Here is a 57671-nt window from a genome sequence, read left to right on the forward strand (position 1 = left end):
TCGCTCGAATACCCGCCCGCAACAGGTGACGTACGACCGCCATTCGCTCCGCATCACGCGCATCGGGTTGCTCATCCGGATCTTGAATAGCTTCGGTTTGGGCGCGTACGTGATAGAGCACGCGCGGAATATGCCGGATCCTGTCGCGACTGGTATGCGTGAGACAGCGAAGCGTCATGTCGTAGCGTGACGCAGCCCCATGGCGATGGTCTCGCCCACCGGATAATGCGAAAACTTCCGACCGATAAGCACCGAGACCAGTAAACAGATCCGACGAGAGCATCAGATCCTCGCTCCAATCGCTCTTGAAGCGCGGGCTGTGGCGAACGCCATCGATGTCGATACTGTCTTCATCCGCGTAAATCAGGTCGACATCGGGGTGCCGGGTGATCGCGTCGGCCACGACGTAGAGGCCATGTCGAGGAAGCACATCATGCTGTCCGATGAACATGACCCAGCGACCACTTTCGGCAAGCGCTTGATCAAGCGCTGAATGCGCTTCGGCTGGAGAGCGGTCCAAAATGACGCGGATACGCGTATCGGCGCTCAGGTCCCGGGGAATCAGTGCCGTGCGATCGGAGTCGGAACGCCGATCGGCGATCAGAAGTTGCCAGTGCGGGTAAATCTGCGCGGCGATCGAGCGGATTGCCTTTTCCCAGTAAGGCGACGCTGCACCCGACACTTCCATGCCGATCGCGAACAACGGGCCGCCAGCGAAGTAGCGCAAGTTGTCCAACATCGCGCGGTATGTATCAGGGCTCGGCGTATCGAAGCGACGAACCCAGTCCGGGTATCCGACCAAGGGTTCCGACTCGTCGAACAGACAGCAGTAATCGCGCCATGCTTGCGCCATGTCGATGCGACTGTGGCCGACCTCAGCCACGTCGCAATTGTCGCCGCATGGTTTGTACCTGGGGTGCAGCGCACCGAGCTTGGCCATGATGCGCGAGTGCGCAAATCGCGTCGTAACTCTGACAAGGCGGAATGCTTCGATTCGATCAACCGACTGATCGTCGCAATCAATCTCGATTTCGATCTTGCCGCGCGCCGGGAAATGGATAATCCGTTTGCTCACTTGCCGTGCACTGAGGCCCATTGCGAGTGTTGCATGTGATGCATCGCCTCGCAGCCGCAACCGAGCTCGCATGTGCGCCGCGTGACCGCTCACGCGAAGCTCGATCATGTACCAACCCGGTAGCAACTGGACGTCGACCAAATACACCCGTGATCCCGGTCGATCTGACGACAGGTGCGAGGCATTGGGCAAATTGACCAGGAAGGGCATCCCCCACGTCAGGCGCAGGGCGTTGAAGTCAAACATGGACTTGCGGGAAGCAGCTCAAAAGTACACGGCGTCCTTGAAGGCGGGCGCCGCTCCATCTTTGCCGGACACCAACGCTTCACCAGAAATGGGCCACTCGATTGCGAGCGTCGGATCGTCCCAACGGATCGCTCGTTCAGCGTCCGGATACCAATAATCGGTAGTCTTGTACAAAAACTCCGCCGCGTCGGACATGACAACAAAGCCATGCGCAAAACCTTCCGGAATCCACAGCTGGCGCTTGTTCTCCGCAGACAGCACAACACCGACCCACTGTCCGAACGTCGGCGACGCGCGACGAATGTCGACCGCGACGTCAAACACTTCGCCGGCGACTACGCGAACCAGTTTTCCCTGTGCGTGATCTATTTGGTAGTGCAGGCCACGAACAACATTCTTCGCGGATTTCGAGTGATTGTCCTGCACGAACTCGACAGAATGCCCGACCGCCTCTTCGAACACTCGATAGTTGAAGCTTTCGAAGAAGAACCCACGCGTATCGCCGAATACTTTCGGTTCGAAAATCTTTACGTCGGAAATGGTAGTCTCTATTACGTTCACCGAGCTTTTCCTTCTTTGAGAATGTTCTGCAGGTACCGACCGTAGCCATTTTTGCTGAGCGGTTGCGCGAGACGTTCGAGTTGTTCGTCGTCGATATAACCGAAGCGATATGCAATCTCTTCAACGCAAGCGATCTTCAACCCTTGCCGGTGCTCCATCGTGGCGATGAAGTGCGAGGCCTCGAGCATCGAATCGTGCGTGCCGGTATCCAGCCACGCAAAACCGCGCCCCATAGTCTGCACGTTGAGCAAGCCATCATTTAGATACAACGCGTTGAGATCGGTGATCTCCAACTCTCCGCGCAACGACGGTTTCAGCGATTTCGCAAAATCCACTACCTTCTCATCGTAGAAATAAAGCCCGGTCACTGCGTAATGCGATTTCGGAACCTTGGGCTTCTCTTCAATACTGATCGCCTTACCGGTCGAGTCGAATTCGACAACGCCATATCGCTCCGGATCCTGGACGTGATAAGCGAAAACCTGTGCACCCGACGCACTGTCAGCCGCCCCCTTCAACAGACCGCCAAGATCATGGCCATAGAAGATGTTATCGCCAAGAATGAGTGCTGAAGGGTCGCCATCGATGAACGACTCACCCAGTAGGAACGCCTGTGCAAGCCCGTCCGGGCTGGGCTGCACCTTGTACTGGAGATTGATCCCCCACTGCGACCCGTCGCCCAGCAACTGCTCGAAGCGTGGCGTGTCGTGAGGCGTCGAAATGATCAGAATGTCCTGAATTCCCGCCAGCATCAGCGTACTCAACGGGTAGTAGATCATCGGTTTGTCGTAAATAGGCAGCAGTTGCTTGCTAACTACCCGCGTCGCCGGATAGAGACGGGTACCCGACCCTCCCGCGAGAATAATGCCTTTGCGCTTCATGCTTGTTCTTCTTCCGTATCAGTCATGCAGTTGATCGAAGACGCAATCAACACCGTTTCGCCAATCGGGGAGCGTTATTCCGAACGTCGACATCAATTTCCTGCAATCGAGACGAGAATTCATGGGGCGCTTTGCCGGAAGCGGGTACTCATGCGTCTTGATAGGCACGATATCGGCCGGGCGCAACTTGAGGTCAATGCCTCGCACCTCCGCAAGCGCAACGACGTAACGCGCATACTCGCACCAGTTCGTTTCCCCGGATGCTGCGAGGTGGTATGTGCCGAACGCAAAGTGTTCGCGATCGGCAAAATACCGTGCCACGAGATGTGCTGTTACATCCGCGATCAAAGCGGCCGACGTGGGCGCGCCCGTCTGATCGGCCACGATGCGAAGCTGATCCCGTTCCCGGGCGAGGCGCAGGATCGTCTTGAGAAAATTGCCGCCATGCGCGCCCACAACCCAGCTCGTTCGAAGAATCAGGTGCTTCGCGAAGGCCTGCCGAACCGCCTTTTCGCCATCACACTTGGTCGCCCCGTAAACCGATTGCGGATTAACCGGCGAGTCTTCGTGATACGGCGTCTCACCAGTACCTTCGAATACGTAATCGGTCGAGTAGTGGACGAGCGGCACATTGCATACCGCGCCCCATTTGGCCATCACGCCAGGCGCTGTTGCATTGACAGCCCGGACCAATTCCGGCTCGCTTTCGGCTTTGTCCACTGCTGTGTAAGCAGCAGGATTAACGATCAGGTCCGGTTGATGACGATCCAGTACCGCAATAATGTTCGCAGGATCACCCAAATCCATATCGTGTCTGGTCAACGCGATTACCTCTCCCAGCGGCGCAAGCGCGCGTCGCAACTCGAAGCCAACCTGTCCGTTCGAACCCGTAATCAAGATGCGCGGCATCATCACTCTCCGTAGTGGCGTTCAATCCACGTACGGTACTGGCCGCTCGTGACGTTCTTCACCCAGGCTTGATTCGTCAGATACCACTCGACTGTCTTGCGGATACCGGAATCAAAGGTTTCAGCGGGCTTCCAGCCGAGTTCGCGTTCAAGCTTGCGAGCATCGATCGCGTAACGGCGGTCATGGCCCGGCCGATCCTGAACGAAACTGATCTGCTCCACATACGACATGCCGTCGCCACGTGGCTGCAGTTCATCGAGAATCGCACAAATCGTATGCACTACTTCAATGTTCAGTTTTTCGTTCCAGCCACCAACGTTATAGGTCTCGCCAAGCGCGCCATTTGCCAGGACCGTCCGGATCGCAGAGCAGTGATCCTTGACATAGAGCCAATCACGAATTTGTCGACCGTCGCCATAAATCGGCAATGGTTTGCCTGCCAGAGCGTTCAGGATGATCAGTGGGATCAGTTTCTCGGGAAAATGATACGGACCATAATTATTCGAGCAATTGGTGGTCACCACCGGCAACCCATACGTATGATGCCAGGCACGTACGAGATGATCCGACGCAGCCTTGCTCGCCGAATACGGGCTGTTCGGCTCGTATGCGTTGGTTTCGGCGAACGGTGGATCGTTCACGTCAAGTGAGCCGAACACTTCATCGGTGGAGACATGCAAGAAGCGGAATGAGCACCGCTCTTCTTCCGCGAGATCGGACCAGTAGGCGCGGACCGATTCGAGAAGATTGAACGTACCGACGACGTTCGTCTGAATGAACTCACCAGGACCGTGAATTGATCGGTCGACGTGCGACTCTGCTGCGAAATTGATCACCGCACGCGGCTTGTATTCCGAGAGCAACTTCGAAACAATCTCGCGATCACCGATGTCGCCGCGCACAAAATGGTGTCGCGAATTGCCGTCCAGCGACTTCAGCGTGTCCAAGTTCCCCGCATACGTCAGTTTGTCGAGGTTGACGACAGGTTCATCGGAGCCGGCAAGCCAGTCGAGAACAAAGTTTCCACCGATGAAGCCAGCTCCACCTGTAATAAGCAACATTTGCAACTACCTTTATAAGGTTAAGGCTATCTGCAGCCCGAACTAAGCACGCGCAGGACCTTGCACAAGTAAATCAGGGGAATACATCGCACGAAGCCATCGGCCCACGTCGTTGGCTGCGCGCCCCACCCTCGACAGTACAGGGCATACTGCAGCGCAACCTCCCGGGAAACTGCGCCTTGTGTCAAGGTGATCGTAAATTGCGCGAACGACACGATTCCAAGCACCAGACCGCTTCTTGGCGGACATCTCGACTGGTTCAGTCATCGATCGACGAATCGTTATTCCGGAGCAACACTGCTTGTGGCCCAGACTAAACCGGACGGACCAACCGACACTTCGAACTGACTGTGCCGACGATCGGTCCCGATCGAATATTGAACGCGATTAGATAACAAATCGATGACGAGCATAATCATCCCCATAAAACTCGGAAACGCGATGCTCGTGATCGAGTGCTTGCGGCAACTTGCCATCCCGCCGTAATTCGCGAAAACGCGCTGCCGCCTTTGAAAATACATCATCAGACGAAAGGTGGTCGCACATCTGGAGAATTTCCTCCACTCGTTGCGGACGAGAATATTTGTGCGCCATTAGCAAAGCCGCTTCGATCGAATAATAGCGCTCGGCATTCGACGGATTCCAGGATCCGTCTTTCTTGAGACGCTTGTCGTGGAAAACAACCGCAGCTGGCTGAAAGACTACCTTGCGATCCGCCAGACGAACACGCCACGAAAAATCGACATCGTCGCAATACAGGAAAAACACCTTCGAGTCGAACCCTGAAATCCTGACAAAAAGGTCCACCGGAATCAGCGCACAAGCCGTGGTTGCCCACGACGTGCTCCCTGTCTTCGAGTCGTAGTCCTTCGGATGCTCGATCGGCAACTGGCGAGCTTCGGACATTCCGCAGTCGGGATCGTCGAAAGCCTCGAGCAAATGGATCAGATAGCTAGGCTCGCCGATCACATCGGGGTTCTGGATAAGCAGGTATCCATCCTTGACGCCCGCCGCCAGTCTGTTATGCCCTTCCGCCGACCCGAGATTAGCGTTGAAATACGTGTAGTGAAAGACGCCACACGTAAGCATGGCCCCCATCTGCCGAACATCTTCCGGGGACAGACAAGCCTGCCCCGGAGAACAGTCACCATACGCGACGTCAACTACTACATCACGCTTGCCGCGGAGAATGTGCGCTGCCCTATTGATCGCCTCAAGAGCGCGCTTGATATCCGCAGGTTCGTTATTGAAAAGAATGCTTTGGACTTGAATTTTGATCGGGATCATCGGATTACCTGACGTTTGTGCTGTCAACGATTGATAGCGTTAAGCTTGCGTTCCGTCGAAAAGCCACTCGCCGACACGCGAAGCCCCCTCCTCGAACGAGACCTTCGGCACCACACCAAGATTTGCCTTGAGTGCACTGACGTCGGCAACAGCCCAACGAACATCCCCTTCGCGGAACTGACCCGTGACACGCGGGCTCGGAGCACCGTGAAGCGCCGCAACAACGGCCGCGGCCTGCGCTACGGTCGTTGCCTCGCCACTCCCCACGTCGTAAGTTCCGCAGTCTGCGCTCTGGTCAAGCAGCGCGGCAACGCAAGCATCGACGACATCACTGATCCACACAAAATCGCGGCCAATTTCGCCGTCCTCGTAAACAGGAATAACTTCTTTGCGTCGAGCGATTCGGTGAAAAATATTGATGATGCCCGTATATGGATTTGACGGCGACTGACCGATGCCATAGACATTCTGAAAGCGCAGAATATGATACGGAATCTCATTCGCCGCACACCACGCCTTGAGCAGATGCTCCTGGACCAGCTTCGTCGCACCGTAAATGCTAGTGGGATTAGGCAGCACAGTGGCAGCATTGTGCAGCATCGCAACTGCCGGCTTGCCGTCCGCCCCGCAGAAATCCCAGTTGCCCGACGAAAGCTGGCCACGGCTGCGGATACCCGGATAGAAAAGATTGCCATCTTCCGCCTGCCATGCCCCTTCGCCATAGATGGCTCGGCTAGATGACAGCAAAATGCGCCGCGGGCGGCACTGCACGCGGCGGAGCGAATCCAGCAATTCAGTCGTGCCGACACCGTTGACACTCGCGTGGCGGCTGGAGTGCGTCATCGACTGCGCCGTCCCTGTCTCCGCAGCAAAGTGAACAACATAATCCGGCTGCAAACCATCCAGCACGCAATCAAGAAGTTCCCCGTTGCGCACATCACCGCGCACAAGCTTTGCCGTCGCCGGATAGCGCTTCAGGAGCACGCCGTCTTCGTGTACCTGGGGAAGCAGGTTATCCACTGAGACAACCTGCGCATTGTGTCGCTCCACCAATTCCTGTGCGAGCGCCGCGCCGATAAACCCAGCGCCACCCGTAATCAATACTTTCATGTACTCCTGCTCCTTCAATGACACGCGGGCACGGATGTCGCGCCGCCCATGCATTCAATTGGGCCGATTAGTGTTTTTGCTTGAGTTCTTCTTGCGCAACTCGAGCATAATTGTTCAAAAAGATCCGAGTCAGCTGCGCAAGATCCGGATCCCAAACAGCCCCCTCAGCTTCCGTTACGAGAGGATATCGAGGCGCGCATTTCCGTGCGTCAAAGAAAATTAGATCGCGCTCACGCGTTTCTCGCGTAAAGTCCACCACTTCCCGCGCAGCAGTTGCGATTTCCACACAATGACGATCACAGATAAGAGCCGTAGCAAGCGGATTTTCACACATAAATCCATCGAGCCCCTAGATAACCGGTTGATGGTATATCGCAACAAAAAAACAAGCGCGAACACCCTACTTCAAACGTGCTCCTGATAACGCCGCCCTTCTCGCTTACCGAACAGCAGGAAGTGAAAAACCGGCTCGATCTTCTGATCGCGCACGTCTGCATTTTCTACATAATAACTACGCGCATTGAATCGCGCCGATGGACTACGCAATTCCCTACTACCGAACTGAATAAAATGCACGAGCGGATCCACCTTTTGCTCGGCAACATCAAGATAGGTCGAGAGATACCAGTTTGCGTCGAAAATACCGGATGTCTCGATGATCTTACGACGCTGACTGGCACGCATCTGCGCCATCGCACGGGAGCCCGAGATAATCTTTTTCCAGAACGGCACCCGCGGTGGCGGCAAAAGATCTTGCTGCGGTGGCGAATACAGCACCTCGGGTGAACTATCCCCCGACATGACTACAATCTCATGCTGGACGTCGTCGGAGATGGCCGCGATCTTCTGCTTGATCTCTTCGACATCGTTCGAATTCGTAGCCAACTGAAGATCGATCAAATCGTGATGCATCTTGTTCGCCCAGCGTAGATACTCGTCCATCTTTTCCGAGATCTCGCGGAATTTGCGCATGCTACCGGCTTCCATAAGATTGATCTCAGCGTCAATCTTGTCCTGGATACGGGTATGGTTATCAACCCATTCCGACTTGGAATGCAATGTTCTGGAACTCTCCGCTTCGCTCCACCACCGATATATACAGGTGATCTCCTCGGAACTACCCACGCCGACTCGCGAAGCGCAACGCATGATGAAGTCCCAGTCCTCAGTCGTCGTGAGCGTTTCGTCGAAGCGCAAGCCGTAGTTTGCAAACACGTTGCGCGGGAAGGCAATTGAAACCGGAGGCGTCTGGCTCACCTCCAGATGTTCAAAATAATCAAACTGCGATGCATAATCCCGGTGCATTGCACTGATCGCCCGGGCTGCACGCTTGCCTTCAACATAAGCCCAAGTGAACTCTTGCCGCACGGCAGTCGCCCTCAGCAGCGCACCCGGCATTTCACGCGCGATCGCTCGGAACGTTTCCAACCAGTTCGCGAACACGATGTCATCGTCGTCCAAAATGATGACATATTTGCCTCGCGCCATCCCGAACCCTGCATTAAGCGGCGTAGTCCGGGTACCGCCGATCACTTCTTCGAATCGGATACGTTCGCGCATCGATGCTGACTGGCTATCAATCAATTCACGAATCTCGCTGACTGCCTCAGGTGTCGCGTTGTGCGCGACGACGAGATGCTCGAAATCGTCGACAGTCTGTGCGGAAAGACACAGGAACACTTCGCCCAAGGTCTCCATGCGCGAACCTTGGGTGCGCGTTAGGACTGTGAACAATGGTTCGCGCGGCGTGCTGCGGCCGATACCCGACGCGCAAGCGCCCAACGTCAGAACAGCAACCCGTCCCTCGTCGCCAGGCGAGAGACTTTCAAGAACCTTACCGAGCGATGTTGCAGGACGCAACCTCTTCAGCACGACCGCGCCGAGTTCTGCTCCGTCACACTGCGAGGCGATACGGACTTCACCGGAGAAGCCAAACGCCTGCGTTCGGATGGCGCATTCGGCGACAAACTGCGAAAGGCTAGCCTGTGACATCGCATCCTGTCCTGCCGGCACCAGAACAACGACGCTACCGCTTTCGCCGGCGCCGATCCGCTGCATCAAGGCCCGCAGTTCCCCCCAAGCCTCAAAATCGGCACCGACAACCGCCACCAGATTAGACGAAATGCGCCGATCAGGTTCGGAACTCCCGTCGAGCGCCAGATCCTGTATTTTCTGAAACGAGCGCCCTTGTCCATTTCGCAAAAATGCCGTGAAACCATGCGCCTGTTGCTGCGCTTCCCCCATCAAAGCGTGCGAAACCAGAATCGTACCGACTTCTTGGCGAAGCACGTCAGCTTTCTCTATGATGAAATCACAAAGCGTGTTCATTATTTTTCACAGTAGTTAAGTTTACTAAACGCCCATCCACCGTCTTATTTATAATATTTATTGGGCCTCGGAAATTAAAGGCAGGCATTTCATTTACAGATCAAAGGGATTCGTAAATTCGAATCGCATCTTCAACCGTATCGCAAACAGTGAGCACGCCCCCCTCCAGGACTGCGGCATGGCTGCAGTGATTACGAATCAGTTCCGTTTGATGCGCAACAATGATCATGGCGCGGTCCCCCCTCTTCTCGAACAACTCGACATTGCATTTCTGATAAAAACGATGATCACCAACAGCCATCCCTTCGTCGATCAAAAAGCAATCAAATTCGATCGACATAGAGATGGCGAATGCCAGGCGCGATGTCATACCAGACGAATATGATTTGACTGGTTCATTGAGATAGGGCCCAAGTTCCGCAAAATCTTCGACGAGCCTGAGAGCCTTGCGATAGTCGATGTTGTATACGCGAGAAACGAGACGCACGTTGTCTTTGCCGGTCAGACTGCCCTGAAAGGTACCGCCAAATGCCAACGGCCACGACACCGACATGGTCTTGATGACCTCGCCGGAATGTGGACGGTCCGCGCCACTGATAATGCGAATCAGTGTCGATTTCCCCGCACCATTGCGTCCGAGGATACCCCATCGCTCCCCCGACCGAACGCGCAGGTTGATACCCTTGAGTATCTCCCGGTGCGATCGACCGTGATGAATCGGATAGCGTTTGCATACATTCCGCAGCTCAATCACGTTCGACCTCAGTTGAGTTGCACTCGCCGAATGGCGTAATGTACAAGTGAAAGTGCAAACAAAGTGAAAAATGACAACGCAAATATCGTGTAATCAATGTAGTAGAGCGTGGGCATACGGTCTCCGTAATATCCATGATGGAAATACTCGACCGCATCGATCAGCGGGAAATACGTCATCATCTCAGCCAATCGCGGAGGCAAAACGTACGTAGGTATAAAAACCCCCGACACAGGCATCATCAGATAGAGAATCACGTGCGAAACCCGCTCAATCGATTCACTCAACTCAGACAACGCAGCCATAATCAAAACGAAATCAAACGAAAACCACAATACCAGGAAGTATCCCAATATCATCGTAAGCGGATCAGCTGGAATCTGGCAGATACCAATTACGATCAATACGACAAATAAAACAAGAAACGAAGCCGTAGCACCAGCGAACTCAAGAATGATTCGCGAGTACAGTATATCCATTGGAAGGATCGGCTTATAGTGCAACAAAGCACGATTGAAGTCGATCGCCTTAATCACACGATTCGTCGCATTGCGCCAAAACAATAGAGTCGGATAACTGACCGCTAGGTATTCCGCAACCGGATACCTGGCCGTCGTTTCCGTATTACTGAAGATGACTATCACTCCGACCACAAACATCGCCGGCTCAGCCATTATCCACAGTACACCAAGCCCCTCTCGACCAAAACGGGTGATCATCTCGCGCATGATGAGCGCCCAGACGACTCTGACCTGGATGCCCAGTTGCTCCCGGAACGTCGGAGGACGGTAATCAGCGGTCATAGTGCTCTTTCACCCCACCGATAACGATGGTCAATACGCCCCACAAAATCAAACCAAGCAGGAACGTTGCGAGGATGGCTCGCCCACGGCGAGGGCTCATCGCATAGTCAGGCAGACTCGGTTCGGAAATGCGCTCAAGATAGAGTTGCTTACGCTCAGCCTCGACGCGTGCCTGATCCAACAACGTTATGGCGCCCGCAAGAATCTTGTCAGCAACGTCCTTCTCCAACGTCAGGCGCTGAAACTCTGCGGCCTTGCTGGCCAACGAACCGCCCGGAGAACCGGCAACGTGCTGACTCAATTGATCGATCGCTTGTTGGAGCAACTTAGCGCGATCGCGCAGAGTCGGCAGCCCCGGGTTGGCCGGCGACAACCTTTCCATTTGGGCAATCTGCACACGGGTGGCAATTAGATCGTCCTGAAGCTTTCCAACCTGCTGCAATGGAATGTTGGACTGGCGTTCAGGGTCGATAACACCCGCGTTATTCCGATAGCGCGCCAATGCCAATGTAGCGATGCGATCGTTTTCTTTTGCAACATCAACATCATGCTGAGCAGTATTAATCAGATCCGCTCTGGCCCGTTCGTTCATTTGATTGACGATACGCTCACCCAACTCCAGCAGACGTTTATTCATACTCCAGGCAAGATGCGCATCATACGCATTGGTATTCAGCGTCACAATCGGGGAATCGGTATCGACTTTTGCCTCAACTATTTTTTTACCATAGTAAAGGTAGAACTCTTCAAGACTATCATTCAAACCAAACACAGAAAATCTATTAATCAAATCGATCGAGCTACTCTGAAATTTTGATTTGATTTTCTGCTCCCGATCCAGCACCATCATTGCATCACGCGAGAGAATGTACTTCTGAACCGTATACGCACTCCCTTCCGGCTGCGAAAACCCACCGACGCCCTTCAACAAACCACCTAATCCGGAAGTATTAGTCTGCTGCGGACTGCGAATCAAGAAGCTACTGACAGAGGTATACTCGTCGCTAGCAACAATTCCGAAATAGATAATCGCAATGCTGGTAGGTATAACAACCGTTATCAAAAACAACCGGTTAATGCGCTTCAGGAATTTCATAATTATTTGAACGTCTGTACACCAGACACAATCGGGTAGGCTACGGAGAACACCAGGTTCAGCACTTTTTGCAGTTCTGCCACCGGCGCATTAGAGACGTAGAGGACGTCCTTGTTGTCCATCATGAAACTCTGCGCCACGAAGAACGAGTCCGGGTCTTTCAAATTGATGTGATAGATAACCGGGACTTTACCGTTTGCCGTCGTTCGCACCGGTTGGTTGGGCCACTTGAGCGCCTGCTGATCTTCCAGCCGGAAAATAAATACGCCCTGTGCGTCTGAGCGCGAGTCTTGCAGACCACCCGCCCGCGCCAACGCCTGCGCCAGCGTAATGCCCTGCGCCTCGAAATTGATTTCCTCGTTCTTGCCCGTCGCACCAAACGCGGTAAAGCTGTAGGGCTGGAACAATGCGGTGACAACGTCACCTGCCTTCAACGGTACATTCTGGCGCGGGTCGCGGATCACCGTTTCGAGCGGCTCCAACGCGACGGTTTCGCCACGCGTCACCTGAATCATTGTCTTGTTGATCGGCTGCTTCGTGCCGCCGGCCGCAGCGAGCGCGTCGAGCACACGTTCGCCACGCGCACTCAGTTGCATGCGCGTGCTGCTCGATACGTCTCCCACCACGGTGACGTATGAGGTTTCGTTCCGCGCTAGTTGCACCAGAACCTGCGGGTCATGCGCAATATTCTTGAGACGCGCTGCGATATAGGCTTGCAACTGGCTTGGCGAACGGCCCGTTGCCTTGATGGCGCCAACGAACGGCACATGAATGTTGCCGTTGCCGTCGATCACTTGCGTCGGCAACTTGGTCAGCCTCGCGCCAGTCGGTACACCACTGGGCGTCGGTGAGTCACTCGTGCCACCGCCAAACAGAGTGGCAGGCGGCGCTTCCCAGATCGACACCTCGACCACGTCACCTACACCTAACTGTTGCTGAAACGCCGAATTGTCGCCTAGTGCTGCAGCAAAATCCGTACTTTTGCGGCCGGCATAGAGTTGCCGCGCCACCTGATCAGTCACATCGACGACCTGGATTCCTTGCGAACTGACTTGATTTGTGCCGGCACCACTGGCATTAATCTCAGAGCGACTCGGCCCGGACGTGGGAATGGCTCCACACGCAGCCAACCCAATGGTGCCACCGATGGCAGCAGCCACCCAAACACTGCGATTTAAATTCTGCATTTAACAATCCAGTCATTCAAAGGCCGCCGGATTTTACCGCACAATGTAAGATGTACCGGAGAATTCACCGGCATGGCGCATCCGAATGCCGATAGACGCCCTTGGAGCTCCCTCGGTTTTTCGCCGTCCATCTGCCCTGGCTTATGCTCAGCCGAATCCTTAGCCCGCTAAGGAGCGAGCCGGTCTGGCACAAACAGGGGCGGTCTCAAAAGTCCATTGCTGCCGCGCGCGGGGGCGCGAACGAATCGGTAAATCTGACTTCAAGCTTCAATTGTTTGGCATGCCCCGCATTCGTGCAGACGACAGACGCGCACGCGCGAATTGTCCCGCCATGCGAGATGCCATAGAATTACCCGGCGGAATTGTTGCATGAGCCATCACGCTTCGGCAAACAGAAACATCTTTCATTTCCGTGCGCACAACCACATTGCACCTGCGTGACAAAAATACTTCTGGACGTCACTCGTCTTGCCACCCGCTTTTATGATGGCCTGATCCCCACCGGGGTAGACAGAGTTGGACTGGCTTACATCCGCCGATACGGCGACCGTGCGCGCGCAGTCCTGAGTGAACGCGGTTTTTCCATCGTTTTAACGGAAAAAGACTCGCAAAAAATATTTGCGTTGCTGCTGTCGTCCAGTCGCGATCGATGGGCGCTGCGCAAGATTATCGCTTCTGCGTTGCTGAACCAGCTTTATCCACCGCGATTCGATCGTGCAATTTTGTTGCATACCAGTCACAACGGGATGGAGTTCCCCCGGTACTATCGGGCGATGGCGCAACGTAACGCGCGCTCGGTCTTCATGGTCCATGACCTCATTCCGTTGACGCACCCGGAGTACTGCCGCCCGGGCGTGGACGCATCGCATCGCGCCCGCATCCATACCGCGCTACGGCACGCGAGCGGCTTGATCAGCAACTCGCAGGCGACCTACGACGAGCTGGCGAACGAGGCGCGCCAAGCGTCGCTGCCGCTGCCGCCGGTCGTCGTCGCGCCCCTCGCACCCGCGGTGGAGCCTCATCCGCCGAGCCCGCCACCGATCGCAGCACCCTATTTCGTGATGCTCAGCACGATCGAGCCGCGCAAGAACCACTGGTTCATCCTGCACGTATGGCGGCATCTGGTCGAACAGATGGGCGACGCCGCTCCCAAGCTCGTCGTCATCGGCCGGCGCGGCTGGGAATGCGAGAACGTCATCGACATGCTGGAGCGGTGCGCGACGATTCGCAGTGCGGTCATCGAGGAATCGGATTGCAGCGACGATCGGCTGCACGCCTGGCTGCAGCATGCGCGTGCGCTCGTGTTCCCGTCGTTCGCCGAAGGCTACGGCATGCCGCTCGTCGAAGCGTTGATGCTGGGCGTGCCGGTACTCGCCAGCGACCTGCCGGTCTTTCACGAGATCGCGTCGGACATTCCCGACTATCTCGACCCGCTCGACGGGCCAGGATGGCTCGCTCGGATTCGCGCGTATGCGCTGCCGGACAGCACCGAACGAGCGAACCAGATCGCGCGGATCGAACGCTTTCGAGCGCCGACGTGGGCCGAGCACTTTGAACGAATCGACGGCTTTCTCGAATCGCTCCGGTAAATGAATCCGGTACCGACCGAATCTTCGATGACGCCCGACATCCAGCCATTCGACGCAACCACCATTGTGCCCGGCAAGCGCAGGGGCAACTGGCCGCCCGGAAAATCGCCGTTCGTGTGGGTCGATTCGTGGCTCGGCGTCGCACTTGCTCGAACGTCCGCATCGCTCGGACGCACCGTCTACCCGGTCTGCCCCGGCCCCGTCTTCGTGCGGCACGCGCCGCCGCTTTCGTGGTTCCGCATTCCACCGGATCTGATTGCGCGCGGCGGGCTTGTCGCCGCACTCGACCGCATGCTCCAGGCTTCGCCCGTCACCGACGCGGACGCGCGATGTCGCGCTCTGATTCACCGCGTCCTCGACAGCGATGCGTTGCACGTTCGGCACCGGGTGGCCGAATTGCCGGATGCATGGCACGCATCCGGCCGCGAAAAACGCATCGTGCTGATCGACGAAAGAGAGGCGTCGCATACCGACGTCTGTACGCCGGCCGGGCACCGCCGCGGGAACTTTGCTGCGATGGCAGATGCAGCGCGTATCGCGCACCCCGGTGCCGACGTGTGGATCCTGCGCTCCGCCGATGCAGGCGCCGGAGATTGGTTGTCGAACAAGGCACGACTGCCCGGGAATGCCCGAGTCCTCGACGTCGCACACTCCTTCAGGGACATCCTTCGACATGCCGGCGCCGTCTATGTCGTCGGCGCGTCCGAAGGGATGGCGGCACTGCTGGCCGGCGTCCCGGTTCATGTGTTCGGTACGCCCTATTACGCCGGCTGGGGACTGACTCGGGATCGCGCCGCGATGGCGGAGCGGCGTGCGCGCCCGTCCGTGTTCGCGTTGTTCGATGCCGCGTTCCTGCAACTCGCGCAGTACCTCGACCCGGCACGCGGCACCCAGGGCACGCTCGAAAACGCACTCGACTGCATCGAGCTGCAGCATGCCGTCGCCACCCGCTACAGCGACCTCGACAGAGTCGCCGGCATACGCTTCCAGTGGTGGAAACGTCCGTATGCAACACCGTACCTGTCGGCGGGAGGCGGGACGTTACGCTGGATAGCGGATCCGCGCGACACGCGCACCGGCGAACACGCTGCAATATGGGGTGGACGTTCGGCAGAAGGCCTGCCGGACGCGACGGTACGCGTGCGGATCGAAGACGGCTTCATCCATTCGACGGGGCTCGGTTCCGACATGTCGCCGCCGTGCAGCCAGGTAATCGACCGCCGTGGCCTGTATTTCGACGCGAGTCGCCCCAGCGACCTGACTGTCATTCTCAATCAGGCCGCCTTCGACGAACCGGAATTGCAGCGCGCGGCAGCGCTGAGGCACGAGATCGTGCGACTCGGTCTCACGAAATACAATCTCGGCCGTCAGGCGCCGGCATGGCGTATCCCGCACGACAAGCGCATCGTGCTCGTCGCAGGCCAGGTTGCGGACGATGCGTCGATCCGGCTGGGAACGGGCACGATAGCCACGTCGGAAGCCTTGTTGCAGGAAGTGCGTGCTCGCCGACCTGACGCATTCATCATTTACAAGCCACATCCGGACGTGCTGTCCGGCAATCGTGCCGGGCTGGTCGACGCAGCACACCTCGCAGACATCGTCGATGCGCACGCAGATCTCATTTCGCTGATCGACGTGACGGACGAGTTGCATACGCTGTCGTCGCTCGCCGGCTTCGACGCGTTGATGCGCGGGAAGGAAGTCCATACCTACGGCCTGCCGTTTTATGCCGGCTGGGGACTGACGCACGATGCGCTGGAACAGCCGTGGCGCGAACGCCGGCTGTCGCTCGACATGCTGACGGCAGGCGTGTTGCTGCGTTATGCAGTCTATTGGGATTGGCAGCTCTCGCTGTTCACGACGCCCGAGGCAATCGCCCGGCAACTCGCGCCGAACGCGGCTCGACCGCTCGAAAAAATACGCGGCAATCGCGCCCGCCCGCTTGTCAAGGCAGTACGCTGGACCCGCAACGCGATACGTTACGCCAGTTGGCAGGGACGGCAATATTTTCGCGGTCGCACAATGCGCTGACGAAGATCGGGGCATTTGCGGCCCGATGATCCATAGGCGCTCGCTTGATCGACAAAAACATGTCGCCTAAGGTAGTTTGAATACCATTTAAATAAAACCAAATACATCCCCAACGGGCAGCACGCACCCGCGTCCTGCCCGTTTTCCATTACGTCAAGCAGTGTCAGACAGGTTGCCGCCCCTCCCGGCTCGGGTTATAAAAGCGCCACCCACCCGGTGCATGCGCCGCCCTTCCCACCCTTGACTTCGGAGAACGCATGATCGATCTCGCCACCGCCCAGCAATTCCTGATGACCCGCGGCCTCGACTTCGGCCTCAACCTCCTCGCCGCGATCGTCTTGTGGTTCGTCGGCCGCTGGGCGATCCGCATCGGTACCCGCCTGCTCGGCAAGGTCGTGCGCCGCAGCGGCAAGGTCGACCCGACACTCACCGACTACCTGACCTCCGTCGTCGGCGTGCTGCTGACAATCCTGCTGATCCTCGCGATCCTGCAGATCTTCGGCGTGCAGACCACCTCGTTCGCCGCGCTGCTCGCCGGCCTCGGCCTCGCGATCGGTACCGCCTGGGGCGGCCTGCTCGCGCATTTCGCCGCCGGCGTGTTCATGCAGGTGCTGCGTCCGTTCAAGATCGGCGACGTGATCAGCGCGGGCGGCGTCACGGGCACGGTCAAGGAGCTCGGCCTGTTCGGCACGACGATCGTCACGCCGGACAACATCGTGACGATCGTCGGCAACAACAAGATCTTCTCGGACAACATCGCCAACTACAGCGCAACGTCGTATCGTCGCGTCGACCTGACCGCGAAGATCGCGAACGGCGTCGATGCCGTCGACGCGATCAACCGCCTGAAAGCGTCGATCCAGCAGATCCCGAACGTGCTGACCAGCCCGGCGCCGGACGTCGGCGTGCTGCAATTCACGCCGGAAGGCCCGCTGCTGTTCGTGCGCCCGTCCACGCAACCTGAAAACTACTGGCAGGTGTACTGCGACACCAACCGCGTGATCCTCGAAACGTTCCGCGACGCGCAATACCCGACGCCCGAAACGCCGCTCTTGCATCGCAGCGCATGACGGCGGCACCGGACGAAAAAAAAGCGTGGCACCCGCCACGCTTTTTTATTGCCTGAAACCGAAGCGTCCGGGCTTACCGCCCGCCCGTCTTCTGCGCGTTATCCGACTGCTTCCCGCGCACCAGCTTCCACACCGCGCCGAGCGCGACCGGCACGATCGCCGCACCGATACCGACCAGCACGATCACGTTCAGGTACTGGCGGATGAACGGGATGTTGCCGAAGAAATACCCGAGCAGCACGAGCAGCAGCACCCACACCAGCGCACCGATCACGTTGAAGAGCTGAAAGCGCGCGGCGCTCATCGACGACGCGCCCGCGACGAACGGCGCGAACGTACGCACGACCGGGATGAAGCGCGCGAGCACGATCGTCTTGCCGCCGTGCTTGTCGTAGAACGAGTGGGTCTTCTGCAGCGCGGCGCGGTCAAGGAAGCGCTCGAGCACCGGGATATGCGTATTGAACACCTTCGGGCCGACCCAGCGGCCGATCAGGTAGTTCACGGTGTTGCCGGCGATCGCCGCGACGAGCAGCAGCACGATCAGCGCGCCGACGTTCATTTCGCCCGTCGCCGCGAACGCGCCGCCGATGAACAGCAGCGAATCGCCCGGCAGGAACGGGAACACGACGAGCCCCGTCTCGCAGAACACGATCAGGAACAGCACGAGATAGACCCACGCGCCGTACTGCCGGATGAAATCGCCGAGGAAGGCGTCGATATGCAGGACAAGGTTGACGAAATGAAGCAGCGTATCCAAATGCGATTCCTCGAAGGCGATAGGGCCGGAACGGCCGAAACAGGCCAGACTTGGCGGAAGCGCCCGCCGGCCAAGGCGGCGCGCGAAACGGAGCCATGATACCGAAACTACCTTAAGGCTCCGTGAAAAAACGTAACGCTCCGCCGCCCCGGCACGCATCCGCCGCCTCGCTATAATTCGGCCATGTCCGAAATCACCGAAACGGCCGCGGGCGACACGCCCGCCCCTGCTCCGCGCCCGCTGCGCGCGATCCAGCCCCTGCCCGACCAGCTGATCAGCCAGATCGCCGCCGGCGAGGTCGTCGAACGTCCGGCGTCGGTCGTCAAGGAGCTGCTCGAGAACGCAATGGACGCCGGCGCCACGACGCTGCGCATCGTGCTGGAAGAAGGCGGCGTCAAGCGCATCTCGATCACCGACGACGGCTGCGGGATTCCGCCCGACGAGCTGGCGCTCGCGCTGATGCGCCATGCGACCAGCAAGATCCGCTCGCTCGAGGAGCTCGAGGCGGTCGCCACGCTGGGTTTCCGCGGCGAAGCGCTCGCGTCGATCGCGTCGGTGGCCGAGATGTCGATCACAAGCCGGACGGCCGATGCCGCGCATGCGATGAAGATCGACGCGCAGACGGGCGTGCTGTCGCCCGCCGCCGGTGCGACCGGCACGACGATCGAGGTGCGCGAGCTGTACTTCAACACGCCCGCGCGGCGCAAGTTCCTGAAGAGCGAGCAGACCGAGTTCGGCCACTGCCTGGAAATGATCCGCCGCGCGGCGCTCGCGCGGCCGGACGTCGCGATCTCGGTGCTGCACAACGGCAAGGCCGTCGAGCACTGGAATGCGACCGAGCCCGCGCAGCGCGTCGCGAAGATCCTCGGCGACGGCTTCGCGACCGCGCACCTGCCGCTCGACGAGCAGGCCGGCCCGCTCGCCGTCTACGGCTGCGCCGGGCTGCCGACCGCAAGCCGCGGGCGCGCCGACCAGCAATACTTCTTCGTGAACGGCCGCTTCGTGCGCGACAAGCTGCTGACGCACGCGGTGCGCGCGGCCTATGAGGACGTGCTGCACGGCGACCGCTACCCGTCGTACGTGCTGTTTCTCGACCTGCCGCCGGAAGCCGTCGACGTGAACGTGCATCCGTCGAAGATCGAAGTGCGGTTCCGCGATTCGCGCTCGATCCACCAGTACGTGTTCCATGCGGTCCAGCGCGCGCTCGCGCGCCACGCGGGCGCGTCGCCGGAAACCACGGCGGGCGGTCATGCCGCGCATATCGAACCGGCTCCGCGCGGGCCGTCGTCGTTCCTGGACACGCCGCTCGGGCAAAGCCAGGGCCACGCGACCGGCAGCATGGGTGGCACGGGCGGCAGCGGCTTCTCGTCGCCGTCGTCCTCGTCGGCAGGCAATACCTGGATGCGCCAGGCACGGATGACGCAGGGCACGCTGCCCGTCGCGCAGCCGCTCGCGCTCTACGACGCGATGTTCGGCCGCAAGGATAGCGGCGCCGGCACGCCGGACGGCACGACCACCATCGCGCGCGATTCGGCCGATACGCCGCTCGCACCGCTGCCCGGCTTCACCGTATCGCCGATCGCCGCCACCGCGCACGACGAGCAGCCGCTCGGCTTCGCGCTCGGCCAGATCCACGGCATTTACGTGCTCGCGCAGAACGCGCACGGGCTCGTGATCGTCGACATGCACGCGGCACACGAGCGGATCCTGTACGAACAGTTCAAGAACGCGCTCGCCGACCGCTCGGTCGCCGTGCAGGCGCTGCTGCTGCCGATCTCGATGACGGCCACGCCGGTCGAAATCGGCACGGTCGAGGAAGAGCGCGACACGCTCGAATCGCTCGGCTTCGACCTGGCAGTGCTGTCGCCGACGACGCTCGCGATCCGCGCGGTCCCGGCGCTGCTGAAGGATGCCGACCTGCAGTCGCTCGCGCGCGCGGTGCTCGCCGACCTGCACGCGTTCGGCGGCTCGCGTGTGCTTACCGAGCGCCAGCACGAGCTGCTCGGCACGCTCGCCTGCCACCACGCGGTGCGCGCGAACCGGCGCCTGACGCTCGACGAGATGAACGCGCTGCTGCGGCAGATGGAGGCGACCGAACGCGCGGACCAGTGCAATCACGGCCGGCCGACGTGGTATCAGCTCACGCTGAACGATCTCGACCGCCTGTTCATGCGCGGACAATGAGCGCTTCACCTCAGTCCTCTCCGACGACGATCGCCTGCCTGCTCGGCCCCACCGCATCGGGCAAGACGGCCGCGGCGCTGGCACTCGCCGCGCGCCGCCCGATCGAGATCGTCAGCGTCGATTCGGCGCTCGTCTACCGCGACATGGATATCGGCACCGCGAAGCCTTCGCGCGAAGAGCGCGCGAGCGTGCCGCACCACCTGATCGACATCATCGATCCGGCCGACGCGTATTCGGCCGCGAGTTTCCGCGCCGACACGCTGCGCCTGATCGGCGAGATCGCCGCGCGCGGCCGCACGCCGCTGCTCGCGGGCGGCACGATGCTGTACTACAAGGCACTGACGCAGGGGCTCAACGACCTGCCCGGCGCCGATCCGGACGTGCGTGCGACTCTCGATGCGGAAGCCGCGCGCGATGGCTGGCCCGCGCTGCACGCGCGACTCGCGCAGGTCGATCCCGACACGGCCGCGCGGCTCGCGCCGAACGATTCGCAACGGATCCAGCGGGCGCTCGAAGTATTCATGCTGAGCGGCCAGCCGATGTCGGTACTGCTCGCCGCCCCGCGACGCAACGACGATGCGGCCGCCGCTTACCGCTTCGTGCCGGTCGCGCTCGAGCCGTCCGATCGCGCGGTACTGCACGCACGGATCGCACAGCGCTTCGATGCGATGCTCGACGCGGGCTTCATCGACGAAGTCGAGCGGCTGCGCCGTCGCGAGGATCTCCATCCCGACCTGCCGTCGATGCGCTGCGTCGGCTACCGGCAGGCATGGGAATTCCTCGACGGCGACACCGACTACCGGACGATGCGCGACAAGGGCATCTTCGCGACGCGCCAGCTCTGCAAGCGCCAGATCACCTGGCTGCGCGCGATGCCGGAGCGGATCGTCGTCGACTGCATCGCGCCGGACGCCACGGCCCGCGCGCTCGACGCACTCGAACGCGTGCTCGACAGCGGCACGCCGGCCTGACCGTCAGCCGCGCGCGCGTGCTGCCACGCGCGCGCGGGCGCCGTCGACGATCAGCGCGACGCCGCGCTCGAACGCTTCGTCGCCGCCGCGCGCGCGCAGCGCGGCCCAGCCCTTTGCGAGCAACGGATACTCGGCCGCGTCCGGCAGCGGCGCATCGGCCTCGCCTTCGGGTTCCGCCTGTTCCTCCAGCACCCATCCAACCACGAAGCGGCCCAGCGCATACATCAGGTCGACCGCCTCGTCCGGCGCGAAACCCGCTTCGCCGAGCAGCGCGACCTTGCGTTCGATCGAGCTGAAATGCAGCGCCTGCGGCCGCGTACCGGCATGCAGGCGCGCGCCGTCGCGATAGGCCAGCAGCGCGCGGCGGAAACTGCGCGCGTTGTCGAGAAGCCACGCATCCCACGCCTCGCCCGGCCGCGGCAGCGTCGCATCGTGCCGCTCGAGCATGATCGCCTCGGCCATCGCGTCGAGCAGTTCGGCCTTGTTCCGGAAATGCCAGTAAAGCGTCGGCGACTGTACGCCGAGCCGCTCGGCGAGCCGCCGCGTCGACAGCCCATCGATGCCGACTTCATCGAGCAGGTCGAGCGCCGCGCGCAGTACCGTGTCGCGCGTCAGCCGCGCCCCTGTGTCCTTCATCTCTATCACCGATAGGGAAAGTTGTGGAATAATCGCCACTCTATCACCGATAGAGTCACACCCTTGAATCCGTCCCTGATTGCCATTCTGGCCACGGTCCTGCTCGACGCGATCGGCGTCGGGATCGTGATGCCGATCCTCCCCGGGCTCCTGCGCTCTCTCGCCGATGCGGGCAGCACCGACATCCACTACGGGATCCTGCTCGCGCTGTACGCGTTCGCGCAGTTCCTGTGCGCACCGCTGCTCGGCGCGCTGAGCGACCGCGTCGGCCGCCGGCCCGTACTGCTCGTGTCGCTCGCGGGCGCCGCGCTCGACTACCTGCTGATGGCGCTCGCGCCGACGCTCGCCTGGCTCTACGTCGGGCGGCTGATCGCGGGCATCACCGGCGCGAACGTCGCGGTCGCGACTGCATACGTCACCGACGTCACGGCCGAACCCGACCGCGCGCGACGCTTCGGCCAGCTCGGCGCGATGATGGGCATCGGCTTCATCGCGGGCCCGTTGATCGGCGGCCTGCTCGGCGCGCTCCATGTGCGCGCGCCGTTCGTCGCGGCCGCCGTGCTCAACGCGCTCAATCTCGTGCTCGTCTGGCGCGCGTTACCGGAATCGCGGCCGCGTTCGGCCCGCGAAGGCCGGACGGCCGGCGCGCTCAACCCGTTCGCCAGCCTGCGCCGGCTGACCGGCTCACCGGCGCTCGTGCCGCTGATCGGCATTTACGTGATCGTGGCGCTGGTGTCGCAGGCGCCCGCCACGCTGTGGATCCTGTACGGCCAGGAACATTTCGGGTGGTCGACACCGATCGCGGGGCTGTCGCTGGCGGGCTACGGTGCGTGTCACGCGCTCGCGCAGGCTTTCGCGATCGGGCCGCTGATCGCGCGGCTCGGCGAGCGCCGCGCGCTCGCACTGGGCCTCGCGGGCGACGCGCTCGGGCTCGTGGCGATTGCGTTCGCGACCGCCGCGTGGGTGCCGTTCGCGTTGCTGCCGCTGTTCGCGGCGGGCGGCATGACGCTGCCGGCGCTGCAGGCGATGCTCGCGCGGCAGATCGACGATGCGCGCCAGGGTGAATTGCAAGGCGCGCTCGCGAGCGTGGCGAGCCTGATCGGTGTCGCGGGGCCGCTGGTCGTCACCGCAACCTATGCGGCGACACGCGCGACCTGGCCGGGGCTCGTCTGGGCCGCGGCCGCGCTGCTTTATCTGCTCGTCCCGCCGTTGCTGGCCGGTGCCCGGCCAGCGGGCGCGGCGCGGCCGTCCGCCTGAGCGCCGGCCGGCACCGTCACGCTCGCCGCCGTGATCAATGCGCGAGCGTCACGAGATTGGCATCGCGGACGAGCTGCCAGCGGCCGTCGGCCTTGCGGAAGATCGTCAGCGTATGGCCCGAACGGCGGATCGTCTCGCCGCCCGGCGGAGTCGCCTCGATCTCGATGAAATTGCGCATGTACGCCCACTCGCCCAGCACGCGCAGTTCGTCGATCCGGTAACGGCCGTCGATCGTCGGCGCGGGCCCGCCCCCGGCGTTCGCGTCACGCGATGCGGCCGCAAACGCCGCCTTGTCGAACGGCGGCCTGCCGGCCACCATGAAGATCGCGTCGTCGGCGATCAGATCGAGCACGGTCGCCAGGTCGCCGCGGCGGCTCGATACGAACCAGTTGTCCACGAGCTCACGGATCGCGCGTTCGTCTTCGGTCATCGTCGCTCCTCCTTCGTCGGCGCGCGCCCGTACGCCGCGCGGCGCCCGAAAAAAAAGCCGCCCGGATCGACTCCGGGCGGCTTTCCTTGCTGCATCTGCTGCGGCCGTGCGTCAGACCACGACGGTCTGCGCCTCGCCTTCGCGGGTCGCACGGACGGTGCCGATCTTCCACACCTGTTCGCCGGCGGCGGTCAGGTCGGCGATCGCTGCGTCGGCATCGGCCGCCGAAACGATCACGGCCATGCCGATCCCGCAGTTGAACACGCGGTGCATTTCCGCGTCGGCAACGCCGCCGTGCTCCTGCAGCCACTTGAACAGCGGCGGCAGCGGCCACGCGTTCTGGTCGAGCTCGGCGGTGAGGCCTTCGCGCAGCACGCGCGGAATGTTCTCGACGAGGCCGCCGCCGGTGATGTGCGCCATGCCCTTCACCGACAGCTTCTGCATCAGCGCGAGCAGCGGCTTCACGTAGATGCGCGTGGGTGCCATCAGCGCGTCGGCGAGCGAGCGGCCGTGGAAATCGGCCGACAGGTCGGGGTTCGCGCGCTCGATGATCTTGCGCACGAGCGAGAAGCCGTTCGAGTGGATGCCGCTCGATGCGAGGCCCAGCACCACGTCGCCCTCGGCGATCGTGCTGCCGTCGATGATCTTGCTCTTCTCGACCGCGCCGACCGCGAAGCCGGCCAGGTCGTATTCGCCGTCCGGGTACATGCCCGGCATTTCGGCCGTTTCACCGCCGATCAACGCGCAGCCGGACAGTTCGCAACCCTGCGCGATGCCCTTGACGACCGTTGCCGCGGTATCGACGTCGAGCTTGCCGCACGCGAAGTAGTCGAGGAAGAACAGCGGCTCGGCGCCCTGCACGAGGATGTCGTTCACGCTCATCGCGACGAGATCCTGGCCGACGGTGTCGTGTTTGTTCAGATGAAAGGCCAGCTTGAGCTTGGTGCCCACGCCGTCGGTGCCCGACACGAGCACGGGCTCCTTGTACTTCTTCGGTACTTCGAACAGCGCGCCGAACCCGCCGATGCCGCCGAGCACGCCGTCGCGCAGGGTTTTCTTCGCAAAAGGCTTGATCTTGTCGATGAGCGCGTCGCCCGCGTCGATGTCGACGCCTGCGTCGCGATAGGACAGACCTTGGGCGTCGGGAGCGGATTTCGGAGGATTCATGGGGGAATGCGAGAAGGTCGGTAAAATGCGATTTTACCCGAAGCCGGCCCGTTGGCCGGAATTCCCAGCACCGAATCGTCAGGGATTGCATCTTGGTCAACACGTCCCCGTTTTCATCGCCGAGCGAACCGCGCCGAAACCGGCGTGGCGCCGTGCGTGCGGGCGCGCGTGAAGCCCGCGAAGGCGCAGTTCCCGGCGCGTGCCCGGCGTACGGCACGCGTATTTTCAACCGACCCGCATTGTGACTGTTGTGTCCCGTCAACTGACGCTCGATCTCGGCACGCCGCCGCCCGCCACGTTCGACAACTTCATCATGAACGAGGAGAACGACGAGCTCATCTCGCGCCTGCAGAAGCTCGACCTCGCGCTCGCGGCGGGCCCCGTGCCGGACCGGTCGTTCTATATCTGGGGCGAGCCCGGATGCGGCCGCACCCATCTGCTGCAGGCGCTCGTGAGCGACGCCTCGTACGGCTATGCGCGTTATCTCACACCGCAAAGCCCGCTCGGCGCGTTCACGTTCGACCCGCGCATCGGCATCTACGCGATCGACGACTGCGACCGGATGAGCGACACGCAGCAGGTCGCGCTGTTCAACCTGTTCAACGAAGTGCGCGCGCACCCGTCGAGCGCGTTCGTCGCGGCCGGCCCCGCGGCGCCGCTCGCGCTCGACGTGCGCGAGGATCTCCGCACGCGCCTCGGCTGGGGGCTCGTGTTCCACCTGTCGCCGCCGTCCGATGCCGGCAAGATCGCCGTGCTCAAGCTCGCGGCGAAGGAACGCGGGATCGCGCTCACCGACGACATCGCCGCCTACCTGCTGACCCATTTCCGCCGCGACATGCCGAGCCTGATGGCGCTGCTCGACGCGCTCGACCGCTTCTCGCTCGAGCAGAAACGCGCCGTCACGCTGCCGTTGCTGCGCCGCATGCTGGCGCGTCCCGGCGACGACATCACCCCACCGGGCACGGGCCCGAACCGCTTCGAGTAAAATGCGCTTCCATGACTAATCTGGCACTCTTTGACCTCGATCACACGCTGATCCCGACCGATAGCGACCACGAATGGGGCCGCTTCATGGTGAAGCTCGGCATCGTCGACGCGGAAAGCTTCTCGCGTCAGAACGACCAGTTCTTCGCCGACTACAAGGCCGGCAAGCTCGACATCCACGCGTACCTCACGGCGATGCTCACGCCGCTCGCGAAGTATTCGCGTGCGCAGCTCGCGCAATGGCACGAGCAGTACATGCACGAGGTGATCCGACCCGCAATGACGCCCGCCGCGCTCGAACTCGTGCGCAAGCACCTCGATGCAGGCGACCTGTGCTGCGTCGTGACGGCGACCAACGAATTCATCACGCGCCCGATCGCCACCGCGTTCGGCGTCGACACGCTGATCGCCTGCGAGGTCGAGACGACCGACGGGCATCCCGATTCGCCGTACACGGGCCGGCCGACCGGCACGCCGAGCTATCGCGAAGGCAAGATCGTGCGGACCGAAGCGTGGCTCGCGTCGCTCGGCAAGCAATGGAGCGACTTCACGCACACCTACTTCTACAGCGACTCGCACAACGACATCCCGTTGCTCGAGAAAGTCACCGACCCGATCGCGACCAACCCTGACGACACGCTGCGCGCGCATGCAAGCAACCGCGGCTGGCGCATCCTCGATCTCTTCTGAACGTCGTGATCAAAAAATTCATTCGCAAACTGCTCGGCCAGGACGAAACCGGGCAAACCTCTCCCGCAGCGGCCCCGGCCGACGAAGCGGCCCCTGCTACCCCGCGTGCCCCGAAAGGCGCCCGCGGCGGCACGAAAAAGCCGCGCAGCAACCATGAGCCGACCGTCGTGCCGGCCAGCGTGCACGGCATCAACCCGGCGCTGATCTCGAAGAATGCCGTGCGCGTGACCGACACGCTGCAGCAGGCGGGCTTCCGCGCCTTCATCGTCGGCGGTGCGGTACGCGACCTGCTGCTCGGCATCGCGCCGAAGGACTTCGACGTCGCGACCGATGCAACACCCACCGAAGTTCAGCGCCTGTTCCGCCGCGCGCGCCTGATCGGCCGCCGCTTCCAGATCGTCCACGTGCAGTTCGGCCAGGAGCTGATCGAGGTGTCGACGTTCCGCGCGCTGGTCGATGCGCCGCCCGAGGCGGCCGCTGCCGAGCCGCCGAAGCGCCTGAAGCGCGACGAACTCGATCGCCGCACCCATGCGGTCGACGCGAGCGGCCGCGTGCTGCGCGACAACGTGTGGGGCGAGCAGCACGAAGACGCCGCACGCCGCGACTTCACGATCAACGCGATGTACTACGACCCGTCGACGCAGACGGTGCTCGACTACCACGACGGGATGGCCGACGTGCGCGCCCGCCTGTTGCGGATGATCGGCGATCCGGCCACGCGCTTCCGCGAGGATCCGGTGCGGATGCTGCGCGTCGTGCGCTTCGCGGCGAAGCTCGGTTTCGAGATCGAGCCGCACACGCGCGAGCCGATCAACGCGCTCGCCGATCTGATCAACAACGTGCCGGCCGCGCGCCTGTTCGACGAAATGCTGAAGCTGCTGCTGTCGGGCCACGCGCTCGCGTGCCTGCAGCGGCTGCGCAAGGAAGGCCTGCACCACGGGCTGCTGCCGCTGCTCGACGTCGTGCTCGAACAGCCGCAGGGCGAAAAGTTCATCACGCTCGCGCTGAACAACACCGACGCGCGCGTGCGCGCCGGCAAGACGGTATCGCCGGGCTTCCTGTTCGCGACGCTGCTGTGGCACGACATGCGCCAGCGCTTCGAACAATACACGGCCGAAGGCGAAATCCCGGTGCCGGCGCTCCATCGCGCGATGGACGACGTGCTCGACATGCAGACCGAGAAACTCGCGATCCACAAGCGCTACTCGGCCGACATGCGCGAGATCTGGGGCCTGCAGCTGCGCCTCGAGAAACGCTCGGGCCGCAGCGCGATGCGGCTGCTGGAACACCAAAGGTTTAGAGCGGGGTATGATTTCCTCCTGTTACGCTGCGAATCCGGCGAGCTCGATGCGGAAGTCGGACAGTGGTGGACGGATTTCATCGAAGGCGACGCGGCCGCTCGCGAGGCATTGCTCACGCAGGGCGGCTCGAAGGAAAAATCGCCCCGCAAGCGGCGCCGCCGCGGCGGTGCGCGAAACCGCAAGCCGGGTGAAGGTGCCGCCGAGCAGGCACCGGACACCTCGGGCGGTTCCGACGACTGACGCGCACGACGGCGAACGACGTAGGAAGTGATGCCATGACGGTTGCATATATCGGACTGGGGGCGAATCTCGGCGATGCGCGCCAGACCCTGAAGGACGCGGTGGTGTGCCTCGCGCAGCAGCGCACCATCTCGATCCTCGGCAAATCGAGCCTGTATCGCACGGCGCCCTTCGAAGCGGGCGGCGACGATTACTACAACTGCGTCGTCAAGCTCGACACGACGCTGTCGGCCCGCGAGCTGCTCGCGCTCTGCCAGAAGATCGAACATCACTTCGGCCGCGAGCGCCCGTATCGCAACGCGCCGCGCACGCTCGACCTCGACATCCTGCTGTTCGGCGCCGACTCGATCGACGAACCCGACCTGATCGTCCCGCATCCGCGCCTCACCGATCGCGCGTTCGCGCTCGTGCCGCTCGTGGAGATCGAGCCCGCACTCGACATTCCCGCGCGCGGCCGTGCCGATACCTTCCTCGCCGCCGTCGCGGATCAGCGTGTCCAGAAGGTGCAGACCTGCCAGTGCCTGATGCAGAAGGCGCTCGCCGCCAGCGAAGACGCCGACAAGAACCGCTGCCGATGACCCCGACACCCCTCACCGTCACTGCGCCCGACCTGCGCGCCCCGCACCGCTATCTCGTGATCGAAGGCCCGATCGGCGTCGGCAAGACGACGCTCGCGCGCCTGCTCGCCGAACGCTGGTCGATGCAGACGCTGCTTGAGCGCCCGCAGGACAACCCGTTCCTCGAACGCTTCTATCGCGATACCGCGCGCTACGCGCTGCCCGTGCAGCTGTCGTTCGCGCTGCAGCGTGCGCAGCAGGCCCGCGAGCTGATCGGTGCGCTCGAAACGGGCCGCCCGGTCATCGCCGATTTCATGCCGCAGAAAAACGACATCTTCGCGCGGCTGAACCTGCCGGAAGACGAGTGGCAGCTCTACCGTTCGGTCGCCACGCACGTGGACGTGCCGCAGGCGCCGTCGCCCGACCTCGTCGTCTACCTGCAGGCGAGCCCCGAAGTGCTGTTCTCGCGCATCCAGAAGCGCGGGCTGCCGATGGAGCTGCAGATCAGCGACGCGTACCTGCGCTCGCTCGTCGACGCGTACAACGAATTCTTCTACCACTACGACCGCACGCCGGTGCTGACGGTCGCCGCGGAACACCTGAACCCGCAGGATTCCCCCGAAGATCTCGCCCTGCTGGTCGAGCGCATCGAGACGATGCGCGGCCGCAAGGAATTCTTCGTCAAGGGCGAGACGACGCGCTGACGCGTCCTCGCCTGTCGTTCCTTACCCATCCGAACCGGATTTCCCATGACCTATCTCCAGGAATCGAGCCGGCCTGCCGTCACGGTGCCCAAGCTGCAGGCAATGCGCGTCGCCGGCGAGAAGATCGCGATGCTCACCTGCTACGACGCGAGCTTTGCCGCACTGCTCGACCGTTCGGGCGTCGACGTGCTGCTGATCGGCGATTCGCTCGGCAACGTGCTGCAGGGCCAAACGACCACGCTGCCCGTGTCGCTCGACGACATCGCGTATCACACCGCCTGTGTCGCCCGCGCGCAGCCGCGCGCGCTGGTCGTCGCCGATCTGCCGTTCGGCACGTACGGTACGCCGGCCGAGGCGTTCGCGAGTGCCGTCAAGCTGATGCGTGCCGGTGCGCAGATGGTCAAGCTCGAAGGCGGCGAATGGCTCGCCGAGACGATCCGCTTCCTCGTCGAGCGCGCGGTGCCCGTATGCGCACACGTGGGCCTCACGCCGCAATCGGTGCACGCGTTCGGCGGCTTCAAGGTGCAAGGCAAGACCGAAGCCGGTGCTGCCCAGTTGCTGCGCGACGCGCGCGCGATCGAGGATGCGGGCGCGCAGCTCGTCGTGCTCGAAGCCGTGCCGACGCTCGTCGCCTCCGAAGTCACGCACATGCTCAAGATTCCGACGATCGGCATCGGGGCGGGCGTCGACTGCTCGGGCCAGGTGCTCGTGCTGCACGACATGCTCGGCGTGTTCCCCGGCAAGCGGCCGCGCTTCGTGAAGGATTTCATGCAGGGTCAGCCGAACATTCAGGCGGCCGTCGAAGCGTACGTGCACGCGGTGAAGGATGGTTCGTTCCCTGGGCCGGAACATTCGTTCTGACGTCCGTGGCGGGGCCTGCGGCGCGTGCGCCGGTGCCTCGATGTAAAAAAGCGCGGCGCCCTTTGCGGGGCGCCGCGCTTTTTCTTTCATACGCTGCCGGCTGCCGGTTACTTCAGTACCGCGTCGAGCGCGCCGCGCAGCGCGTTGGTCAGCAGCAGCGCCTCCGCACGCGCGAGATCGTCGCGGGTCACGACCCGCTCCGTCGCGCCGAACACGCGATCGTCGAGCAACACGCCACGCATCACCCCCGGCAGCACGCCGGATTCGAGCGGCGGCGTTACCCACTGGCCGTCAAGCTTCACGAACACGTTCGAGCGCCCGCCTTCCGTCACCTCGCCGCGCTCGTTGACGAACAGCATGTCGAAGCACCCGAGCGCCTCCGCCGCCTGCCACGCGCGATCGTATTCGGCGCGGCGTGTCGTCTTGTGCAGCAGCAGCGCATCGCTCGCACGGGTCGATGCGAAGCCGTGCGCGGACGCCAGCAACACGCCGACCGGCCCCGCCGGCAATGGCTTGAGCGGTGCCGCGACGATCTCGATCGTGCCGTCCTTCGCGAGCGCGAGCTTCATCCGGTAGGCGTCGTCGCCGTCGAGCACTGCGCAGCGCGCGTCGATCTCGCGACGTAGCGCCTCGGGGTCGAAGCGGAAGCCGAACGCTTCCGCGCTACGCTGCAGCCGCGCGAGATGACGATCGAGGTGCCGGATACCGTCCGCACGCGTGGCGGCGGTCGTTTCGAACAGCTGGAAGCCGGGATCGGCATCCGTCAGGAATCGTGCTTTCAATTCGCACTCCGCATATTCGTCGGCCGCGACACTGTCGAGCACGATGCCCGCGCCGACCCCCATCGTGCCACGGCGCCGGCCGGCGATTGCCGTTGCCGGATTGCGTGCTTCGGCACCGGTCGCACCTTCACCGGTAGCATCGAGCGTCAGCGTCCGGATCGCGACCGACAGGCAAAAATCGCCACAACCGGCCAGGCGCTCCCCCGGCGCGTCGGAATCGGCGCCTTGCTTAGCGGCGTCAAGCCAGCCGATCGCGCCCGTATAGAGGCCGCGCGGTGTCGACTCGATCGCATCGATCAACTGCATCGTCTTGTACTTCGGCGCGCCCGTGATCGATCCGCACGGAAACAGCGCACGCAGCATCTGCGCGAACGTCGTCCCTTCGCGCCAGCCGGCCTCGACCGTCGACGTCATCTGCCACACCGACGCATACGGCTCGACGGAGAACAGCGCCGGCACGCGAACCGTCCCGGTGCGCGCGATCCGCGATACGTCGTTGCGCAGCAGGTCGACGATCATCACGTTTTCCGCGCGGTTCTTCGGATCGTTCGCGAGGAACGCGGCCGCCGCCGCATCGTCGCGAGGGTCGGCCGAACGTGGCGCGGTGCCCTTCATCGGCCGCGCGCGCAGCACGTCGCCGTGCTTCTCGACGAACAGCTCGGGCGAACACGACACGATCCACGCCCCGTCGGGCAACGCGACCAGCGCACCGTAGCGCACCGGCTGGCGCGCACGCAGCCGCCGGTACAGCGCGAGCGGCGTGCCGAATACGTCGAAGTTCAGCCGGTACGTGTAGTTGACCTGATACGAATCGCCCGCGCGCAGCGCGTCGTGCACCGCGGCGATCGCCGCATCGAACGCATCGCGCGACACGCTCTTCGCGACATGCGCGACACCCGCGATCGACGGCGCGTCGCTGCCGCCGTCCTGCTGCGCGAGCCACGCGTCGACTTCGTCGCGCGACAGGCGTTCGCAGCGCGCATACAGCAAAAAGCGCAGCGGGGCATGGCCCGGCTGCGCTTTTTGCAGGTTACGTCCGAATTCGTAATCGCCGACGACGACCGCATGCAGCCCGTCGCGCAGGTCCTGCGCCACCGCCGCATCGACTGCGTCGAGCCGCGCCGGATCCGTGCACACGCGTTCGCGCACGAATCCCGAATACAAACGACTCGACCGCGCGGACGCGGTCGAGTCGCAATCGTCCAAGAGCGCGAACGACGCGCTCTCGTTGCCTTCAGTCATGCTGTTACTCGAGTTACTCGAAGAAGCTCTTCACACGGTCGAACCAGCTCTTGCTCTGCGGGCTGTGACGCGCGCCGCCCTCGGCCAGCGACTTCTCGAACTGCTTGAGCAGGTCGCGCTGGTTGTCGGTCAGCTTCACGGGCGTCTCGACCTGCACGTGCACGTACAGATCGCCCGCGATGCTCGAACGCAGCCCCTTGATGCCCTTGCCGCGCAGCCGGAACGTCTTGCCCGACTGCGTGCCTTCCGGCACCGGGAACGATGCACGGCCGGCCAGCGTCGGCACCTCGATCTCGCCGCCGAGCGCGGCGGTCGTGAACGGGATCGGCATCTGGCAGTGGAGATCGTCGCCGTCGCGCTCGAACACCGAGTGCGGCTTGATGTGGATCTCGACGTACAGGTCGCCCGGCGGCCCGCCGTTGATGCCCGGCTCGCCGTTGCCGGCCGAGCGGATGCGCATCCCGTCGTCGATCCCGGCCGGGATCTTCACTTCGAGCGTCTTGGTTTCCTTCACCTTGCCCGACCCGTGGCAATGCACGCACGGCTCGGGGATGTAGGTGCCCGTGCCGTGGCACTTCGGGCAGGTCTGCTGGATGCTGAAGAAGCCCTGCGACATGCGCACCGTGCCCTGGCCATGGCAGGTCGGGCAGGTTTCCGGCTTCGTGCCGGGCTTCGCACCCGACCCGTGGCAGACCTCGCACGACACCCAGCTCGGCACGCGGATCTGCGTGTCGTAGCCGTGTGCGGCCTGCTCGAGCGTGATTTCCATGCTGTAGCGCAGGTCGGCACCGCGATACACCTGCGGGCCGCCACGGCCGCCGCGCGCGGCGCCGCCCGCGGCCTGGCCGAAGATGTCGCCGAAGATGTCGCCGAACGCATCCGCGAAGCCGCCGAAGCCCTGTGCGCCCGCACCGCCCATGTTCGGATCGACGCCCGCATGGCCGTACTGGTCGTACGCGGCCCGCTTCTGGCTGTCCGAGAGCATTTCGTAGGCTTCCTTCACCTCCTTGAAATGCTCTTCCGCATCCTTGTTGTCCGGATTGCGGTCAGGGTGATACTTCATCGCAAGCTTGCGATATGCCTTCTTGATTTCGTCGTCGCTCGCATTCTTCGCGACGCCCAGAACCTCGTAGTAATCCCGTTTCGCCATATCGATTCACTGTGCCGCCACGCATCGCGCACGCGGCGGCTCCTTTCGCCCGCAGTAAAGTCTCTCGACTCGTCTGGCGCTGCGCCCGTCCGCGGACGGCTCGTGCAGCACCCGCCAAAAAACAAATGTGCCCGGAGGGCCGCAAAGCCCGCCAGGCGTGGAGTCGATCCGGCCATCCGGAAGGAAAGACAGACCGCTTGTCAGCCAGCCCGTCAGCCGCGCCGCGCGCGTGTTGCGCGCGCGGCGTGCGGCACCGGGGCAACCCGGCTTAGTCCTTCTTCACTTCCTTGAACTCGGCGTCGACGACATCGTCGGCAGCCTGTTGCGCGCCGCCCGCGTGGGCCGCACCTTCCGCTGCACCCGCTGCGCCGGCCGCACCCGCTTGCTGGGCCTGCATGTCGGCGTACATCTTTTCGCCGAGCTTCTGCGAAACCTTGCCGAGTTCCTCGACCTTCGCGTCGATCGCAGCCTTGTCGGCCGACGTGTCCTTCAGCACTTCCTCGAGCGACTTCAGCGACGCTTCGATCGCTTCCTTCTCGCCCGCGTCCAGCTTGTCGCCGTACTCGGTCAGCGCCTTCTTCGTGCTGTGGACCAGCGCATCGCCCTGGTTGCGCGAATCGGCCAGCTCGCGCAGCTTGTGATCTTCCGCTGCGTTCGCTTCCGCGTCCTTGATCATCTGGTCGATTTCAGCCTCGGACAGACCCGAGTTCGCCTTGATCGTGATCTTGTTTTCCTTGCCGGTCGCCTTGTCCTTCGCGCCGACGTGCAGGATGCCGTTCGCGTCGATGTCGAAGGTCACTTCGATCTGCGGCACGCCGCGCGGTGCGGGCGGGATGCCTTCGAGGTTGAACTCGCCGAGCAGCTTGTTGCCGGCTGCCATTTCGCGTTCGCCCTGGAACACCTTGATCGTCACGGCGCCCTGGTTGTCGTCCGCCGTCGAATACACTTGCGCGTGCTTCGTCGGGATCGTCGTGTTCTTGCTGATCATCTTCGTCATCACGCCGCCGAGCGTCTCGATACCGAGCGACAGCGGGGTCACGTCGAGCAGCAGCACGTCCTTGCGATCGCCCGACAGGACCTGGCCCTGGATCGCCGCGCCAACCGCGACGGCTTCGTCCGGGTTCACGTCACGGCGCGGATCCTTGCCGAAGAACTCCTTCACCTTCTCCATGACCTTCGGCATGCGCGTCTGACCGCCGACCAGGATCACGTCGTCGATGTCCGACACCTTGACGCCTGCGTCCTTGATCGCGATGCGGCACGGTTCGATCGTGCGCTCGACGAGATCTTCCACCAGCGCTTCCAGCTTCGCGCGGGTGATCTTCAGGTTCAAGTGCTTCGGGCCCGACGCGTCCGCCGTGATGTACGGCAGGTTGATTTCGGTCTGCTGGCTCGACGACAGCTCGATCTTCGCCTTTTCAGCGGCTTCCTTCAGGCGCTGCAGCGCGAGCACGTCCTTCGACAGGTCGACGCCCTGCTCCTTCTTGAACTCGCCGATGATGTAATCGATGATGCGCTGGTCGAAGTCTTCGCCGCCGAGGAACGTGTCGCCGTTGGTCGACAGCACTTCGAACTGCATTTCGCCGTCGACGTCCGCGATTTCGATGATCGACACGTCGAACGTACCGCCGCCGAGGTCATACACGGCGATCTTGCGGTCGCCCTTCTCGGCCTTGTCGAGGCCGAACGCGAGCGCAGCTGCGGTCGGCTCGTTGATGATCCGCTTGACTTCGAGGCCTGCGATGCGGCCGGCATCCTTGGTTGCCTGGCGCTGGCTGTCGTTGAAGTACGCAGGCACCGTGATCACGGCTTCCGTGACCGGCTCGCCGAGGTAGTCTTCGGCCGTCTTCTTCATCTTGCGCAGCACTTCCGCCGAAACCTGCGGCGGCGCGAGCTTTTCGCCGTGCGCTTCGACCCATGCATCGCCGTTGTCGGCCTTGATGATGCTGTAAGGCATCAGGCCGATGTCCTTCTGGACTTCCTTCTCTTCGAAGCGGCGGCCGATCAGGCGCTTCACCGCGAACAGCGTGTTCTTCGGGTTGGTCACCGATTGACGCTTGGCCGGCGCGCCGACGAGCACTTCGTTGTCGTCCATGTAGGCGATGATCGACGGCGTGGTGCGCGTGCCTTCCGAGTTCTCGATGACCTTGACCTGGTTGCCTTCCATGATGGCAACGCACGAGTTCGTGGTGCCGAGGTCAATACCGATGATCTTTCCCATTTTTCCTAATCTCCAGAAATGCTTGTTTGCTGCGCAAAACCCCGCGTTTTGGGGCGGTTTCGCGCGCCAGAATTCAACTCTGTTCCCGAAATGCGTCCGGCCGATCCGTTTTCAAGACCCGCCGAGCGATGCGGATATTAAATTTTTTCAATCGCCGCCGGCTAGGGGATCGCTGCCCGCCGCTGCGATTTTCGCGCGCGCCGCCGACACGGCCGCCTGGAACTGGGCGAGGCCATGCCAGCCCGTCGCGCGGCCGAGCCGCTTGCCGCGGTGGAAGAAGAACCACGTCGGCACACCGTGCAGCCCGAAGCGGCGCCCCAGCTGGTGGTGTTCGTACACGTTGCAATGGAACCACTTCAAGCCCAGCGCGCGGATGGCGTCGGGCTGGGCGAGCATCGCCTTCTTCGCGATCTCGCAGTTGAAGCAGTCGACGCCCCAGAAGAACACCACCGCAAGCGCGTCCCCCGCGCCGTCGATCGCCGCGTCGAACGTGCCGGCGTCCAGCGCCTGCATGTCGAACGCGTCAAATGCGGCCGGATCGACGCCGGCGGGCACCATCGCGACGCCCTTACTTCGGCTGCGCGACGGTGACGAGCGCCGGACGCAGCACGCGGTCGGCGATCGTGTAGCCCTTCTGCAGCACCGTGACGACGGTGTTCGGCTCCTGCTCGGCCGGCACCATCGAAATCGCCTGGTGCTGGTGCGGATCGAACTTCTCGCCGACCGGGTTGATCGCGACGACGCGGCCCTTCTCGAGTGCGCTCGTCAGCTGGCGCAGCGTCAGTTCGACGCCTTCGCGCACCTTCGCGATGTCGCCGGACGTATCGTTGACGGCCGCTTCCAGGCTGTCCAGCACGGGCAGCAGGTGCTCCGCGAAGCTCTCGATCGCGAACTTGTGCGCCTTCGAGACGTCGTCCTGCGCGCGGCGGCGGACGTTCTCGGTCTCGGCCTTCGCCCGCAGGTAGCTCTCCTGCAGCTCGGCGACCTTGGCTTGAGCCTCCGCGAGCGCCGCGTCGGCTGCTTCGGCGGCGGGAGCAGCGCCTTGCGCCGCCTGCTTCTCGCTGCCGATATCTTCGGCCGATTGGGTAGACGGGTTCTCTTGCGTGTTTTCCATGTCGCTGAAAGTCGATTAGAGGTTGAAGCCAAATCGGCAACCGCCGGACCGTATACCCGGCGGCACCGCACATTGCTGGTGCAAATAAGGGTGAAAACTGCGATTTCAAGAGGGTTATTCGCCGGCATTCTCCAATGCCGCGAAACAACCGCGCGTCGCACCGGTGCATCGCACGAATAGTCCGCCAAAGCAGGCGAAACGGGCTGTAACAACGCTTACCTGGCAAGTACTAGCTTGGCACAGTCCCGCTGCACTACACTCCACTCAAGCGTCGGAAAAGCGTGTTTACCCTTAGCTGACCGACGCCTTACAACCACCACCTGGCGCCGTTTTCACCCCTTCTCGAGGGGAGTACCGTGAAACTGACCTTTGCGATATCGGTGGTCGCGCTGGTACTCATTGCCGGCACCACCACCATCTGCCTGTCGGGAGCCGTCACCGACCGCACGACCGAATACGGGAGCGCGCGGGCGACGTTCGACCAGATGTTCAGCTCCCACCAGAAAATCTGTCGATGATGCGCCGGTCGCGCTTCGTCGGCCGGCCGTGCAATTCGGCCGCCGGCTCGCGATACGTGCGGCGCCGCTCCAGTTCGGCGAGCCGTGCGGCCCGCCCCGCTTCCGTTTCCTCGTAAAGCGTCTGCGCGACGCTCGCCGGCCCGCGCACGTCGCACACGCCGAGTACGGCAATGTGCCAGACGATGCCGTCGATCGCAATTTCGACCTCGTCGCCCACGCGCACTTCCTTCGCCGGCTTGACTGCAGCCCCGCCGATCTTCACGTGCCCCTTGTCGACCGCATCGGTCGCAAGCGAGCGCGTCTTGAAGAACCGGGCCGCCCACAGCCATTTGTCGATGCGCAGCTTCGCGCCCGGTTCGGTCGAAATCTTGTAATTCATCGCACCTCACCCACCGTTTCGGGCTGCGCGGCCTTGACCGGCCAGCCCTGCAGATTCTCGGCGACGATCTCGCCAAGCGCGCCGATCCACGCGGGTGCGCCGTTCAGGCACGGAATCCGGTGGAATGCCTTGCCGCCACCGGCGAGGAACTCGTCGCGCACCTCCATGCCGATCTCCTCGATCGTCTCCAGGCAATCGGCCGTGAAACCGGGACAGAACACGTCGGCCCGCTGTACGCCTGCCTCGCCGAACTCGCGCAGCGTCGGCGCGGTATAAGGCTGCAGCCATTCGGCCTTGCCGAAACGCGACTGGAACGTGACGCGGCACTCGGTCGTCGACAACCCGAGCGCGGCCATCAGCAGTGCGCCCGTCTGCTGGCACTGGTCGTGATAGGGATCGCCGAGGTCGAGCGTGCGCTTCGGCACGCCGTGAAAGCTCAGCACGAGCTTGTCGCCGGCCGCGAAGTCCGGCCGGCCGTGCTGCGCCCAATACTGGCGCACCTGCTCGGCCAGCGCGTGGATATAGGCCGGATGGTCGGCGTAGTGCCGTATCGTGCGCACCTCCGGCTGGTTGCGCATGCGCGAGAGCGCGTCGAATGCGGCGTCGAATGCGGTGGCCGTGGTCGACGCCGAGTATTGCGGATACATCGGCATCAGCAGCACGCGCTCGACGCCGGCGCGCTTGAACTGCGCGAGCGCGTGCGAAATGTTCGGACTGCCGTAGCGCATCGCGTAGTCGACCTGCACTTGATAACCGTTCGACGCGAGCAGGTGCCGCACGCCGTCGGTCTGGCGCACGGTATGCACGCGCAGCGGCGAGCCCTCGGGCATCCAGACGGCCGCGTATTTCTTCGCGGACGCGCGGCCGCGCAGCGGCAGGATCAGCGTGCGCAGCAGCACTTGCCAGACGGCCTGCGGAATCTCGACGACCCGCGGATCCGACAGGAATTCGGCCAGATAGCGCCGCACGGCACGCGGCGTGGGCGCATCGGGCGTGCCGAGATTGATCAGCAGCACGCCGATGCGATGGGCAGCCGCGATACTCGAAGGCGGCTCAAGATCGAAACGCATGGGCAAGAACGTGCTCGGGGCACGGGACCGGACGGCTCTCAATTATAGCGGGCCGCCTCGCGCCGGTCGGCCGGCCGTTCGGCCGACTGTCGGCGCACGCGGCGCCGCGGCACGATGACGGGGCGGGATCGGGCTGGCGCTCGCAGGCTACTGCTGGCTCAGCGTGAGCGACAGCAGCCGCGCGGTGATGTCGACGATCGGGATCACGCGGTTGTACGCCATGCGGGTCGGGCCGATCACGCCGAGCGTGCCGACGATCTGCCCGTTCACCTCGTAAGGGGCGGTAACGACGCTCATTTCCTCGATCGGCACGAGCGTCGATTCGCCGCCGATGAAGATCTGCACGCCCTGGGCGTGGCTCGACACGTCGAGCAGTTGCAGGAGGCCCGTCTTTTGGTCGAATACGTCGAACAGCTTGCGCAGCCGGGCCATGTCGGACGACAGATCCGCCACCTCGAGCAGGTTGCGCTCGCCGGAAATCAGCACGGTGTCCTCGGTGTCGGGCACCTCGGTGCTGGCCGTCACCGCCGCATGCATCAGCGTGGTCATGTCGCCGCGCAACTGGTCGATCTCGTCGCGCAGGCGACGGCGCACCTCGTCGAACGACAGTCCGGCGAAATGCGCGTTGATGTAGTTGGACGCCTCGGTCAGTTGCGACGGCGAGTAGTCGCGCGGCGTCGCGAGCATCCGGTTCTGCACGTCACCCTCGGGCGTCACGATGATCAGCAGGATGCGCTTGTCCGACAGACGCATGAACTCGATCTGCTTGAACACGTGGCTGCGGCGTGGCGTCAGCACGACGCCCGCGAACTGCGACAGGTTCGACAGCACGCTCGCAGCGGCCGCCACGACGCGCTGCTGCGGCTCGCCGGCCTGCAACGTGTTCTGCACCTGCCGCGCGACGGCCTCGGCGTCGATCGGCACCTCGACCGTCAGCATCGTGTCGACGAACAGCCGGTAGCCGCGCGGCGTCGGCACGCGGCCGGCCGACGTGTGCGGGCTCGACACGAGGCCGAGCTCCTCCAGGTCGGACATCACGTTGCGGATCGTCGCCGGGCTCAGCTCGAGCCCGGAGTAACGGGACAACGTGCGCGATCCGACTGGCTGACCGTCGGCGATATACCGTTCGATCAGGGTTTTCAGGAGGGTTCGTGCGCGAGGATCTAGCATGGTGGAAAATTTTAGCGCAACCGCGCGACCGCGGCGAGTGGCGTCGGCCACCGATGCGCGGGCCGACCCGATCCGGCCCCGTCAGCGCACAGCCGGTTCTTTTCGTCAACGAGCTATGGTGTAATGCCGGCATGAAAACCGGTAATCAGTTCAACACTGTCGCGCTCGTCGGCCGGAGCAACACGCCGAACATCGCCGAGCCGCTCGCCACGCTGGCCGCCTGCATCGCCAAGCGGGGCTTCGAGGTCGTCTTCGAAGCCGAGACCGCCCGCGAGATCGGCATCACCGGCTACCCGGCGCTGACCCCGGCCGAAATCGGGGCACGCGCCGACGTGGCGGTCGTACTGGGCGGCGACGGGACGATGCTCGGCATCGGCCGTCAGCTCGCGCCATACAAGACACCGCTGATCGGGATCAACCACGGGCGGCTCGGCTTCATCACCGATATCGCGGCGGCGGACATGCAGGCACTCGTCCCGGTGATCCTGTCGGGCAAGTTCGAGCGCGAGGAGCGCTCGCTGCTCGAGGCCCGGATCATGCGCGACGGCGAACCGATCTACCACGCGCTCGCGTTCAACGACGTCGTCGTGAACCGCAGCGGCTTCTCCGGGATGGTCGAGCTGCGCGCGTCGGTCGACGGCCGGTACATGTACAACCAGCGTTCGGACGGCCTGATCGTCGCCACGCCGACCGGCTCGACCGCTTACGCGCTGTCGTCGGCCGGCCCGATCCTCCATCCGCAGCTGCAGGGCATCGTGCTCGTGCCGATCGCGCCGCACGCGCTGTCGAACCGGCCGATCGTGCTGCCCGACGATTCGAAGATCGCGATCCAGATCGTCGGCGGGCGCGACGTCAACGTGAACTTCGACATGCAGTCGTTCACGTCGCTCGAACTGAACGACACGATCGAGGTGCGCCGCTCGAAGCACACGGTGCCGTTCCTGCACCCGATCGGCTACAGCTACTACGCGACGCTGCGAAAGAAGCTGCACTGGAACGAACACGCCTCGAACGAAGACGACAAGGCGTCCTGACGCCGCTCCGCCCGACACCATGCTCCGCCACCTCTCGATCCGCGACTTCGTCATCGTCGCCGCGCTCGATCTCGAATTCGACAGCGGCTTTTCCGTCTTTTCCGGTGAAACCGGCGCCGGGAAATCGATCCTGATCGACGCCCTCGCCCTCGCGCTCGGCGAACGTGCCGACGCGAGCGTCGTGCGCACCGGCTGCGGCCGCGCCGACATCACCGCCGAATTCACGCCGCACGACCGCGTCGCGCGCTGGCTCGACGAACACGCGTTCGACACCGAGGACACCGTGATGCTGCGCCGCGTGATCGACGCGAACGGCCGGTCGCGCGCGTTCATCAACGGCACCAGCGCGACGCTCGCGCAGCTGCGCGAACTCGGCGAAATGCTCGTCGACATCCACGGCCAGCATGCGCACCAGCTGCTGATGCGGCCCGACGCGCAGCGCGAGCTGTTCGACACGCACGCGGGGCTCGTCGCCGATGCGGCGAACGTCGCGCGCGCGTGGCGCGTGTGGCGCGACGCGACGCAGGCGATCGAGGCCGCGAAAGCGCACGAGCGGGAGCTGCAGCTCGAACGCGAAAAGCTCGCGTGGCAGCTCGCCGAGCTCGACAAGCTCGCGCCGCAGCCCGGCGAATGGGACGAAGTCAGCAACGAGCACAAGCGCCTGTCGCATTCGGCGAACCTGATCGACGGCGTGCGCGGCGCACTCAACGCGTTGTCCGAGGCCGACGACGCGATGCTCGCGCAGCTCGGCGCGATCGTGTCGAAGCTGCGCAGCCTGGCCGACTACGACACCGCGCTCGGCGACGCGCTCGCGTCGCTCGAACCGGCCGAGATCCAGCTGCAGGAAGCCGTCTACTCGCTGTCGCACTATGCGCAGCGCGTCGATCTCGATCCCGAGCGGCTCGCGCAGGTCGAAACGCGCCTCGATGCGCTGCACTCGACCGCCCGCAAGTTCCGGTTGCCGCCCGACACGCTGCACGAAGAACACGCGGCACGCCGCGCGCAGCTCGCCGCGCTCGACGCGGCCGCCGATCTCGGTGCGCTCGAGGCGACGCAGGCCAAGGCGCGGGAAGCCTACCTCGCCGATGCAGGGCATCTGTCGAAGGCGCGCGCGCAGGCCGCCAAGGCGCTCGGCACGGCCGTCACGGCCGGCATGCAGGAACTGTCGATGGCGGGCGGAAGCTTCGAAGTCGCGCTCGTCCCGCTCGCCGACGGCGGCCCGCACGGGCTCGAGCAGGTCGAATTCCGGGTCGCCGGCCACCCCGGCGTGCCGCTGCGGCCGCTCGCGAAGGTCGCGTCGGGCGGCGAACTCGCGCGGATCAGCCTCGCGCTCGCGGTGATCGCGAGCGCGGCGAGCCCGACGCCGACGCTGATCTTCGACGAAGTCGATACGGGGATCGGCGGCGGCGTCGCCGAAGTGGTCGGCCGCCTGCTGCACCAGCTCGGGCGCGATCGCCAGGTGCTGTGCGTGACGCACCTGCCGCAGGTCGCCGCGCGCGGCGACCACCACTTCCAGGTCGCGAAGGGCGCCGACGAGCGCGGCGGCACCGTGTCGACGGTCGTCGCGCTCGACCGCGCCAACCGGATCGAGGAAGTCGCGCGGATGCTCGGCGGGCTCGAGATCACGGCCACGACGCGCAAGCACGCGAAGGAAATGCTGGCGGCCTGACGCGGGCATCGCATCGGCCGAATGCAAAAAGACCGGCGCATGCGCCGGTTTTTTTTGCCGCACGGCCGCTCGCCCGATCGCGCCCGCCCTGCTCCACGAATTCGAACGCCCGACTCAAACGCCCGTTTCAGCCGTCCCGAACACGCGCGCCCACAGCGCCGTCACGGCTGCGCGCTCGTCGGCCACCACGGCCGGATCGACCCGCGCCTTCTCCATCCCGTCGAGCCGCAGCTTGTGCTGCAGCTTCCGGTACTTCCGGTAGGCCGCGCCGACGCGCTCGGCCTCGTCCTCGCCCATCAGCCCGAAGCGCGCGACCTCGCGCAGCAGCGCGATGTTGCCCGTGTTGCGGATCAGCTCGGCGTCGCTCGACGCGTGCAGCAGCACCCAGTACTGGACGATGAATTCGATGTCGACCATCCCGCCGCGATCGTGCTTCAGGTCGAACAGATCGGTCTGGTTCGGATGGCCGGCAAACACCTTGCCGCGCATGTCGACGATCTCCTTCGCGAGCACGCCGCCGTCGCGCGGCGTCGTCAGTACCTGCTGGCGGATCGCCTCGAAGTCCGCGCCGATCTGCGCGTCGCCCGCGCTGTAGCGGGCACGCGTCAGCGCCTGGTGCTCCCACACCCACGCGGTGTTCGCGGCGTCGCCCTCGCGCAGCTGGTAGCGGCGGAACGCATCGAGATCGGTGACGAGCAGCCCGGCCTCGCCGTTCGGCCGCAGCCGCAGGTCGATGTCGAACAGCGCGCCGGCCCCGGTCGCCGTGGTGAGCCACGTGATGAGCCGCCGCGTGAAGGTCGTGTAGACGTCCGCCGAGCGCTCGTCCGCGTCGTCGTACAGGAAGATCAGGTCGAGATCGGATGCGTAGCCTAGCTCCTTGCCGCCCAGCTTGCCGTACGCGATCACCGCGAACTTCGGCACGTCGCGATGGCGTTTCGCGAGCTGGGACCAGACGACTTCGATCGTCACGTCGAGCACGGCGTCGGCCAGCTCGGACAGCCGGTCGCTCACGTGCTCGACCGACAGCTGCCCGGCCAGGTCGATCAGCAGGATCCGGAACACCTCCGCGTGCTGCGCGTGCCGCAGCAGGTCCATCTGCTGCTCGGGGCCGTCGGCCGCCGCGAGGCGCGCGCGCAGCGCGTCCTTGAACGCAGGCCAGTCGAACGGGCTCGCGATCGCCTCGTCGTCGAGCAGCTCGTCGAGCAGTTGCGGGTGGCGGATCAGGTAACCGCCGCCCCAGCGCGTCGCACCGAGCACCGACAGCACGCGGTCGAGCGCGGCCGGATACTCGGTCAGCAGCGCGAGATAGACGCCGCGCCGGCTGACCGTCTCGAGCAGGTCGAACAGGCGCACGATCGTGTCGTCGCGGCGTGCGGCGTCGATGTTCGGCGCGGCCTCGAGCGCCCGCTGCGCGACGCTGTCGAAGCGCTGCCGGCTCTTTTCCGGCAGGCCCATGTAGCGCGTCGATTGCCAGATCGCACGCAGCCGCGCGAGCACGGCGGCCGGATCGGCGAAGCCGAGGCCGTCGAGGCGCGCGACCAGCGCATCGTCCTCGCCGTCGTCGCCCAACGCGCCGCTCCAGATCCATGCGGCGGCCGTGTCGTCACCCGCCGCGCAAGGGCCGCCGCCCTTCACCTTGTCCGCGAAGATCTGGTCGAACTGCGCCTCGACGAAGTTCCGGTGCTCATCCAGCACCGTCATCAGCGCCGCGTAGTCGGCAAAGCCGAGCGATGCAGCCAGCGCCGCGCGTTCGTCGGACTCGACCGGCATCGCGTGCGTCTGCGCGTCGTTGCGGTACTGCAGCCGGTGCTCGAGCGTACGCAGGAAGTTGTAAGCGTCGGCCAGGCGCGCGCACACGTCCTCGCCGATCAGCCCGCGCGCCTGCGCATGGTGCAGCACCGCGAGCGTCGGCCGCACGCGGAATTCCGCATCCTGGCCGCCCCGGATCAGCTGGAATACCTGCGCGCTGAACTCGATCTCGCGGATCCCGCCGCGCCCGAGCTTGATGTCGTCCGACTTGTCGGGCCGCATCGACGCGCGGCGCGCGGCTTCCTGCCGGATCTGCTGGTGCAGCGAGCGGATCGCGCCGATCACGCCGAAATCGAGATAGCGGCGATACACGAACGGCTTGACGATCGACTCGAGCTGCGACTCCAGCCGTCGCGCCGCGTCGCTGTCGCCTTCCGACACGAGCCGCCCCTTGATCCACGCATAGCGCTCCCACTCGCGCCCCTGCACGTAGAAATATTCCTCGAGCATGCCGAGGCTGCAGACGAGCGGCCCCGAATCGCCGTTCGGACGCAGCCGCATGTCGACGCGAAACACGTAGCCGTCGGCCGTGACCTCGGACAGCACGCCGATCAGGCGCCGGCCGAGCCGCGTGAAGTATTCCTGCGTGGACAGCGGCGAACGCGCGCCGCCGGTCGTCTCGCCGTCGTCCTCGTAGACGAAGATCAGGTCGATGTCCGACGACACGTTCAGCTCGCGGCCGCCGAGCTTGCCCATCCCGACCACGCCGAGCACGACGCGCTGGCCGTCGGCGCCGCGCGGCTCGCCGTATAGCGCCTCGAGTTCAACCGACAGCAGCGCGAGCGAACGCTGCACGGCCACTTCGGCGAGATCGGTCATCGCGCCCGTGACCTCGGCGACGTCCGCCAGCCCGCGCAGGTCGCGTTCCGCGACCGCGCCGAACGCCTCGACACGCAACTGCCGCAGCGCGCACTTCAGTTGCTCCTCGGTCGGCGCGGCCGTGCCGGCCGGCGTCGCCAGCAGCTCGGTGAGGCGCGCGTCGAGCTGCACGCGGCCGAGCGGCGCGGCGGCCCACGCGGCGACCTGTTCGGCCAGCGCGGGCCGCGCGGCAGCCGCGCGAGCGAGGTATCGGGAATAGGACGTGCTGATCAGGGCGGAAGCGTCGGTCATCGAGAAGCGGGCCTGGCGGAAAGGCTGGCCGGCAGCGGCCGGCGCGTGCGCGCCCCGCTATCGGCCAGCCCCATGGATTCGGCGCGGCATCGCGGGACGCGCGTGCGCCCGCCGCGAAACCGCGCGCCGGAAAGCCCGTGCCGCGCTGCCGCAACGGCCGCCGGCACGAACCCGTGTGATACATTTCAACGTCAGTCTGCAAAACTACCATATCGCCGCCCGTCCGCCGCATGTCCGACCGTCAGGAATCCGCCGTAGCTGCGCCCGAAGCGGGACCTCCGAAGCACGATCATCCGGTCCTGCGCCGCGTGTTCCGGGTGACGCTGGCAGTCGGGCTCGGCACCTACTTCGTCGCGTCCGGCGCGTTCCTCGGGCTGCGCTACGTACTGCTGCCCCGCATCGACGAATTCCGCCCGCGCATCGAGCGCGCGGTGTCCGACAAGCTCCACGCGCAGCTTTCGATCGGCAAGCTTTCCCCGAACTGGTCCGGCATGCAGCCGGGCGTCGAACTCACGAACCTGACGATCCGCGGCCACGACGGCAAGGTCGCGCTGTCGGTGCCGCATGCAACGGCCGCGCTGTCTTGGATGTCGCTGCTGCGGCTGTCGCCCGCGCTGTCGAGCCTGATCGTCGACGAGCCCGACCTCGTCGTCGCGCGCGCGGCCGACGGCTCGCTGAGCGTCGCGGGCGTCGGCGTGGCAACCACTCATGGCGGCAACGACACGTTCGGTACGTGGCTGCTGAAGCAGGAAGCGATCGTGCTGCGCGGCGGCACGCTGCGCTGGCGCGACGCGCAGCACGACGCGCCGGAGCTCGTGCTGTCGGGCATCCGGCTCGCGGTGCTCAACGACGGCCGCGTGCACAAGGCCGCGCTGCAGGCGCCCGCGAACGGCACGCTGCTGCTCGGCCCGCTCGATTTCCGCGCGCGCTTCAGGCACAAGCCGCTCGCACCGGTCGGCAAGCCGTCGAACTGGTCGGGCGACGCGTACCTGTCGACGGGCCCGGTCGACCTGCAGACGCTCGGGCGCTACCTCGACATGCCGCTCACGATCCACGCGGGCCGGATCGACAACGCGATCTGGGCCACCTTCAGCGACGGCCACCTGCATTCGGCGGGCGGCGACCTGCAGGGCGCGGACGTCGCGCTGCGCGTGCGCCCGACGCAGCCGCGGCTCGACGTGCCGACGGTCGGCTTCGGCTGGGACATGCAGCTCGATGCCGGCCACGACTACACGCTGCACCTGACGCGCTTCAACGCGGAACTCGGCCAGCCGCCGCTGCCGGACGGCACACCGCTCGCCCGCTCGCTCGCGCTGTCGACGCTGACGGCCCGCTACCGTGTGCCGACCGCCAGCCAGGGGCAGCTGTTGAGCGTCGTCGGCGACCGCGTCGATCTCGGCATTCTCAGCGAGTTCATTCGCGGGCTGCCGCTGCCGGCGCGCCTGCGCAACGAGCTGATCAAGATCGACCCGCGCGGGATGGTGTCGAACTATCACATCGAGGTCGAACGCGCGAAGCCCGCGCGAGCCGACCTCGCCGACGAGGAGCGGCGCATGGGCGCCGCGCCGATCGTCCGCTATCGCTTCCTCGGCGATCTGCAGGGCATCAGCTTCGCCGCGCAGGAGCCGCCGCCCGGGCTGTCGCCGCGTGGCCACCCGCGGGCCGGCTGGCCGGGCGTCGAGAACCTGTGGGGCCGCGTCGATGCGAACGAGACGGGCGGCAGCGCGCATTTCGATACGGTCAACGCGGCGGTCACGGTACCCGGCGAATTCGACGAGCCGCGCCTGACATTCGACCGGCTGCGCGGCAACGCAAAGTGGGTGATCACGCCCGCGGCCGGCGAAAAGCATGCGCGCGTCGACGTGACCCTGCCCGACCTGCTCGTCTCGAACCCCGATGCCGAAATCGCGGTATCCGGCTCGTACACGAACCCCGGCCACGGCCGCGGCTCGCTCGACCTGCGTGCCGATTTCGCCCGCGCGTCGGTGGCGCGCATTCCGCGCTACCTGCCGACCGGGATGTCCGAACACCTGCGCGACTATCTCGGCCATGCGCTGCAGGCCGGCCAGGTGACCAAGGGTGCGTCGATCGTCGCGCGCGGCCCGCTCGAGAAATTCCCGTTCGAACACGAGCCGGACGCCGGCGTGTTCCACATCGTCGCGCCGTTCACCGGCGGCCGCTTCGAACCGACGCCGTACCCGCCGCGCAAGCTCGCGAACGGCACGCCGAGCGTCTGGCCGGCGCTCGACGGGATCAACGGCGTGTTCGAGCTCGCGCAGAACAAGCTGCGCTTCGACATCGATCGTGCGCACTACAAGCGCGTCGCGCTGACGAAGGTCGCGGGCCGCATCGACGATCTCGGCAACCCGAGCCACTCGCCGCTCATCATCGACGGTCATGCGCAGGGCCCGCTCGCCGACCTGATCGACTACGCGGACAACAGCTCGCTCGGCACGATGAGCGGGCATATCGGCCAGCGGATCGATGCGCAGGGGCCCGCGTCGCTCGCGCTCAAGATCACGATTCCGCAGCACGTCCCGCATCCGCACACGCACATCGAAGGCGCGCTCGCGTTCGGCGGCAACACGCTGACGACGAGCGGTGTGCCGCCGCTGTCCGCGCTGCGCGGCAGTGTCCGGTTCACCGAGGCCGGCGCATCGCTGCACGACCTGTCGGGACGCTTCCTCGGCGGCCCGGTGCGCGCGAGCGGCAACTTCCAGTCGCACGGCCCGTATACGGTGGACGTCGACGGCCGGCTCGCGCTCGACGCCGCACGCGGCCTGAACCTGCACGGCCCGGCGGCCGCGCTGCTCGAGCACGTGGTCGGCGACGCGCCGTACAAGGTCGCCGTGCGCGGCGCGCCGGGCCGCCTGCCCGACATCAGCGCGCATTCCGACCTGACCGGCGTGGCACTGAATTTCCCCGCGCCGTTCGCAAAACCGGCCGGCACGCCGATGCCGTTCAGCTTCACGCTGCAGCCGGCGCCGCAGGCGGACGGCAAGCGCCTCGAGCACGCCGACCTGACGCTCGGCCCCGTGTCCGCGACCTACCTGCTCGACGCGACGCGCGGCCAGCCGCTGCGCGCGGTGCGCGGCGCGATGGGCATCCACCGGATGCCCGACATGCCGCAGGACGGCGTGAGCGCGGCCGTCGACGTCAACGAACTGGACGCCGATGCGTGGCTCGCGCTGGCCCATACGCTGAAGCCCGACACGCCGCGCGCGCAGGAGCCGCAAGCCGCGCCGCGCGTCGATTTCGCGAGCTTCGCGCCGAAGCGTTTCGCGCTCCATTTCGGCACGCTGAAGCTGCTCAAGCGCAACTGGGAAAACGTGATCGTCGGCGCGTCGCACGTCGACGAGCTCTGGCAGGCGAACATCGCGTCGAACCAGGTGTCGGGCTACCTGTCATGGGCGCCGGGCGGCGGCCACAACGGCGCGGGCGTGCTGAACGCGCGGCTCGCGAAGCTCGTGGTGCCCGACAGCGCGCAGCACGATCTCGTCGGCCGCGCGATGAACCTGCCGACGCCGACCGACCGCCCGATGCCGTCGATCGACCTGATCGTCGACCAGGTCGTCGCGCGCAACCACGACATCGGCCGTCTCGTCGTCAACGCGCGCAACATCGACGAAGCCGGCACGCCGGTCTGGCAGCTCGACAAGCTGGAGCTGTCGAACCCGGCCGCGAAGCTGACGGCGACCGGCAACTGGCGCACCTCGCGCCGCGCGCTCGCCCGCGGCGCCGATGAAAACGACGCACCGCGCCGCACCGTGTTCGACTTCAAGCTCGACATCGACAACGCGGGCGCGCTGCTCGACCGCGTCGGCCTGCCGCGCACGCTCGCGGACGGTCACGGCACCGTCACCGGCAAGGTCGGTTGGCGCGGCGGCCCGACCGCGGTCGACCTGCCGTCGCTCGGCGGCCAGATCGCGCTCGACCTCGAACACGGCCAGATCCTGAAGGTCGATCCGGGCGCGGCGAAGCTCCTCGGCGTGCTGAGCCTGCAGAGCCTCGCACGGTTCCTGACGCTGAATTTCCGCGACGTGATCGGCAAGGGGCTGCCGTTCGACAAGATCACGGGCACCGGCCGGATCTCGAACGGGATCGCCCGCACCGACGACTTCTCGATGATGACCGGGCCCGCGAACGTCACCGTGCGCGGCGCGGTGGATCTCGGCACCGAGACGCAGGACCTGCACGCGCACGTCGCGCCGAAAATCAGCGCGGGCGCGGCGGCGATCGGGGCGGCCATCGTCAACCCGCTGCTCGGCGTCGGCGTGCTGGCCGCGAACTACGCGCTGTCGGAGACGCTGTCGCGCGCGTTCGCGCTCGACTACACGATCACCGGCTCGTGGGCGCACCCGCACATCGAGCGGGTGAGGGGCGATCAGGGTAAGATGAATCACGGTCCGGCCGATGCGGCGAGCCATTGAACCGCGCGTCGGGCCGCGCACGGTGCCGGGCCGCACCCCATTTATGACGCAACCGATCCAGCGATGACCGACCACACCCGTTCCGCCACGCCCTTCCAGGTCGCCGCGCTGCAGATGGTGAGCACGCCGGACGTCGCGCGCAATCTCGCCGAAGCGCGCCGCCTGATCGCGGAAGCCGCCGGCGAAGGCGCGCAGCTCGTGCTGCTGCCCGAGTACTTCTGCTTCATGGGTCACCGCGACACCGACAAGCTCGCGCTCGCCGAACCTTACCGGGACGGCCCGATCCAGCATTTCCTCGCGGACGCCGCGCGTCGCCACGGCATCTGGGTGATCGGCGGCACGCTGCCGCTGAAGGCCCCGGAGCCCGATCGCGTGCTCAACACGACGCTCGTGTTCGATCCATCCGGCAATGAAGCCGCGCGCTACGACAAGATCCACCTGTTCAACTTCGAGAAAGGCGACGAGTCGTTCGACGAAGCGCGCACGATCCGCGCGGGCGATACGGTCGTCACGTTCAACGCGCCGTTCGGGCGGGTCGGCCTGTCCGTCTGTTACGATCTCCGCTTTCCGGAGCTGTATCGCAGGATGGGCGACTGCGCACTGATCGTCGTACCGTCGGCGTTTACGTATACGACCGGCCGCGCGCACTGGGAAACGCTGCTGCGCGCGCGGGCCGTCGAGAACCAGTGCTACGTGCTCGCGGCCGCGCAAGGCGGCAAGCACGAGAACGGCCGGCGCACCTGGGGCCACAGCATGCTGATCGACCCGTGGGGCGAGATCGTCGCGGTTCGCGACGTGGGCGCAAGCGTCGTGCGCGGCACGCTCGATCCGCAGCGCATCGCCGACGTGCGCCAGAGCCTGCCCGCGTGGCGGCACCGCGTGCTGACCTGAATCCGCCGCACCGCTTGAAACACCGCGCGGCCAACCCATCTGCCCAGAAGCACCCGACAACTTTTTGAGAAACCCCGATATCCGCATGAACATCATCGAACCCGGCATCCGCAACCTCGCGCTGGCGAAGGACATCCTGCTCACGCCGTACGGCCTCGACGAAAGCCTGCTCACGCGCACGATCGCCGACATCTTCACGCATCGCGTCGACTACGCGGACCTGTACTTCCAGGCGACCCGCAGCGAAGCGTGGAGCCTCGAGGAAGGCATCGTCAAATCGGGCAGCTTCAGCATCGACCAGGGCGTCGGCGTGCGCGCGGTCGCGGGCGACCGCACCGCGTTCGCGTACTCGGACGACCTGTCCCCGGAAGCGATCGCGCAGGCGGCCGCGGCCACCAAGGCGATCGCGGCGGCCGGCGGCGGCCGCCAGAAGATCAAGGCGGCCACGTCGCTGAAGGGCATCTCGGGCCGCGACCTGTACCTGCCGTCCGATCCGCTCGCGTCGCTCGACGCGACGGCCAAGGTCAAGCTGCTCGAGCGCATCGAGCAGATGGCGCGCGGCCGCGACCCGCGTGTCACGCAGGTGATGGCCGGCCTCGCCGGCGAATACGACGTCGTGCTGGTCGCGCGCAGCGACGGCGCGCTCGCCGCCGACATCCGCCCGCTCGTACGCGTGTCGGTCACGGTGATCGCCGAGCAGAACGGCCGCCGCGAAATCGGCTCCGGCGGCGGCGGCGGCCGCTTCGACTACGGTTACTTCTCCGACGAAGTCCTGTCGCGCTACGTCGACGACGCCGTGCATGCGGCGCTCGTGAACCTCGACGCACGCCCCGCGCCGGCCGGCGCGATGACGGTCGTGCTCGGGCCGGGCTGGCCGGGCGTGCTGCTGCACGAAGCGATCGGCCACGGCCTCGAAGGCGACTTCAACCGCAAGGGTTCGTCCGCGTTCGCCGGTCGGATCGGCGAGCAGGTCGCCGCGAAGGGCGTGACGGTGGTCGACGACGGCACGCTGCCGAACCGCCGCGGCTCGTTGAACATCGACGACGAAGGCAACCCGACGCAGTGCACGACGCTGATCGAGGACGGCATCCTGAAGGGCTACATCCAGGACACGCTGAACGCGCGCCTGATGAAGATGCCGGTCACGGGCAACGCGCGGCGCGAATCGTACGCGGCGCTGCCGATGCCGCGCATGACCAACACGTACATGCTGAACGGCGACAAGGATCCGCAGGAAATCATCGCGTCGGTGAAGAACGGCCTGTACGCGGTGAACTTCGGCGGCGGCCAGGTCGACATCACGAACGGCAAGTTCGTGTTCTCGGCGTCCGAGGCGTACATGATCGAGAACGGCAAGATCACCTACCCGGTGAAGGGCGCGACGCTGATCGGCAGCGGCCCCGAATCGCTGAAGTACGTGAGCATGATCGGCAACGACATGTCGCTCGACACCGGTGTCGGCGTGTGCGGCAAGGAAGGCCAGAGCGTGCCGGTCGGCGTCGGCCAGCCGACCCTGCGGATCGACAAGATGACGGTCGGCGGTACGGCATAACCGCATCGCGGCGCAGACATTCCGCGCATTTTGAAGAAAACGCGCGGAATGTCCGCATTTTCGACGCTCCCCGGTTGCCAGCCGCCCGGCGACGGGGTATAAATTCCGAATCAACTTTTTTGACGAACCGAATCTCCGTCATGTCCGCCAAGTTTTACTTTTACTTTTTTTGGCATCTCAGACCGCTGGCGGATCGAGAGGGTTGATGGCGCGTAAAGCGCAACCGAAATTCCCGAAAAAACCGCCGGCGAACCCGGCGGTTTTTTTTCGCCCTTCGCTTCCCGGTCGCCGCCGCAGCGGTTCCGCAGCCCCGACCGAAACCACTGAATCGCTTGAATTGATGAATCTGCCGCACGCCCACTGATCGAACGGCGCCCGGAACCAAGGAGAAACAGCATGCCCCCGCACAACACCGACGACGTCCGCATCCGCGAACTCAAGGAACTGACGCCGCCCGCCCACCTGATCCGCGAATTCGCGTGCTCCGAAGCCGCGTCCGAGCTGATCTACAACTCGCGCCAGTCGATGCACCGCATCCTGCACGGGATGGACGACCGGCTGATCGTGGTGATCGGGCCGTGCTCGATCCATGACACGAAGGCGGCGATCGAGTACGCGGGGCGGCTCGTGAAGGAGCGCGAGCGCTTCAAGGGCGAGCTGGAAATCGTGATGCGCGTGTACTTCGAGAAGCCGCGCACGACGGTCGGCTGGAAGGGGCTCATCAACGATCCGCACCTCGACAACAGCTTCAAGATCAACGAAGGGCTGCGCACCGCGCGCGAGCTGCTGCTCCAGATCAACGAGATGGGCCTGCCGGCCGCGACCGAATACCTCGACATGATCAGCCCGCAGTACATCGCCGACCTGATCTCGTGGGGCGCGATCGGCGCGCGCACGACCGAATCGCAGGTGCACCGCGAGCTCGCGTCGGGGCTGTCGTGCCCGGTCGGCTTCAAGAACGGCACCGACGGCAACGTGAAGATCGCGGTCGACGCGATCAAGGCTGCATCGCAGCCGCACCATTTCCTGTCGGTGACGAAGGGCGGCCATTCGGCGATCGTGTCGACGGCCGGCAACGAGGATTGCCACGTGATCCTGCGCGGCGGCAAGACGCCCAACTACGACGCGGAAAGCGTGAACGCCGCGTGCGCGGACATCGGCAAGGCCGGCCTCGCCGCACGCCTGATGATCGATGCGAGCCACGCGAACAGCTCGAAGAAGCACGAGAACCAGATCCCCGTCTGTGCCGACATCGGCCGCCAGATCGCGGCCGGGGACGCCCGCATCGTCGGCGTGATGATCGAGTCGCATCTCGTCGAGGGGCGCCAGGACCTGAAGGAAGGCTGCGAACTGACCTACGGCCAGAGCATCACCGACGCGTGCATCGCATGGGACGACAGCGTGAAGGTGCTCGAAGGCCTCGCGGAATCGGTGAAGGCACGCCGCGTCACGCGCGGCAGCGGGAACTGATCGTCCGCGCCTGCACCGAAACGAAAAACGCCCGGCTCGCGCCGGGCTTTTTTTCGCGGGCCGCCGACTGCCGGTCAGCGCATCACTCGAGCGCGCCCGAACCGAAGATCTCGGTATTGATGCGTTCCGGCGCGACGCCGAGCGCGACCAGCGCATCGCGTTGTGCCTTCATGAACGCGATCGGGCCGCAGACGTAGTAGTCGGCGTCCGGCACCAGCGCGTAGTGCCGCACGCGCTCCGGCGTGAGGCGCCCTTCCAGATCGTGGTCGACGCCGACGCGATCGTTCGGGCCGACCAGCTCGTACAGCACCGTGCGCTTGACGTTCGCATGCTCGCGCACCGTGTCGTTCAGCCAGTCGCGGAACGCGTGCACCGCGCCCGAGCGGCATGCATGGACGAACCGCACGTCACGCTTGCTGCCTTCGTCGACCAGCGTCGACGCCATCGACACCATCGGCGTCAGGCCGACGCCGCCGGAAATCAGCACCACCGGCGTCTCGACACCACGCTTCAGCGAGAATTCGCCCATCGGCGCGGTGACCTCGACGATCGCGCCCTCTTCCACGCCGTCGTGCATCAGCGTCGACACCTTGCCGGCCGGAATGACTTCCGGCCTGCCGGCTTCGCGCTTCACCGAGATGCGCAGCCACTTGCCGTGCGGCGCGTCGGACAGGCTGTACTGGCGCGGCTGGTCGACGCCGAGATCGCCGACGAAACGCTTCACCGTGATGTACTGGCCGGGCTCGAACGTCGGCGCCGCGCCGCCGTCGGCGGGCGTCAGGTAGAACGACGTGATCTCGTCGCTTTCGCGCACCTTGCGCTCGACCTTGAACGGACGGAACCCGCTCCAGGCGGCGCCCGCGTACAGGTCGGCCTCGGCGCCGATCAGGATCTGCGCGAGCTGGCCGTACGCCACCCGCCACGCCTCGAGCGTGTCGGCATCGACCGCGTCGCCCAGCACCTCGACGATCGAGGCGAGCAGGTTCTCGCCGACGATCGGGTAATGCTCGGGGCGGATGTTCAGGCTCGCGTGCTTGTGCGCGATGTGCGACACCGCCCCGCCCAGCGCACCGAGATTGTCGATGTTCGCCGCATACGCGTAGACGGCCTTCGCGAGCGCTTCCGGCTGGCCGCCCGTCTTCTGGTGCGTCTGGTTGAACAGGTTCTTCAGTTCCGGATGGCGCGCGAACATGCGCTGGTAGAAGTGCTTCGTGATCGTCGCGCCGTGCACGGCGAGGACAGGGGCAGTGGCCTTCACACGAGCCATCTGGTCAGCGGTGATGTGGGTCATGTTCGTTCTCCGTTAAACATGCACACACAATACCTTTTTAAGAATTCGATGCCCCTCGGGCAAATTGTCGCAGCGCGCCAAGGGTAAGGGGGCGAATCGTCAGCGGTCAGCGGACACGGCCGCGTTCCCACAGCACGTCCGATCCGCCGTCGGCACGGTTCAGCACGCGCGCCAGCACGAACAGCAGGTCCGACAGCCGGTTCACGTAGCGCCGCGGCGCATCGTTGAGCGTTTCGGTGCGCCCGAGCGCGACGATCGAACGCTCCGCGCGACGGCATACGGTTCGACACACGTGCGCGAGCGACGCCGCGCGCGAGCCGGCCGGCAGGATGAATTCCTTCAGCGGCGGCAGCGTCGCGTTGTAGTCGGCGAGCCAGCGATCGAGACGCGCGAGATGCGTGTCGTCGAGCACCGTATGGCCGGGAATGCACAATTCGCCGCCGAGATCGAACAGGTCATGCTGGATCGTCACGAGCGCCGTGCGGATATCATCCGGCAGCGTTTCGGCGAGCAGCACGCCGAGGTTCGAGTTCAGTTCGTCGACGTCGCCGATCGCGGCGATCCGCGTATCGTCCTTGCCGATACGCCGGCCATCGCCGAGGCCGGTGGTGCCGTCGTCGCCGGTACGCGTGGCGATCTTGCTCAAGCGGTTGCCCATGCGGATGTCCTCTCGTGCGCGGCCGCGATGCGGCCCGGTTGCATTCGAACGCGATTATCGCAGCCCGCGACGGCAGGCGCAGCAGGCGTTACAGCGTAGAATGGGCCGAAACCCAGCAGCACGGGAGCCGGGTCGGCGCCAACGCGCTCATCCGGATCGACAAGGAGACGTTCGTGAATCACCCTGCCCCGCCGGCCGCCACGCGCCGCCCCCTTCCCCCCGCCATGCTCGATGCGCTGCGCGCCGCCTTCGGCGAGCGCGTGTCGACCGCCGACGCCGTCCGCGCCCACCACGGCCGCGACGAATCGCCGTTCGATCCGCAACTGCCCGACGCCGTCGTGTTCGCGCACAGCGCGGACGACGTGCGCGAAGTCGTGTCGCTGTGCTCGCTGTACAGCGTCCCGCTGATCCCGTACGGCGCCGGTTCGTCGCTCGAAGGCCACCTGCTCGCGGTGCGCGGCGGCATCTCGCTCGACCTGTCGGAAATGAACCGCGTGCTGTCGATCAACGCCGAAGACCTGACCGTGACGGTCGAGCCGGGCATCACGCGCAAGGCGCTCAACGAGGCGCTGCGCGACACCGGCCTGTTCTTCCCGATCGACCCGGGCGCCGACGCCAGCATCGGCGGGATGACCGCCACGCGTGCGTCGGGCACCAACGCCGTGCGCTACGGCACGATGCGCGAGAACGTGCTCGGCCTGACCGCCGTGCTCGCCGACGGCCGTGTGGTGAAGACCGGCTCGCGCGCCCGCAAGTCGTCGGCGGGCTACGACCTCACGCGCCTGTTCGTCGGCTCCGAAGGCACGCTCGGCGTGATCACCGAGATCACGCTGCGCCTGCATCCGCTGCCCGAAGCCGTATCGGCCGCGATCTGCACGTTCCCGTCGATGGGCGACGCGGTGCGCACCGTGATCGAGACGATCCAGATCGGCGTGCCGATCGCGCGCGTCGAATTCGTCGATGCGCTCGCCGTGCGCTCGATCAACCGCCATTCGAACCTGACGCTCACCGAAGCGCCGACGCTGTTCTTCGAATTCCACGGCACCGAGGCCGGCGTGAAGGAACAGGCCGAGCTCGTGCAGGCGCTCGCGGGCCAGAACAACGGCCAGGGTTTCGAATGGGCAACCCGCCCCGAAGACCGCACGCGCCTCTGGGCCGCACGCCACAACGCGTATTTCGCGATGCTGCAATTGAAACCCGGCTGCCGCGCGGTGACGACCGACGTCTGCGTGCCGATCTCGCAGCTCGCCGCGTGCGTCGAGGAAACCGAAGTCGACCTGCGCGCCTCGTCGCTGCCCTGCCCGATCGTCGGCCACGTCGGCGACGGCAATTTCCACGTGGCGATCCTGATCGACCCCGACAAGCCCGAGGAAATCGCGGAAGC

The 57671-nt window shown here is 64.6% G+C and carries 48 protein-coding genes (2 of these 48 cut by a window edge); 20 read left to right on the forward strand and 28 right to left on the reverse strand.

Going from position 1 to position 57671, the window contains the following annotated elements; all coding sequences use genetic code 11:
* The 12 genes from E9536_RS31965 to E9536_RS32020 form a co-directional block, all read right to left on the reverse strand.
* Window positions 1–1321 carry the 5' portion of a glycosyltransferase family 2 protein gene (locus E9536_RS31965; protein WP_134255608.1) on the reverse strand. It extends 941 nt beyond the left edge of the window, so the window shows 1321 of its 2262 coding nt (coding positions 1–1321); it begins with the start codon at window positions 1319–1321; its stop codon lies off the left edge, out of view.
* Between the two features lie 18 nt (window positions 1322–1339).
* The gene (gene rfbC / locus E9536_RS31970; RefSeq protein WP_134255609.1) at window positions 1340–1882 is read right to left on the reverse strand and encodes a dTDP-4-dehydrorhamnose 3,5-epimerase; all 543 of its coding nucleotides are present in this window, start codon (window positions 1880–1882) and stop codon (window positions 1340–1342) included.
* On the reverse strand, window positions 1879–2763 hold the full coding sequence (gene rfbA, locus E9536_RS31975; RefSeq protein WP_134255610.1) for a glucose-1-phosphate thymidylyltransferase RfbA: 885 nt from the start codon (window positions 2761–2763) through the stop codon (window positions 1879–1881). Before rfbA ends, rfbC begins: the two co-directional genes overlap by 4 nt.
* 18 nt (window positions 2764–2781) lie before the next feature.
* The gene (gene rfbD / locus E9536_RS31980; protein ID WP_136472131.1) at window positions 2782–3672 is read right to left on the reverse strand and encodes a dTDP-4-dehydrorhamnose reductase; all 891 of its coding nucleotides are present in this window, start codon (window positions 3670–3672) and stop codon (window positions 2782–2784) included.
* A 2-nt stretch (window positions 3673–3674) separates the two neighbouring features.
* Window positions 3675–4733, reverse strand: coding sequence for a dTDP-glucose 4,6-dehydratase (gene rfbB / locus E9536_RS31985; protein WP_134255612.1), 1059 nt, complete (start codon window positions 4731–4733; stop codon window positions 3675–3677).
* Between the two features lie 387 nt (window positions 4734–5120).
* Entirely contained in the window at window positions 5121–6020 is a 900-nt protein-coding gene (locus E9536_RS31990) for a glycosyltransferase family 2 protein (RefSeq protein ID WP_226160942.1), read from the reverse strand.
* Between the two features lie 39 nt (window positions 6021–6059).
* A complete protein-coding gene (locus E9536_RS31995; RefSeq protein ID WP_136472086.1) occupies window positions 6060–7130 on the reverse strand; it encodes an NAD-dependent epimerase/dehydratase family protein in 1071 nt (356 codons plus the stop codon).
* Window positions 7131–7535: 405 nt separating this feature from the next.
* Window positions 7536–9458: a glycosyltransferase family 2 protein gene (locus E9536_RS32000; RefSeq protein WP_134255614.1), complete on the reverse strand. Its 1923-nt coding sequence runs from the start codon at window positions 9456–9458 to the stop codon at window positions 7536–7538.
* Between the two features lie 100 nt (window positions 9459–9558).
* Complete coding sequence (locus E9536_RS32005; protein WP_134255615.1) at window positions 9559–10212, reverse strand: ABC transporter ATP-binding protein; 654 nt, start codon at window positions 10210–10212, stop codon at window positions 9559–9561.
* Window positions 10213–10220: 8 nt separating this feature from the next.
* Window positions 10221–11015: an ABC transporter permease gene (locus E9536_RS32010; protein ID WP_134255616.1), complete on the reverse strand. Its 795-nt coding sequence runs from the start codon at window positions 11013–11015 to the stop codon at window positions 10221–10223.
* On the reverse strand, window positions 11005–12111 hold the full coding sequence (locus E9536_RS32015) for a hypothetical protein (RefSeq protein WP_136472088.1): 1107 nt from the start codon (window positions 12109–12111) through the stop codon (window positions 11005–11007). The genes E9536_RS32010 and E9536_RS32015 overlap by 11 nt, the downstream gene beginning before the upstream one ends.
* A gap of 2 nt (window positions 12112–12113) precedes the next feature.
* Complete coding sequence (locus E9536_RS32020) at window positions 12114–13298, reverse strand: polysaccharide biosynthesis/export family protein (protein WP_134255618.1); 1185 nt, start codon at window positions 13296–13298, stop codon at window positions 12114–12116.
* 437 nt (window positions 13299–13735) lie between these two features.
* Between E9536_RS32020 and E9536_RS32025 the strand changes: the two genes are divergently transcribed.
* The 3 genes from E9536_RS32025 to E9536_RS32035 all read left to right on the forward strand — a co-directional run bounded on the left by E9536_RS32025 (window position 13736) and on the right by E9536_RS32035 (window position 17988).
* Window positions 13736–14887, forward strand: coding sequence for a glycosyltransferase family 1 protein (locus E9536_RS32025; protein WP_136472090.1), 1152 nt, complete (start codon window positions 13736–13738; stop codon window positions 14885–14887).
* A gap of 27 nt (window positions 14888–14914) precedes the next feature.
* Window positions 14915–16918 carry a capsular biosynthesis protein gene (locus tag E9536_RS32030; RefSeq protein ID WP_136472092.1) on the forward strand — a complete coding sequence of 668 codons (2004 nt, stop codon included), beginning with the start codon at window positions 14915–14917 and terminating at the stop codon, window positions 16916–16918.
* A 257-nt stretch (window positions 16919–17175) separates the two neighbouring features.
* Window positions 17176–17988 carry a mechanosensitive ion channel family protein gene (locus tag E9536_RS32035; protein WP_027788301.1) on the forward strand — a complete coding sequence of 271 codons (813 nt, stop codon included), beginning with the start codon at window positions 17176–17178 and terminating at the stop codon, window positions 17986–17988.
* Between the two features lie 73 nt (window positions 17989–18061).
* Here the strand turns inward: E9536_RS32035 and E9536_RS32040 are convergent, their stop codons facing one another.
* Window positions 18062–18745: a DedA family protein gene (locus tag E9536_RS32040; RefSeq protein ID WP_059487168.1), complete on the reverse strand. Its 684-nt coding sequence runs from the start codon at window positions 18743–18745 to the stop codon at window positions 18062–18064.
* A 183-nt stretch (window positions 18746–18928) separates the two neighbouring features.
* On the opposite strand from E9536_RS32040, the gene mutL reads away from it, so the two are divergent.
* Both mutL and miaA read left to right on the forward strand, forming a co-directional pair.
* Entirely contained in the window at window positions 18929–20929 is a 2001-nt protein-coding gene (gene mutL / locus E9536_RS32045; RefSeq protein ID WP_136472094.1) for a DNA mismatch repair endonuclease MutL, read from the forward strand.
* Window positions 20926–21900: a tRNA (adenosine(37)-N6)-dimethylallyltransferase MiaA gene (gene miaA, locus E9536_RS32050; protein WP_136472096.1), complete on the forward strand. Its 975-nt coding sequence runs from the start codon at window positions 20926–20928 to the stop codon at window positions 21898–21900. The genes mutL and miaA overlap by 4 nt, the downstream gene beginning before the upstream one ends.
* Before the next feature lie 3 nt (window positions 21901–21903).
* Here miaA and tetR read toward each other — a convergent pair whose 3' ends face one another.
* Window positions 21904–22536, reverse strand: coding sequence for a tetracycline resistance transcriptional repressor TetR (gene tetR / locus E9536_RS32055; protein ID WP_136472098.1), 633 nt, complete (start codon window positions 22534–22536; stop codon window positions 21904–21906).
* A gap of 63 nt (window positions 22537–22599) precedes the next feature.
* On the opposite strand from tetR, the gene tet reads away from it, so the two are divergent.
* The gene (tet, locus tag E9536_RS32060; protein ID WP_136472100.1) at window positions 22600–23793 is read left to right on the forward strand and encodes a Tet(A)/Tet(B)/Tet(C) family tetracycline efflux MFS transporter; all 1194 of its coding nucleotides are present in this window, start codon (window positions 22600–22602) and stop codon (window positions 23791–23793) included.
* A gap of 34 nt (window positions 23794–23827) precedes the next feature.
* On the opposite strand, the gene E9536_RS32065 is transcribed toward tet, so the two are convergent.
* Window positions 23828–24223 (reverse strand): SgcJ/EcaC family oxidoreductase, encoded by a 396-nt coding sequence (locus E9536_RS32065; RefSeq protein WP_136472102.1) that lies wholly within the window; start codon window positions 24221–24223, stop codon window positions 23828–23830.
* A 111-nt stretch (window positions 24224–24334) separates the two neighbouring features.
* Entirely contained in the window at window positions 24335–25390 is a 1056-nt protein-coding gene (purM, locus tag E9536_RS32070) for a phosphoribosylformylglycinamidine cyclo-ligase (RefSeq protein ID WP_006484927.1), read from the reverse strand.
* Between the two features lie 250 nt (window positions 25391–25640).
* Here purM and hda point away from each other — a divergent pair, with 250 nt between their 5' ends.
* The 6 genes from hda to panB are packed head-to-tail and all read left to right on the forward strand — an operon-like array spanning window position 25641 to window position 30727.
* Window positions 25641–26375 carry a DnaA regulatory inactivator Hda gene (hda, locus tag E9536_RS32075; RefSeq protein ID WP_006484992.1) on the forward strand — a complete coding sequence of 245 codons (735 nt, stop codon included), beginning with the start codon at window positions 25641–25643 and terminating at the stop codon, window positions 26373–26375.
* Window positions 26376–26386: 11 nt separating this feature from the next.
* The gene (locus E9536_RS32080; RefSeq protein WP_021162206.1) at window positions 26387–27064 is read left to right on the forward strand and encodes an HAD family hydrolase; all 678 of its coding nucleotides are present in this window, start codon (window positions 26387–26389) and stop codon (window positions 27062–27064) included.
* Window positions 27065–27069: 5 nt separating this feature from the next.
* The gene (pcnB, locus tag E9536_RS32085) at window positions 27070–28605 is read left to right on the forward strand and encodes a polynucleotide adenylyltransferase PcnB (RefSeq protein ID WP_136472104.1); all 1536 of its coding nucleotides are present in this window, start codon (window positions 27070–27072) and stop codon (window positions 28603–28605) included.
* 35 nt (window positions 28606–28640) lie between these two features.
* The gene (folK, locus tag E9536_RS32090) at window positions 28641–29183 is read left to right on the forward strand and encodes a 2-amino-4-hydroxy-6-hydroxymethyldihydropteridine diphosphokinase (protein ID WP_136472106.1); all 543 of its coding nucleotides are present in this window, start codon (window positions 28641–28643) and stop codon (window positions 29181–29183) included.
* Window positions 29180–29866: a deoxynucleoside kinase gene (locus E9536_RS32095; RefSeq protein ID WP_027788310.1), complete on the forward strand. Its 687-nt coding sequence runs from the start codon at window positions 29180–29182 to the stop codon at window positions 29864–29866. Before folK ends, E9536_RS32095 begins: the two co-directional genes overlap by 4 nt.
* A gap of 45 nt (window positions 29867–29911) precedes the next feature.
* On the forward strand, window positions 29912–30727 hold the full coding sequence (panB, locus tag E9536_RS32100; RefSeq protein ID WP_059698828.1) for a 3-methyl-2-oxobutanoate hydroxymethyltransferase: 816 nt from the start codon (window positions 29912–29914) through the stop codon (window positions 30725–30727).
* Window positions 30728–30834: 107 nt separating this feature from the next.
* Here the strand turns inward: panB and E9536_RS32105 are convergent, their stop codons facing one another.
* The 5 genes from E9536_RS32105 to grpE form a co-directional block, all read right to left on the reverse strand.
* Window positions 30835–32751: a bifunctional anthranilate synthase component I family protein/class IV aminotransferase gene (locus tag E9536_RS32105; RefSeq protein WP_136472108.1), complete on the reverse strand. Its 1917-nt coding sequence runs from the start codon at window positions 32749–32751 to the stop codon at window positions 30835–30837.
* A gap of 13 nt (window positions 32752–32764) precedes the next feature.
* The gene (dnaJ, locus tag E9536_RS32110; protein ID WP_021162212.1) at window positions 32765–33901 is read right to left on the reverse strand and encodes a molecular chaperone DnaJ; all 1137 of its coding nucleotides are present in this window, start codon (window positions 33899–33901) and stop codon (window positions 32765–32767) included.
* A gap of 268 nt (window positions 33902–34169) precedes the next feature.
* Window positions 34170–36122 (reverse strand): molecular chaperone DnaK, encoded by a 1953-nt coding sequence (dnaK, locus tag E9536_RS32120; RefSeq protein WP_021162213.1) that lies wholly within the window; start codon window positions 36120–36122, stop codon window positions 34170–34172.
* 147 nt (window positions 36123–36269) lie between these two features.
* Window positions 36270–36680 carry a thioredoxin family protein gene (locus tag E9536_RS32125; RefSeq protein WP_059528987.1) on the reverse strand — a complete coding sequence of 137 codons (411 nt, stop codon included), beginning with the start codon at window positions 36678–36680 and terminating at the stop codon, window positions 36270–36272.
* 10 nt (window positions 36681–36690) lie between these two features.
* Window positions 36691–37236 (reverse strand): nucleotide exchange factor GrpE, encoded by a 546-nt coding sequence (grpE, locus tag E9536_RS32130; RefSeq protein WP_027788315.1) that lies wholly within the window; start codon window positions 37234–37236, stop codon window positions 36691–36693.
* Between the two features lie 356 nt (window positions 37237–37592).
* Between grpE and E9536_RS41665 the strand changes: the two genes are divergently transcribed.
* Window positions 37593–37754: a hypothetical protein gene (locus E9536_RS41665; RefSeq protein WP_006476841.1), complete on the forward strand. Its 162-nt coding sequence runs from the start codon at window positions 37593–37595 to the stop codon at window positions 37752–37754.
* On the opposite strand, the gene E9536_RS32135 is transcribed toward E9536_RS41665, so the two are convergent.
* From E9536_RS32135 to hrcA, 3 genes are all read right to left on the reverse strand, one after another.
* Window positions 37726–38133 (reverse strand): RNA-binding S4 domain-containing protein, encoded by a 408-nt coding sequence (locus tag E9536_RS32135; protein ID WP_021162216.1) that lies wholly within the window; start codon window positions 38131–38133, stop codon window positions 37726–37728. The genes E9536_RS41665 and E9536_RS32135 overlap by 29 nt on opposite strands.
* Complete coding sequence (gene hemH, locus E9536_RS32140) at window positions 38130–39203, reverse strand: ferrochelatase (RefSeq protein WP_027788317.1); 1074 nt, start codon at window positions 39201–39203, stop codon at window positions 38130–38132. Before hemH ends, E9536_RS32135 begins: the two co-directional genes overlap by 4 nt.
* A 147-nt stretch (window positions 39204–39350) precedes the next feature.
* Window positions 39351–40373: a heat-inducible transcriptional repressor HrcA gene (hrcA, locus tag E9536_RS32145; RefSeq protein WP_021162218.1), complete on the reverse strand. Its 1023-nt coding sequence runs from the start codon at window positions 40371–40373 to the stop codon at window positions 39351–39353.
* 131 nt (window positions 40374–40504) lie between these two features.
* Here hrcA and E9536_RS32150 point away from each other — a divergent pair, with 131 nt between their 5' ends.
* Together E9536_RS32150 and recN are read left to right on the forward strand one after the other, a co-directional pair.
* The gene (locus E9536_RS32150) at window positions 40505–41407 is read left to right on the forward strand and encodes an NAD kinase (RefSeq protein WP_027788318.1); all 903 of its coding nucleotides are present in this window, start codon (window positions 40505–40507) and stop codon (window positions 41405–41407) included.
* A gap of 19 nt (window positions 41408–41426) precedes the next feature.
* Entirely contained in the window at window positions 41427–43076 is a 1650-nt protein-coding gene (gene recN, locus E9536_RS32155; RefSeq protein WP_059698824.1) for a DNA repair protein RecN, read from the forward strand.
* A gap of 114 nt (window positions 43077–43190) precedes the next feature.
* Here the strand turns inward: recN and glnE are convergent, their stop codons facing one another.
* Entirely contained in the window at window positions 43191–45995 is a 2805-nt protein-coding gene (gene glnE, locus E9536_RS32160) for a bifunctional [glutamate--ammonia ligase]-adenylyl-L-tyrosine phosphorylase/[glutamate--ammonia-ligase] adenylyltransferase (protein ID WP_136472110.1), read from the reverse strand.
* Between the two features lie 230 nt (window positions 45996–46225).
* Between glnE and E9536_RS32165 the strand changes: the two genes are divergently transcribed.
* The 3 genes from E9536_RS32165 to tldD all read left to right on the forward strand — a co-directional run bounded on the left by E9536_RS32165 (window position 46226) and on the right by tldD (window position 52868).
* A complete protein-coding gene (locus tag E9536_RS32165) occupies window positions 46226–50425 on the forward strand; it encodes a YhdP family protein (protein ID WP_136472112.1) in 4200 nt (1399 codons plus the stop codon).
* A 63-nt stretch (window positions 50426–50488) separates the two neighbouring features.
* Window positions 50489–51316 (forward strand): carbon-nitrogen hydrolase family protein, encoded by an 828-nt coding sequence (locus E9536_RS32170; RefSeq protein ID WP_136472114.1) that lies wholly within the window; start codon window positions 50489–50491, stop codon window positions 51314–51316.
* Window positions 51317–51401: 85 nt separating this feature from the next.
* Entirely contained in the window at window positions 51402–52868 is a 1467-nt protein-coding gene (gene tldD / locus E9536_RS32175) for a metalloprotease TldD (RefSeq protein WP_060359593.1), read from the forward strand.
* A gap of 110 nt (window positions 52869–52978) precedes the next feature.
* Here tldD and E9536_RS41670 read toward each other — a convergent pair whose 3' ends face one another.
* Window positions 52979–53266: a hypothetical protein gene (locus E9536_RS41670; RefSeq protein ID WP_168799602.1), complete on the reverse strand. Its 288-nt coding sequence runs from the start codon at window positions 53264–53266 to the stop codon at window positions 52979–52981.
* On the opposite strand from E9536_RS41670, the gene aroG reads away from it, so the two are divergent.
* Window positions 53265–54338, forward strand: a complete 1074-nt coding sequence (gene aroG / locus E9536_RS32180; protein WP_027788323.1) for a 3-deoxy-7-phosphoheptulonate synthase AroG — start codon at window positions 53265–53267, stop codon at window positions 54336–54338. The genes E9536_RS41670 and aroG overlap by 2 nt on opposite strands.
* Window positions 54339–54420: 82 nt before the next feature.
* Here aroG and hmpA read toward each other — a convergent pair whose 3' ends face one another.
* Both hmpA and E9536_RS32190 read right to left on the reverse strand, forming a co-directional pair.
* Window positions 54421–55629, reverse strand: coding sequence for an NO-inducible flavohemoprotein (gene hmpA, locus E9536_RS32185; RefSeq protein WP_060313744.1), 1209 nt, complete (start codon window positions 55627–55629; stop codon window positions 54421–54423).
* A 106-nt stretch (window positions 55630–55735) separates the two neighbouring features.
* Window positions 55736–56287: a cob(I)yrinic acid a,c-diamide adenosyltransferase gene (locus E9536_RS32190; RefSeq protein WP_027788325.1), complete on the reverse strand. Its 552-nt coding sequence runs from the start codon at window positions 56285–56287 to the stop codon at window positions 55736–55738.
* 173 nt (window positions 56288–56460) lie between these two features.
* On the opposite strand from E9536_RS32190, the gene E9536_RS32195 reads away from it, so the two are divergent.
* Window positions 56461–57671, forward strand: partial view of an FAD-linked oxidase C-terminal domain-containing protein gene (locus E9536_RS32195; protein ID WP_027788326.1) — the 5' portion only. The gene runs 199 nt beyond the window's last position; 1211 of the gene's 1410 nt are visible here — the first part of the coding sequence; its start codon is at window positions 56461–56463; the stop codon falls past the right edge of the window.

Source organism: Burkholderia sp. LS-044, from assembly GCF_004803625.1.
GTDB classification, from domain to species: Bacteria; Pseudomonadota; Gammaproteobacteria; order Burkholderiales; family Burkholderiaceae; genus Burkholderia; species Burkholderia cepacia.

Bases quoted from the DNA above. Each gene is read 5' to 3' on its own strand.
- rfbB (WP_134255612.1), bottom strand. From the start codon at position 4,733: ATGTTGCTTATTACAGGTGGAGCTGGCTTCATCGGTGGAAACTTTGTT.
- tldD (WP_060359593.1), top strand. From the start codon at position 51,402: ATGAACATCATCGAACCCGGCATCCGCAACCTCGCGCTGGCGAAGGAC.
- mutL (WP_136472094.1), top strand. From the start codon at position 18,929: ATGTCCGAAATCACCGAAACGGCCGCGGGCGACACGCCCGCCCCTGCT.
- E9536_RS32030 (WP_136472092.1), top strand. From the start codon at position 14,915: ATGACGCCCGACATCCAGCCATTCGACGCAACCACCATTGTGCCCGGC.
- E9536_RS32150 (WP_027788318.1), top strand. From the start codon at position 40,505: ATGAAAACCGGTAATCAGTTCAACACTGTCGCGCTCGTCGGCCGGAGC.
- E9536_RS31990 (WP_226160942.1), bottom strand. From the start codon at position 6,020: ATGATCCCGATCAAAATTCAAGTCCAAAGCATTCTTTTCAATAACGAA.
- hmpA (WP_060313744.1), bottom strand. From the start codon at position 55,629: ATGACCCACATCACCGCTGACCAGATGGCTCGTGTGAAGGCCACTGCC.
- dnaK (WP_021162213.1), bottom strand. From the start codon at position 36,122: ATGGGAAAGATCATCGGTATTGACCTCGGCACCACGAACTCGTGCGTT.
- E9536_RS32135 (WP_021162216.1), bottom strand. From the start codon at position 38,133: ATGAATTACAAGATTTCGACCGAACCGGGCGCGAAGCTGCGCATCGAC.
- tetR (WP_136472098.1), bottom strand. From the start codon at position 22,536: ATGAAGGACACAGGGGCGCGGCTGACGCGCGACACGGTACTGCGCGCG.
- E9536_RS32095 (WP_027788310.1), top strand. From the start codon at position 29,180: ATGACCCCGACACCCCTCACCGTCACTGCGCCCGACCTGCGCGCCCCG.
- E9536_RS32080 (WP_021162206.1), top strand. From the start codon at position 26,387: ATGACTAATCTGGCACTCTTTGACCTCGATCACACGCTGATCCCGACC.
- glnE (WP_136472110.1), bottom strand. From the start codon at position 45,995: ATGACCGACGCTTCCGCCCTGATCAGCACGTCCTATTCCCGATACCTC.
- E9536_RS31995 (WP_136472086.1), bottom strand. From the start codon at position 7,130: ATGAAAGTATTGATTACGGGTGGCGCTGGGTTTATCGGCGCGGCGCTC.
- grpE (WP_027788315.1), bottom strand. From the start codon at position 37,236: ATGGAAAACACGCAAGAGAACCCGTCTACCCAATCGGCCGAAGATATC.
- E9536_RS32165 (WP_136472112.1), top strand. From the start codon at position 46,226: ATGTCCGACCGTCAGGAATCCGCCGTAGCTGCGCCCGAAGCGGGACCT.
- rfbD (WP_136472131.1), bottom strand. From the start codon at position 3,672: ATGCCGCGCATCTTGATTACGGGTTCGAACGGACAGGTTGGCTTCGAG.
- E9536_RS32015 (WP_136472088.1), bottom strand. From the start codon at position 12,111: ATGAAATTCCTGAAGCGCATTAACCGGTTGTTTTTGATAACGGTTGTT.
- E9536_RS32190 (WP_027788325.1), bottom strand. From the start codon at position 56,287: ATGGGCAACCGCTTGAGCAAGATCGCCACGCGTACCGGCGACGACGGC.
- dnaJ (WP_021162212.1), bottom strand. From the start codon at position 33,901: ATGGCGAAACGGGATTACTACGAGGTTCTGGGCGTCGCGAAGAATGCG.
- E9536_RS32065 (WP_136472102.1), bottom strand. From the start codon at position 24,223: ATGACCGAAGACGAACGCGCGATCCGTGAGCTCGTGGACAACTGGTTC.
- miaA (WP_136472096.1), top strand. From the start codon at position 20,926: ATGAGCGCTTCACCTCAGTCCTCTCCGACGACGATCGCCTGCCTGCTC.
- hemH (WP_027788317.1), bottom strand. From the start codon at position 39,203: ATGCGTTTCGATCTTGAGCCGCCTTCGAGTATCGCGGCTGCCCATCGC.
- aroG (WP_027788323.1), top strand. From the start codon at position 53,265: ATGCCCCCGCACAACACCGACGACGTCCGCATCCGCGAACTCAAGGAA.
- E9536_RS32125 (WP_059528987.1), bottom strand. From the start codon at position 36,680: ATGGTGCCCGCCGGCGTCGATCCGGCCGCATTTGACGCGTTCGACATG.
- rfbA (WP_134255610.1), bottom strand. From the start codon at position 2,763: ATGAAGCGCAAAGGCATTATTCTCGCGGGAGGGTCGGGTACCCGTCTC.
- purM (WP_006484927.1), bottom strand. From the start codon at position 25,390: ATGAATCCTCCGAAATCCGCTCCCGACGCCCAAGGTCTGTCCTATCGC.
- E9536_RS32170 (WP_136472114.1), top strand. From the start codon at position 50,489: ATGACCGACCACACCCGTTCCGCCACGCCCTTCCAGGTCGCCGCGCTG.
- E9536_RS32020 (WP_134255618.1), bottom strand. From the start codon at position 13,298: ATGCAGAATTTAAATCGCAGTGTTTGGGTGGCTGCTGCCATCGGTGGC.
- E9536_RS32035 (WP_027788301.1), top strand. From the start codon at position 17,176: ATGATCGATCTCGCCACCGCCCAGCAATTCCTGATGACCCGCGGCCTC.
- E9536_RS32105 (WP_136472108.1), bottom strand. From the start codon at position 32,751: ATGACTGAAGGCAACGAGAGCGCGTCGTTCGCGCTCTTGGACGATTGC.
- E9536_RS41670 (WP_168799602.1), bottom strand. From the start codon at position 53,266: ATGCTGTTTCTCCTTGGTTCCGGGCGCCGTTCGATCAGTGGGCGTGCG.
- E9536_RS32010 (WP_134255616.1), bottom strand. From the start codon at position 11,015: ATGACCGCTGATTACCGTCCTCCGACGTTCCGGGAGCAACTGGGCATC.
- E9536_RS32000 (WP_134255614.1), bottom strand. From the start codon at position 9,458: ATGAACACGCTTTGTGATTTCATCATAGAGAAAGCTGACGTGCTTCGC.
- panB (WP_059698828.1), top strand. From the start codon at position 29,912: ATGACCTATCTCCAGGAATCGAGCCGGCCTGCCGTCACGGTGCCCAAG.
- hrcA (WP_021162218.1), bottom strand. From the start codon at position 40,373: ATGCTAGATCCTCGCGCACGAACCCTCCTGAAAACCCTGATCGAACGG.
- folK (WP_136472106.1), top strand. From the start codon at position 28,641: ATGACGGTTGCATATATCGGACTGGGGGCGAATCTCGGCGATGCGCGC.
- recN (WP_059698824.1), top strand. From the start codon at position 41,427: ATGCTCCGCCACCTCTCGATCCGCGACTTCGTCATCGTCGCCGCGCTC.